The sequence below is a fragment of the Streptomyces zhaozhouensis genome (genome assembly GCF_900230195.1).
Taxonomy (GTDB): domain Bacteria; phylum Actinomycetota; class Actinomycetes; order Streptomycetales; family Streptomycetaceae; genus Streptomyces; species Streptomyces zhaozhouensis.
Map to the genome: position 1 here is coordinate 1 of NZ_OCNE01000030.1, position 45714 is coordinate 45714.

34 protein-coding genes, 1 tRNA gene, 1 pseudogene and 1 riboswitch are annotated in these 45714 nt (G+C 74.6%); of the genes and pseudogenes, 16 read left to right on the forward strand and 20 right to left on the reverse strand.

The window, feature by feature from the left end; all coding sequences use genetic code 11:
• Positions 1-177 precede the first annotated feature (177 nt).
• A pseudogene (locus tag CRP51_RS26885) lies at positions 178-384 on the forward strand (discoidin domain-containing protein); the annotation flags it as partial.
• A gap of 174 nt (positions 385-558) precedes the next feature.
• Here the strand turns inward: CRP51_RS26885 and CRP51_RS26890 are convergent.
• Positions 559-1128 carry a DUF4291 domain-containing protein gene (locus tag CRP51_RS26890; RefSeq protein ID WP_097233965.1) on the reverse strand — a complete coding sequence of 190 codons (570 nt, stop codon included), beginning with the start codon at positions 1126-1128 and terminating at the stop codon, positions 559-561.
• Positions 1129-1201: 73 nt separating this feature from the next.
• Positions 1202-2224: a WD40 repeat domain-containing protein gene (locus CRP51_RS26895; protein ID WP_097233966.1), complete on the reverse strand. Its 1023-nt coding sequence runs from the start codon at positions 2222-2224 to the stop codon at positions 1202-1204.
• A 92-nt stretch (positions 2225-2316) separates the two neighbouring features.
• Here CRP51_RS26895 and galE point away from each other — a divergent pair, with 92 nt between their 5' ends.
• Positions 2317-3318, forward strand: a complete 1002-nt coding sequence (galE, locus tag CRP51_RS26900) for a UDP-glucose 4-epimerase GalE (RefSeq protein WP_097233967.1) — start codon at positions 2317-2319, stop codon at positions 3316-3318.
• Here the strand turns inward: galE and CRP51_RS26905 are convergent.
• From CRP51_RS26905 to CRP51_RS26915, 3 genes are all read right to left on the reverse strand, one after another.
• Complete coding sequence (locus CRP51_RS26905) at positions 3315-4142, reverse strand: putative protein N(5)-glutamine methyltransferase (protein ID WP_097233968.1); 828 nt, start codon at positions 4140-4142, stop codon at positions 3315-3317. The genes galE and CRP51_RS26905 overlap by 4 nt on opposite strands.
• Positions 4143-4436: 294 nt before the next feature.
• Complete coding sequence (locus tag CRP51_RS26910; protein WP_170970699.1) at positions 4437-6227, reverse strand: pectate lyase-like domain-containing protein; 1791 nt, start codon at positions 6225-6227, stop codon at positions 4437-4439.
• Between the two features lie 276 nt (positions 6228-6503).
• On the reverse strand, positions 6504-7547 hold the full coding sequence (locus tag CRP51_RS26915) for a DUF1996 domain-containing protein (protein WP_097233970.1): 1044 nt from the start codon (positions 7545-7547) through the stop codon (positions 6504-6506).
• Between the two features lie 363 nt (positions 7548-7910).
• Here CRP51_RS26915 and CRP51_RS26920 point away from each other — a divergent pair, with 363 nt between their 5' ends.
• Positions 7911-9170: a macrolide family glycosyltransferase gene (locus CRP51_RS26920; RefSeq protein ID WP_439333219.1), complete on the forward strand. Its 1260-nt coding sequence runs from the start codon at positions 7911-7913 to the stop codon at positions 9168-9170.
• A 71-nt stretch (positions 9171-9241) separates the two neighbouring features.
• On the opposite strand, the gene CRP51_RS26925 is transcribed toward CRP51_RS26920, so the two are convergent.
• Positions 9242-11446 carry a bifunctional serine/threonine-protein kinase/ABC transporter substrate-binding protein gene (locus tag CRP51_RS26925; protein WP_097233972.1) on the reverse strand — a complete coding sequence of 735 codons (2205 nt, stop codon included), beginning with the start codon at positions 11444-11446 and terminating at the stop codon, positions 9242-9244.
• A gap of 301 nt (positions 11447-11747) precedes the next feature.
• Between CRP51_RS26925 and CRP51_RS26930 the strand changes: the two genes are divergently transcribed.
• Positions 11748-12797 carry an aminotransferase class V-fold PLP-dependent enzyme gene (locus tag CRP51_RS26930; RefSeq protein WP_097233973.1) on the forward strand — a complete coding sequence of 350 codons (1050 nt, stop codon included), beginning with the start codon at positions 11748-11750 and terminating at the stop codon, positions 12795-12797.
• 27 nt (positions 12798-12824) lie between these two features.
• Here CRP51_RS26930 and CRP51_RS26935 read toward each other — a convergent pair whose 3' ends face one another.
• Together CRP51_RS26935 and CRP51_RS26940 are read right to left on the reverse strand one after the other, a co-directional pair.
• A complete protein-coding gene (locus CRP51_RS26935; protein ID WP_097233974.1) occupies positions 12825-13535 on the reverse strand; it encodes an endonuclease V in 711 nt (236 codons plus the stop codon).
• Between the two features lie 22 nt (positions 13536-13557).
• Positions 13558-14994 (reverse strand): glycine hydroxymethyltransferase, encoded by a 1437-nt coding sequence (locus CRP51_RS26940; RefSeq protein ID WP_097233995.1) that lies wholly within the window; start codon positions 14992-14994, stop codon positions 13558-13560.
• A gap of 37 nt (positions 14995-15031) precedes the next feature.
• A riboswitch (ZMP/ZTP riboswitch) is annotated at positions 15032-15125 on the reverse strand.
• A gap of 117 nt (positions 15126-15242) precedes the next feature.
• On the opposite strand from CRP51_RS26940, the gene CRP51_RS26945 reads away from it, so the two are divergent.
• A complete protein-coding gene (locus CRP51_RS26945; RefSeq protein ID WP_097233975.1) occupies positions 15243-15461 on the forward strand; it encodes a dodecin in 219 nt (72 codons plus the stop codon).
• 36 nt (positions 15462-15497) lie between these two features.
• Here CRP51_RS26945 and CRP51_RS26950 read toward each other — a convergent pair whose 3' ends face one another.
• A complete protein-coding gene (locus CRP51_RS26950; protein WP_245880832.1) occupies positions 15498-16454 on the reverse strand; it encodes a carbohydrate kinase family protein in 957 nt (318 codons plus the stop codon).
• A 239-nt stretch (positions 16455-16693) separates the two neighbouring features.
• On the opposite strand from CRP51_RS26950, the gene CRP51_RS26955 reads away from it, so the two are divergent.
• On the forward strand, positions 16694-17443 hold the full coding sequence (locus tag CRP51_RS26955; RefSeq protein WP_097233977.1) for a hypothetical protein: 750 nt from the start codon (positions 16694-16696) through the stop codon (positions 17441-17443).
• Positions 17444-17532: 89 nt separating this feature from the next.
• Here the strand turns inward: CRP51_RS26955 and CRP51_RS26960 are convergent, their stop codons facing one another.
• A complete protein-coding gene (locus tag CRP51_RS26960; protein ID WP_097233978.1) occupies positions 17533-19095 on the reverse strand; it encodes a peptidoglycan recognition protein family protein in 1563 nt (520 codons plus the stop codon).
• Between the two features lie 414 nt (positions 19096-19509).
• Here CRP51_RS26960 and CRP51_RS26965 point away from each other — a divergent pair, with 414 nt between their 5' ends.
• Together CRP51_RS26965 and CRP51_RS26970 are read left to right on the forward strand one after the other, a co-directional pair.
• On the forward strand, positions 19510-20454 hold the full coding sequence (locus tag CRP51_RS26965; protein WP_097233979.1) for an alpha/beta fold hydrolase: 945 nt from the start codon (positions 19510-19512) through the stop codon (positions 20452-20454).
• Positions 20455-20588: 134 nt separating this feature from the next.
• Positions 20589-21404 (forward strand): SAM-dependent methyltransferase, encoded by an 816-nt coding sequence (locus CRP51_RS26970; RefSeq protein ID WP_097233980.1) that lies wholly within the window; start codon positions 20589-20591, stop codon positions 21402-21404.
• Between the two features lie 144 nt (positions 21405-21548).
• Here CRP51_RS26970 and CRP51_RS26975 read toward each other — a convergent pair whose 3' ends face one another.
• Both CRP51_RS26975 and CRP51_RS26980 read right to left on the reverse strand, forming a co-directional pair.
• The gene (locus CRP51_RS26975; protein ID WP_097233981.1) at positions 21549-22475 is read right to left on the reverse strand and encodes a Sco1979 family transcriptional regulator; all 927 of its coding nucleotides are present in this window, start codon (positions 22473-22475) and stop codon (positions 21549-21551) included.
• 200 nt (positions 22476-22675) lie between these two features.
• Positions 22676-22912, reverse strand: coding sequence for a DUF397 domain-containing protein (locus CRP51_RS26980; protein ID WP_097233982.1), 237 nt, complete (start codon positions 22910-22912; stop codon positions 22676-22678).
• A 232-nt stretch (positions 22913-23144) separates the two neighbouring features.
• Between CRP51_RS26980 and CRP51_RS26985 the strand changes: the two genes are divergently transcribed.
• The 5 genes from CRP51_RS26985 (at position 23145) to CRP51_RS27005 (ending at position 25878) form a co-directional block, all read left to right on the forward strand.
• On the forward strand, positions 23145-23774 hold the full coding sequence (locus CRP51_RS26985) for an ATP-binding protein (protein ID WP_141514679.1): 630 nt from the start codon (positions 23145-23147) through the stop codon (positions 23772-23774).
• A 126-nt stretch (positions 23775-23900) separates the two neighbouring features.
• Positions 23901-23988 (forward strand) — tRNA-Leu (locus CRP51_RS26990).
• Between the two features lie 234 nt (positions 23989-24222).
• Complete coding sequence (locus tag CRP51_RS26995) at positions 24223-24798, forward strand: hypothetical protein (protein WP_097233984.1); 576 nt, start codon at positions 24223-24225, stop codon at positions 24796-24798.
• Positions 24799-24954: 156 nt separating this feature from the next.
• Positions 24955-25308 carry a VOC family protein gene (locus tag CRP51_RS27000; protein ID WP_097233985.1) on the forward strand — a complete coding sequence of 118 codons (354 nt, stop codon included), beginning with the start codon at positions 24955-24957 and terminating at the stop codon, positions 25306-25308.
• A gap of 147 nt (positions 25309-25455) precedes the next feature.
• Positions 25456-25878 carry a VOC family protein gene (locus CRP51_RS27005; protein ID WP_097233986.1) on the forward strand — a complete coding sequence of 141 codons (423 nt, stop codon included), beginning with the start codon at positions 25456-25458 and terminating at the stop codon, positions 25876-25878.
• Positions 25879-25968: 90 nt separating this feature from the next.
• Here CRP51_RS27005 and CRP51_RS27010 read toward each other — a convergent pair whose 3' ends face one another.
• From CRP51_RS27010 to CRP51_RS27020, 3 genes are all read right to left on the reverse strand, one after another.
• The gene (locus tag CRP51_RS27010) at positions 25969-27333 is read right to left on the reverse strand and encodes a carotenoid oxygenase family protein (RefSeq protein WP_097233987.1); all 1365 of its coding nucleotides are present in this window, start codon (positions 27331-27333) and stop codon (positions 25969-25971) included.
• 76 nt (positions 27334-27409) lie between these two features.
• Positions 27410-28867 (reverse strand): MFS transporter, encoded by a 1458-nt coding sequence (locus CRP51_RS27015; protein ID WP_097233988.1) that lies wholly within the window; start codon positions 28865-28867, stop codon positions 27410-27412.
• Between the two features lie 91 nt (positions 28868-28958).
• Positions 28959-29525, reverse strand: coding sequence for a TetR/AcrR family transcriptional regulator (locus CRP51_RS27020; protein WP_170970700.1), 567 nt, complete (start codon positions 29523-29525; stop codon positions 28959-28961).
• 98 nt (positions 29526-29623) lie between these two features.
• Here CRP51_RS27020 and CRP51_RS27025 point away from each other — a divergent pair, with 98 nt between their 5' ends.
• The 3 genes from CRP51_RS27025 (at position 29624) to CRP51_RS27035 (ending at position 34477) form a co-directional block, all read left to right on the forward strand.
• The gene (locus tag CRP51_RS27025) at positions 29624-30454 is read left to right on the forward strand and encodes an AraC family transcriptional regulator (RefSeq protein ID WP_097233989.1); all 831 of its coding nucleotides are present in this window, start codon (positions 29624-29626) and stop codon (positions 30452-30454) included.
• Positions 30455-30538: 84 nt separating this feature from the next.
• Positions 30539-31006 carry a cupin domain-containing protein gene (locus tag CRP51_RS27030; protein ID WP_097233990.1) on the forward strand — a complete coding sequence of 156 codons (468 nt, stop codon included), beginning with the start codon at positions 30539-30541 and terminating at the stop codon, positions 31004-31006.
• A 336-nt stretch (positions 31007-31342) separates the two neighbouring features.
• Complete coding sequence (locus CRP51_RS27035; RefSeq protein WP_097233991.1) at positions 31343-34477, forward strand: NACHT and WD40 repeat domain-containing protein; 3135 nt, start codon at positions 31343-31345, stop codon at positions 34475-34477.
• Between the two features lie 74 nt (positions 34478-34551).
• Here CRP51_RS27035 and CRP51_RS27040 read toward each other — a convergent pair whose 3' ends face one another.
• From CRP51_RS27040 to CRP51_RS27055, 5 genes are all read right to left on the reverse strand, one after another.
• The gene (locus tag CRP51_RS27040; protein ID WP_097233992.1) at positions 34552-34755 is read right to left on the reverse strand and encodes a hypothetical protein; all 204 of its coding nucleotides are present in this window, start codon (positions 34753-34755) and stop codon (positions 34552-34554) included.
• A gap of 72 nt (positions 34756-34827) precedes the next feature.
• Entirely contained in the window at positions 34828-36327 is a 1500-nt protein-coding gene (locus CRP51_RS27045; RefSeq protein WP_097233993.1) for a DUF6519 domain-containing protein, read from the reverse strand.
• 103 nt (positions 36328-36430) lie between these two features.
• Complete coding sequence (locus CRP51_RS29240; protein WP_212616021.1) at positions 36431-38566, reverse strand: hypothetical protein; 2136 nt, start codon at positions 38564-38566, stop codon at positions 36431-36433.
• Positions 38563-42330 (reverse strand): putative baseplate assembly protein, encoded by a 3768-nt coding sequence (locus CRP51_RS29245; RefSeq protein WP_212616023.1) that lies wholly within the window; start codon positions 42328-42330, stop codon positions 38563-38565. The genes CRP51_RS29240 and CRP51_RS29245 overlap by 4 nt, the downstream gene beginning before the upstream one ends.
• Positions 42327-45626, reverse strand: coding sequence for a baseplate J/gp47 family protein (locus CRP51_RS27055; protein WP_097233994.1), 3300 nt, complete (start codon positions 45624-45626; stop codon positions 42327-42329). The genes CRP51_RS29245 and CRP51_RS27055 overlap by 4 nt, the downstream gene beginning before the upstream one ends.
• Positions 45627-45714: the final 88 nt, after the last annotated feature.

Here is a 45714-nt window from a genome sequence, read left to right on the forward strand (position 1 = left end):
GAAACTGCGAGACCGAGTTCACCCTACATAGCCTCCCTCAATGCCGTCACTCTGTGTATCCGCAAGCGGAGGGGACCTACCCAACAACACCCCCAGTAGGGCTTTGGAGGAGATACGCGCGGTAGCGCCCGAGGCATGCCTCGGGCGCTACCGCGCGTATCTCCTCCAAAGCCCTACTGGGAGACCTCCCACGCCCGCGCCTACGAGGTCCAGGTCTCGGAGAACGCCCAGGACTGGACGCCGGTCCACACCGTGACCGACGGCGCCGGCGGCGTGGAGACCGCGGAGGTCGACGCCACCGGCCGCTACGTCCGGGTGCTGGGCACGGAACGCGGCACCGGATGGGGTTACTCGCTCTACGAGTTCGGCGTCTACGCGTCCTGACGCGACCCGCCGTTCCTCCCCCGCGACGGCCCCGGCCGCCCCTCTCGGGCGCCGGGGCCGTTCCACCGCCCGCCGCCGCCTCCGGAACTCGGCCGCGTCGAGGCCGGGCCCGGTCCCGGACCGCCGTGCCGAGGGCGGCGCCTTCCGCGCCCGCCTCCCGTTCCCCGCGGCCGGTCAACTCCCCCGGCACAGCCGGGACTCCAGCTCCCGGGGCAGCGGATAGACCCGTTCGGGCGGGAGCAGGCGCCGGGCCCTGGCCGGTTGGCCGTCGCGGACCAGGGCGGCGGCCCTGCGGACGCGGGGGGTGAGATCCGTCAGCCCGACCAGCCACTTCTCGTCGAAGGTACGGATCAGAGTGCGCCCGATGCCGACCTGGATGCTGTAGCGGTTCTCCGCCGCGCCGCGCAGCGTGCGTTCCGGGTCCCACTGGACGTGGACGGCGGCACGGTCGAGGGCCGCGCGATCCCGGGTGGTGGTCAGCACCGCGCGGGACAGGGCCTCCTCCCAGCCGCTTCGGGTGACGCGGACCGCGAGGACGCGTTCCTGACCTGGTTTGGTGGCCCAGTTGCTGCGGTGCGCCAGCCACGTGAGCGAGGGCTTGATCCAGGTCATCCGGTGGAAGGAGAACGGCGCGACGAAGTGCCCGGCGCGCAGCGCCGGTTCGGCGATCGCCGGTGCGTAGGCCTGATAGACCACGATCGTCTCGCGGTCGTAGTCGGCGCGGATCTGATACTGCGGTGCCATGGCCCGGACGCTGCCACCCGCCCCACGCCCGCGACGAGCGGTTTTCGCGGCGAACAGGTCGCACAACGAACGGTCAACGCCCGCCGAGCGCTTCGAGCGACCACGCGGTGACACCCTCCGGTCCCGTGGCGACGAAGGTCCCGCCGCGCGGGGTGAACGACGCGACGGTCTGCTCGGCCCCGGTCCACAGGATCGTTCCGTCCATGCCGTCGAAGAGCACGGCCGACTCGTCGTCGGCGAGGAACACCACCGGGCGGCCCCGGCCGGCCCGCGGCCAGCAGGCGCGCGACGCCAGCGCCGCCCAGGGCAGCGAGGCGTCGACGCCGAAGGCGGGGTCGGCGACCTGGACCGTCGCGCGTTCCCCTCCCGCCGTGAAGAGGCAGGCCGTGGGCCGGTCACCGCCGGCCGCGAGCAGCCCTGTGCCGTCCGGGGAGAACGCCAGCGCGTGCACGGCCGAAAGGCCGGTATCCCAGGTCACCGCCCCTGCCTCGCCGCCGAGTTCGCGGACCGAGACCGCCCCGTCCGGCCGGGCGTGGGCCAGTCGCCGGCCGGTGTGGTCGAGCGCCACCGGCCCGCTGACCCCGTCCATGGTCAGCAGCACGCGGCCGGTCGCCGCCTCGGCGACGACCGCCGTTCCGGCGACCGGGCTGCCGCCGGCGAGCAGCCGTCCGTCGCCGGACTGGCCGAGCCTGACGAAGTCGATCTCGGCGTCGGGGGGTTCGGCGTCGGCGTCGCCGCCGTCGATCGCGAACCCGCTTCGGCGCACCCCGTCGCGTCCGTAGGTCACCGGCCCGTCGCCGCCACCGCCGAGATCGGCGAAGCCGACCGTCACCCGGGCGCCGTCCGGGCTGAAGACGGCGTCCACCGCCATCGACTGCTCGGTCAGCGTGACCAGCCGCGTGGGTTCCTCCGGCTCCGGGTCCGGGTCCGGTGCCAGGAGCAGCACCTCGCCGAGGTCGTTGTTGCCGGTCGCGCCGGCCGCGGCCAGCACCACGCCCAGACCGTCGGGGCAGGCCACCGCGGTGGCGTGGAACTCGTCGTCGAGGCGGCACAACAGCCGGTGCGGGGACCGCGGGTCGCGGGAGGAGGCGGACACGGTCGGCGATCCTGCCACGCGCGGCCCGCGCGCTCCCGGTCGGGGGCCGCGGGTAGGTTGGGGAGCTTCGGACGTCGACGAAGGGATGCGTGATGAAGGTCCTGATCGCCGGAGGTGCCGGGTACATCGGCAGCACGGTCGCCTCGGCCTGTCTGGACCGCGGGATCACCCCGGTGGTGCTGGACAGCCTGGTCACCGGGCGGCGGGAGTTCGCCGAGGGGCGCGCGTTCTACGAGGGGGACATCGCCGACGGGCCTCTGGTGGACCGGATCTTCGCCGAGCATCCGGAGATCGGCGCGGTGGTCCACTGCGCGGCGCTGATCGTGGTGCCCGACTCGGTGACCGACCCGATCGGCTACTACCGGGCCAACGTGGCCAAGAGCCTGGAGTTCACGGGGCATCTGCTGCGCAACGGCTGCCACCGGCTGGTGTTCAGCTCCTCGGCCTCGATCTACCGGGCGGGCGAGGATCTGACCGTGGACGAGGGGTCGGCGATCGAGCCGCTGAGCCCGTACGCGCGGACCAAGGCGGTCTGCGAGGGAATGTTCGCGGACATCGCGGCGGGCACCCCGCTGCGGGTGCTCTCGCTGCGCTACTTCAACCCGGTCGGCGCCGATCCCCAGTTGCGCACCGGACTGCAACTCCCCCGGCCCAGCCATGCGTTGGGGCAGATGATCCTGGCGGGAGAGGAGGGGCGGCCGTTCCGGATCACCGGGACCGACTATCCGACCAGGGACGGCTCCGGGCTGCGGGACTACGTCCACGTCTGGGACCTGGCCGCCGCGCACCTGGCCGCGTTGGACGCCTTCGACGGGCTGTTCACCGACGGCACCCGGTCCACGGCGATCAACCTCGGCACCGGAACGGGCACCACCGTGCGCGAACTGCTCGCGGCGTATAACGAGGTGAGCGACCGTCCGATCGAGGCGGTCGAGGCCGAGCGCCGTCCGGGCGACTCCGCCGGCGCCCGCACCCGCGGCGACCGGGCCGAGAGGCTGCTCGGCTGGCGGGCGCGGCTGCCGCTGACCGACGGCATCCGGCACTCGCTGCGGTGGGCCGCCGCGCGGCCCACCGTGCTCGACGAGAGGTCCTAGTCCGCGTCGGGCCGACGACCGATCAGCACCGTCGCCTCGCGTTCCGCGCAGTGCGCGACGCGGGGCGTCAGGCCGCCGGAGCGCAACGCGTCCAGCAGCGCGGGTCGTTGACGTTCGCCGGACTCCACGAGCAGGCTCCCGCCGGGTGCCAGCCAACGCGCCGCGTCGGCGATCACCCGGCGCAGCACGGTCAGCCCGTCGGCGCCGCCGTCCAGGGCGGTCGCGGGTTCGTGCACGCGGGCCTCGGTGGGCAGCAGGGCCACGGCGTCGGTGGGCACGTAGGGCGCGTTGGCGACCAGTACCTCCACCCGGCCGCGCAGCCGCGCCGGCAGCGGCGCGTAGAGGTCGCCCTCGTACACCGCGGCCGCCGGGCCCAGATTGAGTCGGGCGCAGGCCACCGCCCGCGGGTCCAGGTCGGCGGCGTGCAGTTCGACGCCTTCCCAGGCGGCCAGCAGGGCGACGCCCACGGCGCCGGAGCCGCAGCACAGGTCGACCGCGACGGCGGGTGCGGCGGCGAGCCGCACCGCGCGTTCCACCAGGAACTCGGTGCGGCGCCTCGGCACGAACACGCCGGGCCCGACCTTGACCCGGTGACCGGCGAACTCGGCCCAGCCCAGGACGTGTTCGAGCGGTTCGCCGGCGGCCCTGCGGGCGACGGAGGCGGCCAGCGCCTCGCCGTCGCCTTCGGCGCCCGCCAGCAGCAGCGCGGCCTCGTCCTCGGCGAAGACGCAGCCGGCGGCCCGCAGCCGGGCCACGACGGCGGAGGGCGGGGGAAGGAAGGGCAGGGAAGAAGCGGAGGAGGGGGAAAGGGGTGGAACCGACATCAGAGCCTCTCAAGCGCGTCGGACGCCCCCTGGCCCCCGGCGGCGCTCACCGCGTGGGAGCCGCCCCGCCCCGGGGTGGGAGTGCCCGTGCCGACCGAACGGTGATCGGGCTCACCTCCCTCGTCTCCCAGGGTGCTTCCGCACCCGCCGCCTGTGAAGTCGCCGACCACCCTACCCGAGGCGCGCCCGGGGCCGCGGCACGGAGCGGGGCCGGCGCGACGCGCCGGAGAGCGTGCGGCGGAGCGGGCGCGGTCGGCCGAACGCCCCCCGGCGGGCCGTCCGTCGCCCTCCCCGTCAGTTGCTCTCCAGGTAGAAGATGCCGTCGTTGAGCCCGGGGCCCGCGGGGCCGCCGAGGTCGTTGATGACGTGGTTGATGATGCCGAGCTGGCCCAGCGAGACGATCACCATGCTGGTGAAGTCGAACCCGTCCCCCGCCGGCGTGGCGATGGCCCGTTCCGTGGTGATGTGCGCGTCCTCCAGCATCAGGCTGTAGACGCCGAGGCCGTAGGCGGTGTGGGCCGTGGTGCCCTCGGCGACCACGTAGGCGGTCCAGCCCTGTTCGTCGCCGTTCATCCAGGCGGCCTGGTCGGGCGGGTCGTAGGGCAGTTCGCACTGGTAGAAGTAGGTGCGCCCGTGGTCGCCGTTCCAGATGACCTGGTGGCCCTGGTAGTGCTCGACGAAGAGGCCGTAGCCGGTGACATGGTCGCCGTTGACGACCAGGCCGTTGCGGGCCGTGTTGACGTCCCAGCCGACGCCCTCGCCGTGGTCGCCGCGCCAGAGCCAGACGTGGTCGATCACCGTGTCGTGGGCGTGCACCAGGAGGCTGACCTCGGCGGATCCGGGGTGCGCGCCGCCGATCCGGCAGAAGACGTCGTGCAGATGGATCGGGTTCTCCTGGTGACGGGCGGTCGAGCCCTCCTCGCCGACCTCGATCAGCACCCGCGAGCCGCCCTCGCCCGCGTCGACCAGGAGGCCGGCCAGTTGGACACCGTCGACGTCGGCGACATGGATCGCGTCGACCCCGCCCTCGGGGATCAGGGTGGCCATGCCCAGGCCGAGCACGACGGTCCCGGGGTGGGTGATCTCCAGGGTCTGGTCGATCCGGTGGACGCCGGGGGTGATCATCAGGTGCCTGCCCTCGGCGAGCGCGGCGTTCATGGAGGCCGCGTCGTCGCCCTCGTGCGCGACGTGGAACGCGCTCAGCGGCAGCGAGGTGCCGGGCGTCGGCCCGTCGGCCCAGGTCGTTCCCCGGGAGTCCTGGCGCGCGTCGGGTACGAACACGGCGTAGTCGTCGCCGTCGAGATAGAGGTAGGGCTTCTCCCTGACCCACGGCGTGGTCTCCACGACCGTGTGCGAGGGGTCCGGGAAGTGGTGCGGCGGGGCGCCCTCGACGCCGACGAAGACCATGTTCCACACCGAGCCGGCCCACTCGCCCAGCTCGCTGTTGCGGGTCAGCCACTGCTGCTGCGAGCCGGAGACCACCCGGTCGACCTTGCTGTCCGCGAGGAACCCGCCGCTGGCCCAGCCGTCGTAGCCGTTCCACAGCGGCATCTCGCCCCTGATGTGGACGCGGCGGATCGGTGCCGCCTGGGAGACCGCGTAGCGGTTGTAGCCGTCCCAGGGGGTGACGGAGAGGTTCTCGGTGGCGCGCCAGAAGTTGTGGGTGGCGTTGCCGTCGAACCAGTCGGCCTCGACGCGGACCCAGCCGGTGATGTCGACGTCGTCGGGCGAGCGGCCGAGCCCGGCGACATGGGTGTAGTAGCCGATGTTGACGTCCAGGTCCTGGTAGTGGCCGGGCTTGAAGAGGAAGGCGAAACGCCCGGAGCCGAACTGCGCGGTCTCCTGCTGGGCGAAGGCCGCGTCCAGGGTGGCCTGGATGTCGCCCACGGGCATCGAGGGGTCGAAGACCGTGACGTGGGGGCCGAGCACGGGGTCGGTCCGGGTGATCGGCGTGCCGGTGGGCGCGGTCGCCGGGCGCCGGGGCGGGCCCTGCGGCGCGGGGACGGCGCCGGCCGGTGCGTGGGAGGCGCCGGCGGTGGCGACCACGGCGGCGGCCAGGCCGGCGAGCGTGGCGCGGCGGGACACGCCGCGGGGACCTCGGGGTGCGGGAGGCTGCGGGGGCGGGAGGGAAGGCACGGGGACTCCTCGGTCGATCAGCGTGGGGGAAGGGGGGTGGGAGAGCGCTCCCTCGCACGGGCCCGCCGGACGGCCGCGCGGTGGTCGGTGGAGGGGCGCGGTGGGAGGCGACGGTGACGGCGCGGCGGGGCGCGGTGGCCGGTCGACGCGACGCGCGACCGGCCACCGTTCACTGGTCACAACCAGTGCACCGGCCACCCACCGGGGACCGGACCGCCGGGTGGGTCAGGGCAGTTCGTGGTTCTCGTCGAGCACGGCGCCCTCGTCCGGGTGGAACTGGTCAAAGCCACGGGTGTCGCACTGGAGGCCGCCGTTGATGCAGTGCTCCACCATCGCGGCCAGCGTCCGCTCGTCCCAGTTGTTGAAGAAGTCGTAGTGGAAGCTGTATCCCTGACCACTGGCCAGCCGGACGTTCGAGGTGTCGCCGCTGACCGGGAACGCCATCTTGAACTCGATCATCGGCACCGCCACCGGGTGGCTGGAGGGGCAGACGTCCTGGTTGTCCTCGACCACCGGGTAGGCCATGTGGTCCTGGTGGTTGGGCGAGTCAAGGTGCCGCCCGTCCCAGCAACTCGGGGCCTGGTAGCGCACGTTCAGCTGGCTGCCGGGGGCGCAGTAGTCCGGGATGTCGTCGTTCTCGTAGTCGTCACCGCACTCCCAGCCCTTCTCGGTGGCGTTGATGAAGTCCTCGGCGGACTGCGTCGGGCTGCCCACCACGTAGCGCAGACCGGTCGGGAAGGGGCGCACCGACTCGTGGTCCCTGATGCCCGACTTGTAGTAGATGACCTGGGGCCCGCTCGGCCTGACCTCCTCGTCGCCGTTGTACATGGTCGGCATCCAGTACGCCGACAGGTCCGCCGGAACGACGCAGGTGGTCTCCCCCTGGTCCAACGAGTCCAGGTCGCTGAACGCGTCGGTGGTGGTGTTCCCCATGAACGTGTGGTTGTGCGACTCGCCCGGGAGGCCGGGGAAGACGATCGGGTCGTCGTCCCCGGTGTGGCTGACCGAGCAGTTGGCCTGGAACTCGCGGTGCTCGGCGAACGGCGCGTCCGGGTTGGGCGGGATGCCCTCGACCGGCTCGTCGACCGGGATCCACTCGCCGGGCGGCGGGTCCATCGCCGTCCGGTGGCCGGAGTGGTCGACCTCGCTCGCCGCGGTCGCCCCGTCGCCCGGCGCGGCGACCGCGCCCACGGTGCCCAGCCCGGCCGCGACGAGCGAGAGCACGGCAGCCGCTAACGTGCCGGAGAACAGGGCCTTCTTACGTTTCATGCGGACCTCCGGGTCGCTCGGTGGCGGGAGAGCCGGAGAGCGCTCTCCCGCCCGGCAGTGTTGCCGCGATGACGAGAACGTGTCAATGCCCGGCGAGCCGCCCCGCCGGACCGGAACTTTCCCGGAACCCGCGAGCGCCGGCCCACGCTCCCGGGCGCCCGGAGGCATTCGGGTGACGGAGGAGGGCGGAGTCGTCTAGGGTGGCGGTATGCATTTTCTTGAGATCTACGGCTGAACGGGCCGGGGCAGGCCCCCGACTCCGTCCGCGCCCTCTGAGCGCGCCCCCGCCCGGCAGTAGGGCGGTTCTGCGGCGCGCCGGCGCGTGATACCCCCGTTCACCAGATCTGAGATGAGTTGTCCCGCATGTCTTCTTCCTTCCACCTGCCTGCCTCCGCGCCATCGGGCCAGGGCGCGTCCTCGACCGCACACGCTCCGCTCTCCCCGCGCACGCTCGACCGCCCCGCCCATCTGGCGATGGTCGGCATCCCCGCCATCAGCCATGTGCTGCCCAGCCTGGAGATCATCCGCGAGCTGGTGGCCCGGGGCCACCGGGTGACCTACGCCAACGACCCGCTGATGGCCGAGCGGATCACGGCCACCGGCGCCGAGTTCGTCCCCGTGGAGTCGGGGCTGCCGGTCGCCGACAACGACTGGCCCGCGGACCCGATCGCCGCGATGCGTCTCTTCCTCGACGACGCGATCCGGGCGCTCCCCCAACTGCGCGCCCACTACGACGCCGACCCGGCCGACGCCTATCTCTACGACATCGGCGCCTACGCCGCACGCGCCCTCGCCGAGGCGCAGGGCCGTCCGCCGATCCAGCTCTCCCCCACCTATGTCGCCTGGGAGGGGTACGAGGAGGAGGTCGCGGCCCAGCTGTGGCGACTGCCGGGAGCGGACGCCTACCGCGAGCGCTTCACCGACTGGCTGGCCTCCTGCGGGGCCACCACGCTGGACATGGACCGCTTTCCCGGCCGCCCGGACCGGGCGTTGGCGCTGATCCCCCGGGCGATGCAGCCCCGGGCCGAGGACGTGGACACCTCGACGGTGACCTTCGTGGGGCCGTGCTTCGGCAGGCGGCTGGGCAGCGGCGAGTGGCGGCGCCCGGCGGGTGCGCGCCGGGTGCTGCTGATCTCGCTTGGCTCGGCCTACACCCGGCAGGTCGCGTTCTACCGGCGCTGCCTGGAGGCGTTCGGCGGGCTGCCCGACTGGCACGTGGTCCTGGGCATCGGCCGCCACACGGACCCGGCCGAGCTGGGTGAGGTACCCGACAACGTCGAGGTCCACTCCTGGCTTCCCCAGCTGTCGGTGCTGGAGCAGGCCGACGCCTTTGTCACCCACGCCGGGATGGGCGGCTCGTCCGAGGGACTGGTCACGGGGGTGCCGATGATCGCGGTGCCCCAGGCAGTTGACCAGTTCGGCAATGCGGACCAACTGGTCAGTCTGGGCGTGGCGCGTCGCCTGGACACCGAGGAGGCGACGGCGGAGCGGCTGCGTGCCGCGTTGCTCGAACTGGTCAACGACCCCGAGGTCGCGGCGCGTTCGGCGGAGCTGCGGAAGCAGGCGGTCGCCGAGGGCGGCACAGCGCGGGCGGCCGACCTGATCGAGGCCGCGGTGCGCTGAGCTCCGGTGGCGGTCCCGGCCGGCCCGAGCGGGCCGGCCGGACCGTCACCGCCCTTCGGGGCGCGCCTCGTTCACCCCGAGACCGGGCCCTGGAAGCGGAGCTCTCCGTGGTGGGCGCGGTAGAGGTAGGCGACGGGCCCCTCCCCCGCGTAGGCGCCCTCGGCGTCAAAGGCGAGGTCGCGGGCGACGCCCCGGTAGCGTCCGGCGAGGAGCTGTTCGAGCAGCACGCCCCGGGTGACGCCGGCGCGGCTTTCGACTGTCTCCCGCAGGGTGAGGACGAGCAGTTGGGCCGCGTCGTACGCCTCGGCCGCGTAGGGCTCGGCGTCCCAGCCGAAGCGGTCGCGGTGGGCGCGGCCGAAGCCGCTGGCCCTGGGGTCGGCGCGCGGGTCGGTGTAGGGGGCGAGGAAGAACCAGTCGTCGGGCTGCTGGCCGGTGTGCAGGAAGTACTCCGGGCCGATGGCCCGTTCGGTGGCCAGGCCCACGCCCGGGTAGCCGTTGGTGCGCAGCGCCCGGGAGAGCCGGCCGGCGCCGTCGGCCCGGCCGCACCAGACCACGGCCTCGGTGCCGTCGGCGGTGAGTTCGGCGGCGAGGGCGTTCAGGTCGGCCTCCGTGCTGTCGAGTTCCCTGGCGACCGGGGTGAACCGCTCGCGGTCCAGGGAGCCGTGGAGGGCGCGGGCCACCCGGCCGCTCTCCTCGCCGGCGGCGCGGTCGTCGAGGACGACGACCCGGCGGGCGCCGCGCTCGGCCAGCACCTCGCCCGCGGCGAGCCCGGCGAGCGCGGCCGGCGGGCGGGCCACGAGCAGCGAGCCGTATCGCTCGTGGTCGTTGGGGCCGGTCAACGACAGTGCGAGGAGCGGGAGTTCGGCGGTGGCGTAGGTGTCGCCGACGGCGGGGAGCACCGCGTTCTCGGTGGGGCCGATGACGGCCATCACCTCCTCGTCGGCGACCAGGGCGCGCGCCGCCTCGCGGGCCAGCTCCGGGTCGCCCGCGTCGTCGAGGGGACGGACATCGAGGTCGAAGGGGAGGTTGCCGAGGCGGTTCAGCTCGTCGACCGCCATGTTCAGGCCGCGCTGCTGTCCGCTGCCGGCGGCGGCGCCCGTGCCGCTGAGGTTGGCCTGGAGGCCGATGGCGTAGGCGCGGCGGCCGGCGCCGACCGGCCCCTCGCCACGCGGCTCGGTGCGCAGCAGCAGCCCGGCACCGACGCCGGCGACGGCCAACGCGCCCGCGCCGCCGAGCAGTCGGAGCGCGCGACGCCTCCCGGTGGGGCGCGGTCGTTCGGGCTGGGCGGCGTCGGAGGGGGCCTCCGGCGCGCCGGGCTCGGGGGGCTCCGCCTCGGGTAACTCCTCCGCGCCCCGGGTCAACGCCGGTGTGTCGGGGGCGGATCGGCCGGGAACGAGGGGAAGCCCCTGGTCCGCGGGTTCGTGGGAGGCGGGCCTGGGCAGCGGCGCCGCGTAGCGGGCGGCGACCTCGCGCGCCAGGGGGCCTGGCAGCCAGCCGGCGCCCACCGGCGGCGCCATCTCCCGGGCCAGGTCCAGCGCGGAGGGGCGCAGCAGCGGGTCACGGTGCAGGCAGGCGCGGACCACCTCCAGCAGCCCGCGTGGCACGTCGGCGAGCTCGGGCGGGTCGAAGGCGGCGCGGCGTAACAGCTCGCGCGGACTCCCCTCGCCGAACGGCCCCCGGCCGGTGGCGGCGTAGGTGAGCAGGCAGCCGAGGGCGAAGAGGTCGCTGGGCGGGCCGACGGGGATGGCGCCGCCCACGGCCTGCTCGGGCGAGAGGAAGCCGGGCGGCCCGATGCGGGTGCCCGATCCGCCGAAGCCGGTCAACCTGGGCCCGTCCAGGGTGAGTTGCACATGACCGGGCCGGATGTCGCGATGGCAGAGGCCGGCGGCGTGCACGGCGGTCAGCGCCTCGGCCAGCAGGGCGCCGAGGGCGCTGACGGTGCGCGGCGGCAGCGGCCCGTGGGCGGCGAGGGTCTCGTCGAGGGTGGGCCCGGCGACGTAGGGGTAGGCGGCCCAGACGGTGCCTCCGGCGGTGTCCGCCGCGGCGACGGTGACCAGGCGGCGGGCACCGACATGCCGGGCGGCGGCGACGTCGGCCTCGAAACGGGCGCGGAAGGCGGGGTCGAAGGCGTAGGCGGGGCGGATCAGCTTGAGCGCGACGGGCTCGCCACGCAGCGAGCAGGCGAGGTAGACCACGCCGCTGCGCCCCTCCCCCAGCCGGCGGAGCAGCAGATAGCCGCCGACGCGGCGCGGATCGGTCGGCGTCAGCTCTCGCATCGCGTCAACCCCCGTGAGACGTCCGGCCGTTGCCCGTCGCGGTGCGGGTGGGTCGGCTGGCGACGACACGGTCCCCTGCTCGGTCGAGGCACCCGTCCCTCCCCACGCTTCTCCGACGCACCGCGCCTTCCGCTGCCCCCAGTTCTCCCTCTTTCAGCACCTTAGCGTGCTCCGGCGGGCACCGGCAGTGTTCGGGCCGCTTGGGAGGCATCGTGGCGTAAGGGGGAATTGCGGAGACTTGCGCGCGCCCCCTGCGTGCGCCGGTGTGCACCGGCGCACAAGGCTGGGAAGGCTTGTCGACATGTTGAGAGAAGCGAGCGATGCCTTCCCTCCGGCTTCCGGCTATCTGGACACCGCCTCCCTCGGCCGGCCGCCGGCCCGTTCCGTCGCCGCGCTGGAGGCGGCGGTGCGCGAGACGGCGGCCGGACGGCCCGACCAGGCGGCGTACTTCCGCGCGACGGAGGAGAGCCGGGCCGCGTTCGCCGCGCTGGTCGGGCTCGGTCCGGAACGGGTCGCGGTCGGCGGCTCCGTCGCCGCCCACGTGGGGCTGATCGCGGCCGCCCTGCCCGAGGGGAGCGAAGTACTGTGCGCCCACGGGGACTTCAGCTCGCTGGTGACACCGTTCGCGCTGCGCGTGGGGCTGCGGCCCCGGCAGGTGCCGCTGGCCGCGCTGGCGGAGGCGATCGGCCCCGAGACCGCGCTGGTCGCCGTCTCCTCGGTGCAGTCGGCCGACGGCGCGCGCGCCGACCTCGCCGCCGTGACCCGGGCCGCCAGGGCGCACGGCGCGCGGACCCTGGTGGACACCACGCAGTCCACCGGCTGGCTGCCGCTGTCCGCCGACGCCTTCGACTTCACGGTGTGCGGCGCGTTCAAGTGGCTGCTCTGCCCGCGCGGCACCTCCTTCCTCACCGTTCCGGCCGACGGCGGTGGGCTCCGTCCGCTGGGCGCCGGCTGGATGGCGGCGGCCGATCCGTCGGCCAGCCTCTACGGCCCGGTCACCGCGCTGGCCGACGACGCGCGGCGGTTCGACACCGGGCCCGCGTTCTACACCTACGCGGCCGCCGCACCCGCGCTCGCCCTGGTGCGGGAGTGGGGACAGGAGGCGATCGGCGCGCACGACCTGCGGCTGGCCGACCGGTTCCGCGCGGGACTCGCGCGGCTCGGGCTGCCGACGGGGCCCGGCGGCTCGCCCATCGTCTCGGTGCCGGAGAGCCCGGGGGCGGCGGAGGCGCTGGAGGCGGCGGGGGTGCGGATGTCGCGCCGGGCCGGCCGGCTGAGGTTCTCGTTCCACCTCTACAGCGGGGAGGAGGACGTGGACACCGCCCTGGCTGCCCTCGCGGCGGCCGGCTGAGACGGAAAGCGGTGGTGGGGCGGAGGCTCAGGCGGCGGCCAGCGCCTCGCGACAGAGTCGGTCGGCGAGCCGGGTGGTCTGGGGCAGCCGCACCTCCCTGGCCAGTCGGAGGGTGTGGGCGCAGGCGTCGTCCACGGTGGTGCGGTGGCCGGGCGAGACATACAGGGGCCTGACGCCGTCCCTGGTGCGCAGCACCCGGCCGACCTCCTCGCCCGTCGCCGGGTCCAGCAGCGAGGCGGTGGAGCCGCGTTCCGGCGCCGGCCCCGGGGACGCCTCGCGCACCGGGGGCGGCGGCGCGTTCTTGGCGACCCCGATGGTCGGCAGGTCGGCGAGGACCCCCAGATGGCTGGCCAGCCCGAACCGGCGCGGGTGGGCGAGTCCGTGCCCGTCGCAGACCACCAGGTCGGGCGCGACGGCCAGCCGTTCCAACGCGGCCAGCACGGTGGGCAGTTCGCGGAACGCCAGCAGCCCGGGCACATAGGGGAAGTCGACGCGGCCCACGGCGGTGGCGCGCGCGACGACCTCCAGGGAGGCGGCGTCCAGCGCCACCGCCGCGGCGGCCACCAGGTCGCGGGCGTCGTCGTAGGCCACGTCGACGCCGGCCACCACCGTGCCGGACGCCCCGGGCACGGGGCCCGAGGAGTCCAGCACGGTGTGGGCGCGCAGCCGCAGCTGGCAGGCGACGGCCTCGGCCTCGGTGGCCGGCGTGGTGTGCGGACGGGTGAGGGGGAACGTCATCGGGATAGGGGGCGCGGACCGCTCAGCCGAGGTCGACCCGGGGGTAGAGCGGGTGCTTGTCCAGCAGGTCGGCGGCGCGGCCGGCGACCTCCTTGGCGACGCCCTCGCCGAGGACGTAGGTGGCCTTGGAGGGCTTGCCGCTCTTGGCGGTGCCGGGGGTGGTGCGGCGCAGCACGCTGTCGATCAGCTCGGCTACCTCGTCGAAGCCGTCGGCGGTCAGGCCCCGGGTGGTCAGCGCCGGGGTGCCCAGCCGGATGCCGGAGGTGTACCAGGCGCCGTTGGGGTCGCGCGGGATCGCGTTCCGGTTGGTGACGATGCCGGCGTCCAGCAGCGCGCCCTCGGCCTGGCGGCCGGTGAGGCCGTAGCCGGAGACGTCGAGCAGCGCCAGGTGGTTGTCCGTGCCGCCGGTGACCAGCCGGGCGCCGCGCCGCGTCAGGCCGTCGGCGAGGGCGCGGGCGTTGTCCACCACGCGCTGGGCGTAGTCCTGGAAGGCGGGCTGCCTGGCCTCGGCGAGGGCGACGGCCTTGGCGGCCATCACGTGCGGCAGCGGGCCGCCGAGCACCATCGGGCAGCCGCGGTCGACCTGGTCGGCGAGGGAGTCGTCGCACAGCACCATGCCGCCGCGCGGGCCGCGCAGGGACTTGTGGGTGGTGGTGGTGACGATCTGGGCGTGCGGCACCGGGTCGAAGTCGCCGGTGAGGACCTTGCCGGCGACCAGCCCGGCGAAGTGCGCCATGTCGACCATCAGCGTGGCGCCGACCTCGTCGGCGATCTCGCGCATGATCCGGAAGTTGACCCGGCGCGGGTAGGCGGAGTAGCCGGCGATCAGGATCAGCGGGCGGAACTCGCGGGCGGCGGCGCGCACCGCGTCGTAGTCCAGCAGCCCGGTCTCCGGGTCGGTGCCGTAGGAGCGCTGGTGGAACATCTTGCCGGAGATGTTGGGCCGGAAGCCGTGGGTGAGGTGGCCGCCGGCGTCCAGCGACATGCCGAGCATCCGCTGGTCGCCCAGCGCCTTGCGCAGCCGCTCCCAGTCCTCCTCGCCGAGGTCGTTGACCTGGCGCACCCCGGCCTGCTCCAGCGCGGGCAGCTCGACGCGCTGGGCGAGCACCGCCCAGAAGGCGACGAGGTTGGCGTCGATGCCGGAGTGCGGCTGGACGTAGGCGTGCTGGGCGCCGAAGAGCTCACGGGCGTGCTCGGCGGCGATGGCCTCGACGGTGTCGACGTTGCGGCAGCCGGCGTAGAAGCGGCGGCCGATGGTGCCCTCGGCGTACTTGTCGCTGAACCAGTTCCCCATGGCGAGCAGCACGGCGGGCGAGGCGTAGTTCTCGCTGGCGATCAGCTTGAGCGAGGCCCGCTGGTCCTCGATCTCGGCGCCGATCGCGTCGGCGATCCGGGGCTCGACGCCGCGCACCACGTCGAGCGCCGTGCGGAAGGCGGTGGACTCGGGGGTGGCGGACATGTTCTCCGTGGTCACTCATGGCCTCCTAGGCAGACGTCGCGACGGCCCAGGCGCACGGCTCCACATCGCATCGCTGGGGTCGCTTCCCGATGGTTGGGCCCATCTCGTACGCGCCAGTCACGACCCACCGGGAGCGTAGCATCGCGGACCGACACCGCCGAGGGCCGCCCCGGGCCGCTCCCCCGGGTGCGGAGGGCGGCCGGCTGGGGCACCGTGGGAGGTCAGCGGCACAGCCACGGGAGGTCAGTGTGTCCGACCACATCTACCGGGTGACCGAGATCGTCGGTTCCTCGCCCGAGGGCGTGGACGCGGCGATCCGCAACGCGATCGAACGCGCCTCGCGCACCCTGCGGCAGTTGGAGTGGTTCGAGGTGACGCAGGTGCGCGGGCACATCGAGGACGGGCGGCCGGCGCACTTCCAGGTGGGGCTGAAGGTCGGCTTCCGGCTGGAGGACCCGGGCTCCTGAACGGCCGCGGTCCGCGCCCGCGCGGCGGGCGCGCGTTCAGCCCCGGTCGGCCGTCTCCGTCCCGCGCGTTCCGTCCGGGGCGGCCGTGTCCGTCCCGTCCCCGTCGAGCAGGGCGCGGGTGGGCGGGTCGGCGCCCTCCCGGGCGCAGGTGAGCGCGGCGCACCGGGCGCAGCGGGCGAGGACGCCGGCGAGGACGGCGGGGTCGGTGGGGACCGCGCCGCGGGCGGCGAGGTCGTCCAGCAGCGCGGACTGGAAGGCGTCGCCGGCGCCGACCGTGTCGACCACCGCCACCGCGGGCGCGGGCACGTCGACACGGTCCGCGGCGGTGAGCCCGAACGCGCCCTCCGCTCCCCGGGTCACCACGACCAGCTCGGGACCGAGCGCGCGCAGCGTCTCGGCGGCCTCGCCGACCGCCAGGTCGGGGTAGAGCCAGGCCAGGTCCTCGTCGCTGGCCTTCAGGACGCGGACCTCGCCGGCCAGCCGTTCGGCGAGCGCCCGGTAGGCGGTGCGGTCGGGGAGCACGGCGGGCCGCACGTTGAGGTCGGCGACGACAAGGCGGCCCGACGCACGCTGGGCGGCGGCCAGTTGGAGGACGCGGGAGGCGCCGGGCTCGACGGCGACGGCGAGCGAGCCGGTGTGCACCACGGCGGTGTCCTCGGGCAGGTCGAGCGCGGACGGCGCCCAGGAGGTGAGGAAGTCGTAGTGGGCGGAGCCGTCCCGCGCGAGGTAGGCCAGCGCCACGGTGGTCCTCGCCGGCCCGCCGGTGGGCAGCCGCACCACGTCGACGCCGGTGCCGGCGAGATGCTCGGCGACCAGGGCGCCGGGCGGGTCGTCGCCCCAGCTGGTGAGGAGGGTGACGGGGCGTTCCAGGCGGTGCAGGCCGACGGCGACGTTCGCCGGGCTGCCGCCGGGAACGGCGCGCGCCTCCCGGGAACCGGTCCGCCACAGAAGATCCACCAGGGCCTCGCCGACCACGGCGACCCGAGCCGTCACGTGCACGCTCCCTCCGGCCGGCCCGACCCTCGGGCGCGGCATCGGCCCATCCTGCGCGGCGGACGCCGGGCCGGGCAAGTGGCTGACCTGGCGCGGGGACCGACGGCCCGGCGCGTCAACCCGTCGCGCGTGTGGGGGATGTCGCGGCGTGGGCGCCGCGCCCCCGGGTACGGTGACGCGCAGTGGCGTGAGGGCGCGGCCGGTGGGGGCCGGGCCGCCGGCCCTAGCGAGGGAGTGGCGTGGCGACGGGGTTCACCGTGGACATAGCCAGCGCGGACGGGATGCGCACCGCCGAGTGGACCGTCGGCGAGGAGTTCCTGATCCGCCGGAACGGGCGCGGCGAGGACGCCGAGCCGGCGGCCCGCGTGCGGCTGCTGGCGCCCGAAGGGCAGGAGACCACGGCGGAGTTGGCGGCGTCCCTGGCGGCGCGCCCGGTGACGGTCGCGGAGGTCGAGGAACGGCTGCGGCTGCGCGGCGGCGGTCTGCCGCACCCGGTGCTGGCGCTGACGGACCAGGACGGGACGGCGCTGGCGACCGTGCTGCCGGAGGAACGGGTGCCCTGGCCACGGCGGTTCCGGGTGAGGGACGCCGAGGACCGGCCGCTCGCGGAGATCCGTCACGCGCCGGCGCGGTTCGGCCGCCGCTGCGAGTGGCGGATCGAGCCGGCCGACGGCGGCGATCCCTATGTGGGGCGGCGGGGTTCGGTGGGCGGCTGGCTGGTCTTCGCGCTGGCGTTCCCGCTCTGGCTGGTGATCTTCCTCGGCTGCCTGCTGCTCTCGCTGGTGACGTTCGGTCAGGTCTCGGAGATGGTGGTCTGGGGCTATCCGCGCAGCGTGATCTGGCGGCGGCGGGGCGCGCCCCCGGGGTCGCGGGCGCTGACCTTCGGTCATCTGCGGACCGACTACCACCACGATCCACGGCAGTTGGACCGCCGGCTGGCCTACGCCCAGGCGGCGCTGCACTACTTCGACGCGATGCACCACGACTGACGGTCCGTCACCCGCCGTGCGCACGGGGGCCGTCGGGGCGCACGCGGCGTGCGCGTTCCCCGACGGCCCCCGTCGTCTCCGGGCGCGGGTCACCGGCCGGACTGGAGCGCCCCCCAGGTCGCGGGGCCGACGACGCCGTCCGCGTCCAGGCCGCGGTCGGCCTGGTACTCCTTGACGGCGGCGCCCGTGTTCGGGCCGAACTGGCCGTCCACGTCCACGGTGCGGCCGAGGGCGGCGGTCAGGGCACGCTGGAGGCGGGAGACCGCCTCGCCAGAACTGCCCTCGCGCACCGTGGTGGTGGCGCCGGCGGACAGCAGCGCGGTCCAGGTGCGCGGGCCGACGACGCCGTCGGCGTCGAGGCCCTTGGCGGTCTGGAAGCCGCGCACGGCCGCCGCGGTGCTGGGGCCGAACTGCCCGTCGACGGTGCCCGCGTTCTGCCCGTTCTGGTTGAGCAGGTACTGGAGCGCGGTCACCTGGGCGCCGGTGGAGCCGTCCCTGAGGGTGTCGTAGGCGGGGAAGTCCAGCGCCGGAGGACCGGGCTCGCCGGGGTCGCCGGGGTCGCCGCCGACCAGTTCCATGTAGTAGTCCCAGTCCCAGTGGGGGCCGGGGTCGGTGTGGTCGTTGCCCGGCACCTCGACATGGCCGACGATGTGCTGCCGGTCCAGCGGGATGCCGTGCTTGTCGGCGAGGTGGCGGGTCAGCGCGGCCGAGGAGCGGTACATGGCGTCGGTGAACCAGGAGGGCTCGTCCACCCAGCCCTCGTGTTCGATGCCGATGCTGTACGGGTTGCCCGACCTGGCGTGCCAGGCGGTGTCCCGGTCGCGGACGGACTGGGTGACCTCGCCGTCCGAGGAACGGATGGTGTAGTGGGCGCTGACCTGCGCGTCCGGGTTCTGGAACCAGGCGATCGAGCCGGCGTAGGAGCCCTGGGTCACATGGATGACCACGGTGTCGATGGCCTCGGTGCGTCCGGTGGCGAAGTTGGCCGAGTGGGCGGGGGCCCACAGCGCCGGCGGGTAGTCCTCGCTGAGGGCGCCGATGTCGGCCCCGGCGTACTCCCCGCGTTCGGGAGCGACCGTGGTGGGGTCGACGGTGACCGTTTCCTCGCCTCCGACGACCGCACTGAGCCCGTCGGCGAGCAGTTCGTAGACCGTGTCGGCGTAGAGCCTGGCGGTGGCGTCCTGCTCGGCGCCGCCGTAGCGGGCGACGACGGGGTACCAGGCGTCGAGGTCGGCGCGGTCCGGGGCGGTGAGGCCGAGCGCATCGGCGTACGCGCGTAGAACGGCCGCGCCGCCCTCGATGTTGGCCGCCGTGTCGGTCCGCAGCTCGGCCGCGTCGAGGCCGGTGGCCTCGGCGGCGGCGTCCAGGGTGCGGTGGCCGGGGTTGTCGACCAGGTGCATGACGCCGTAGCCGCGGGCGTGGCTGGGGGCGCCGTCGTGGTCGTTCAGCCTGGTCTCTCCGTAGCCGACGGCGACGAGCAGGTCGCGGGGGACCTGGTAGGCGTCGGCGGCCTCGGCGAAGGCGGCGTTGACCGGGTCGGACGCCCGGTCCTGGGCGGCGAGCGCCGGGGTCGCCGCCGTGAGCAGGCCGGCGAGGGTCACGCCCGCCAACGCCAGGGTGCCGTGTCTGTGGGGGGCAGATCGTCGAAACACGCTTCTCCGTTCGCGGTCGCGGATGCCGGCGCCCTCGTGGGTGCGGACGCGCGGCGGAACCTACCCTCATCCCGAGCCATGGCCATGTCAATGACGCGCGTCGACTCACCCGCCATCAACTCCGCCGGTGCGTCGTCCGGGTGACGTCGCCTCACCTCCCGACCCGACCGCCCCGAGGGCTCGCCGCCGGGGCCCGGTGTGTCCCCTCGCCGTCCGCCGGGCCCCGGCGTGAGCATCGAGGTCGTCGCGCGTTCCCTCGCCCATCCGTGGCCGCGCGGACTCTTGACCTGCCCTCCGGCCGGGAAGCGTTCGCAGAGCGCCCCGGGCGTCCGCGTACGCGCACGGGCGCCGGGAGAACGCGCCGCGCGGCAAGGCGCGCGGAACGCAGGCACGCACTCGCACAAAGGAGCAGACGTGGAACAAGGAACGCCGACCACGCCCCCACGCGCCGACTTCCACACCGCCAGGGACGGGGTGCCGATCGCCACCTACCACTGGGCGCCCGACCACGGCGGACGACCGCACGCGGTGGTCCAGATCGTGCACGGCGCCGCCGAACACGCCCTGCGCTACGACCGGTTCGCCCGCGAGCTGGCCGCGCACGGCTACGCCGTGGTGTCCTCCGACAACCGGGGCCACGGCGCGACGGCCGCGCACACCGGCGGGCTGGGCGCGGTGGGCGCCTCCGGCTGGCGCTCGACCGTGGAGGACCTGCGCGCGGTGGGCGACCGGGTGCGCGAGGCCCACCCGGGCGTGCCGCTGGTGATGCTGGGTCACAGCATGGGCTCCCAGCTGGCGCGGGACTTCGCCCAGGAGCACGGCGAGACGCTGCGCGGGCTGGTGCTCAGCGGCACCTTCCGTTCGCTGCCGGGGTGCGAGCCGACCGGGGCGATCGCCGCGCTCCAGGAGGAGATCGAGCACGGCGGCCGGGACGCCCCCTCGACCTTCGTCCCCGACCTCTTCGCCGCCTTCAACGACCCCTACCCCCACCGCACCGGTTTCGAGTGGCTCAGCCGCGACCCGGCCGAGGTGGACGCCTACGTGGCGGACCGGCGCTGCGGCTTCGCCTTCGGCGCCGGGCTCTCGCTGGACTGGGTGCTGGGCGTGCGCAAGATCAACGATCCCGAGCAGCAGGCGCGCGTGCCGAGGGACCTGCCGGTCCATGTGGCGGTCGGCGAGCAGGACCCCTGCCACAGCGGGATGAGCCTGGTCTACGAGCTGCTGGAGGACTTCCGTTACCACGGCACCCGGGAGCTGACCTGGCGCGCCTACCCGGAGGCCCGGCACGAGATCCTCAACGAGACCAACCGGGACGAGGTCCAGGCCGACCTGCTGACCTGGCTCGACGACCACCGCTGAGCCGGCGCGTGGCGGGAGCGGGCGTCGACATTCGGACAGTTGTGTGCGCGGACGGCTTGATGAACCGTCAACTACCGTACGGCGTGCGAGGATGCGGCCCTGTTGTACAGGTACGAGGAAGAAGAGAGGTTCGCATGGCCGGAGCCGAGGACGTCACCACCCGTGAGGTGGACGTCAACGTGCCCAGCGTCGCACGCATATACGACTACGCCCTGGGAGGGAAGGACAACTACGCGGTCGACCGCGAGGCGTTCGACCAGCTGGAGAAGACCGCGCCCAGCACCCGCCCCCTGGCGGTCAACAACCGCCGCTTCCTCCAGCGGGCCGTGCGGATCCTCTCCGAGGACTACGGCATCCGGCAGTTCATCGACCACGGCTCCGGCCTGCCGACCCAGGACAACGTCCACCAGATCGCCCAGCGCAGCGACCCCGACGCCAAGGTGGTCTACATCGACAACGACCCGATCGTGCTCGCGCACGGCCGGGCGCTGCTGGAGGAGAACGCCAACACCGCCGTCATCCAGGCGGACTTCCGCGACACGGACGGGATCTTCGGCCACCCGGACCTGGTGCGGCTGATCGACCCGGACGAGCCCGTCGCGGCGCTCTTCGTCTCGGTGCTGCACTGCATCCCCGACGAGGACGACCCGACGGCACTGGTCCACAGGGTCGCCGACCGGCTGGCGCCGGGGAGCTTCCTGGTGATGAACCAACTGGTCAGCGACGACCCGGTGTTGCGGGACGAGGCCACCGCGTTCATGAACGCGGCCACCCAGGGGAACTGGGGACGTGTCCGCGAACAGGCCGACGTGCGCCGCTACTTCGAGGGACTTGAGCTCCTCGAACCGGGGCTGTGCGAGATCAGCACCTGGCGCCCGGACAGCGACCTCGGGCCCAAGCAGCAGACCGAGGAGTGGATCGAGTACGGCGGAGTCGGCCGCAAGCGCTGAACGCCGCCTCAGGCGCCGGGCGCGGCCGGCGCCGAGCATGACCGCGGGCCGGGGAGGTGCTCCCCGGCCCGTTGCCCGTGCCCGCGTTCCGTTCGTGCCCGCGCCTCGCGCGCGAGGGCGTCCGGCCTCGCGCCGGGGCCCGCCTCAGGACGGCCCGCCGTTCCCGTCGAGCCCGGTCAGCACCCGCTCCAGGGTCTGCGGCGTCCTGCCGTGCGGCTCGGCCGTCGCGCACAGGCTGTCCATCACGGCCAGGTAGTCCTCGACGTCCTCCCGCTTGTCCAGGTAGAGCGCGCTGTTGAGCTGCTCCAGATAGACGATGTCGGGCAGGTCCGGCTCCAGGAAACGCAGAATGGTGACCGGTCCGCCGGCCGCGGCCAGCCCGCCGATCCTGAACGGCGCTATCTGGAGCGTGATGTTGGGCCGTTCGGCCATCTCCCGCAGATGCCGGATCTGTGCTCGCATCGCCTCGACGCCGCCCATCGGGCGGGTCAGCGCCGCCTCGTCGACCACGGCCCACAGCCGCGGCGCGCCGTCCCGCAGCAGCAGCTTCTGTCGCTCCAGACGGAGTTCGACGCGTCGGTCGACCTGACGGTCCGTCGCGCGCGGGTTGCCGAGCCGGATGCAGGCCCTCGCGTAGTCGGCGGTCTGGAGCAGACCGGGCACGAACTGGACCTCGTAGGTCCTGATCAGCGAGGCGGCCTCCTCAAGGCCGATCATCGTCTCGAACCAACTGGGCAGCACGTCGCCGTACTTCTGCCACCACCCCGGCGAACTGGCCTGCTTGGCCAGGGCGAGGAACTGCCCGCGCTGCTCCTCGTCCCGCACTCCGTAGAGCGTCAGCAGGTCGGCGATGTCCCGCTCCTTGGCGGCGACACGCCCCAGCTCCAGACAACTTATCTTGGCGTGCGAACCACGGATGGCGTCTCCCGCCGCCTCCCGCGTGATTCCACAGCCCTCCCGGAGTCGACGCAGATGAGTGCCGAGCACGATCCGCAGAACCGTGGGCCCACCCCTCGGATGAGTGAGCAGGTCCCTCACCGAATGGGCCGGTCCCTGGTGAGCTGACGTCATGTGGGTTCCCCTGAGCTGTTGAATTAGCGCTCAAGTGTTGCACTGTTCGGACGGGGCGTACAGTCGCCCCGACCACACCCACGGTGACACATGGGGCCCTCACCACGGGCGAAGCGCTCGCTCGGGGGACGGGACCGGCACCGGCCGGCCCCGTCACGTCAACCGTTGTCCGAACGGTCCGCCCCCGGGGGCAACCTCGTTCAGTCCACGAGGTCGTCGAAGTCGCCGTCCCTGGCGCCCCGCACGAACGCGGTCATCTCGGCCTTCGTGTAGATCAGCGCCGGACCCTTCGGATCCCGCGAGTTCCGCACCGCGACACCTCCGTCGGGCAGCCCCGCCACCTCGACGCAGTTGCCGTTCGGGTTGCTCCGCGCGCTCTTCCGCCAGCTCACACCGGGGATCTGAGTGGCCGACACACCGTTCACGAACTCAGGCATCCGAACTCCTCGGCTTGTGGGGTGCCTTCACCGCCCACCGTCGTTCCTCGGGGCGGCCTTCCCCGATAGTGCCCCAACTCCTAGTGTTCTTGCATCCGTTCTTGCATACGTTCTTGCATCTGTTCTTGCGTTCGTTCTTTCAGATGTACTTGCAGGGATACTCTGAGTACCCCAGGATAGACTCTGCGGAGTCACCGCCAGGGTCATCTTGAACACCCGCGGAGGTCGGTTCATGTCAGCTCTCCCCTACGCCTCGATGGCGCCCCTCGCCGCTGCCGGGCGGCGGGCCACATCCGCGGACGTGGCGGGCTTCGCGACGTTCCCCCTGGCGGGCGAGCCGGGCGCACCCAGATCGGCGCGCGCGCTGACCCGCGCGACGCTGACCGACTGGGGACTGGGCGAGCTGGTCGGCGACACGACGGTGGTCGTCTCCGAGCTGGTGACCAACGCCCTCCGCTACGGCCTGCCGGCCGGCACCCGCCCGAGCCCGCTGCCGCCGGCCAGCGAGGAGCAGCCCCTGCTGCTCAGCCTGGTGCACTGCGAACGCTCGGTGCTCTGCGCCGTCTTCGACCCCGGTCAGGACGTGCCGCTGGTGCGCAGCCCCAGCCCCTGCCAGGAGTCGGGACGCGGCCTGCACGTGCTGGAGGGCCTCGCGAGGAACTGGGGCTGGACGACGCCCGACCGGCACGGCAAGGCCGTGTGGGCACTGCTGGCGGCGGAGGAGCCGGTCGACGAGACGTCCACGACACCGCAGTGGGAGCCGCTGAGCCGACTGCTGTTACTCCTCGAACTGCTGAGCGGCCCCTCCTGGTTGAAGGCCCTCGGCTCCACCTCAGGCGCGGTCACCTCCCGCGCCAACTAGGCCGCGCGGCACGCCCCAGCCGCGAGCCCCGGCCCGTCCGGGCGGCTCCGATATGCGGAAACACCACCCCGGGAAGCTTGGTATGGTGGACACACCGCAGCGGCCGGAGCGCCGCGCGCACCTGTTGTCCGGGTGGCGGAATGGCAGACGCGCTAGCTTGAGGTGCTAGTGCCCGTTTAAGGGCGTGGGGGTTCAAGTCCCCCCTCGGACACCACATCTTCCCAGGGCTGACCTGTGGGTTCTCTGCTGCCGGGGCCTCTTGGAGGCTCCGGGTGAGCAACCGCGTGGCCAACGGAAACGTTCCTCCCGTATCAGGCGGTCGACCGGCTGTCCGCAGGTGGCCCTTCGGACCCGTCCGGACCCGTCCGGGCACGCGGGGCGCCGAAGGTCCGTCGGGTGTCGAGGTCGTGGGTGCCGGGCTGTCAGTGGCTGCTTCTACTGTCGCCTCATGGGGAACTACTTCCAGACCGTCGTCGATCTCGACGCCACGCAGACGGACGCCCGGGCCCTGGCGGACAGCGGGCTCGACTGGCTGGTCGGCGAGGGGATAGTCCGGGCCGAGCTCACCGACTGCGTTCTCGGGGCGCCGTCGGGGCATCCGCCCGGCCCCTCCTGGGCCAAGGCGGTCGTTCAGGAGGACTGGGAGCCCAGCGACGGACTCGGCGTCGAGACCGGCCGCACCGTCTTCCACTGCGGCCAGGGCGACCCCCGGTTCGCGGTGTGCCCCCACTGTGCGGGGCGGGCGGATTTCTGCACCGACCGGCTGGAGGAGATCGAGGGCGCGTGGGAGCCCTTCGGCGAGGCCATCAGCGACTGGAGCGACACGGGCAGCGCGGCAGTCGTCTGCCCCCGCTGTCGGCGTCCCGGTGACCTGACCGCGTGGACCTGGTCGGACGGCTACTTCGCCTTCGGGTATCTCGGTTTCACGTTCTGGGACTGGCCCGACTTCAGCCCCGGCTTCCTCGAAGGTCTCTCACGCGCGCTCGGGGGGCATCGCACGGTCCTCATGGCGGGCAAGCTCTGAGGGAGCCGGAGTTCGCCCGATCACGGGCCGAGGCCCGCCGGGCCGCCCGCCCCGCCCCGAGCGGCGGCGTGCGTCCGCCGGTGCGGAAGGTGCGGAAGGCGGGCCCGTTGCACTCCGCGGCGACGGGACCGCAGGTCCTGCCTATGATCAGGCCCCATGGCACTGGAATGGGAACAGATCATCGTCGACTCCGCCGACCCCGTCGCTCTCGGGCGCTGGTGGGCCGAGGCCCTCGGCTGGGTGGTGGTCGACGAGACCGAGGAGATCATCGAGATCCGGCCTGAACCGGACCGGATGCCCGGTCTGCTCTTCGTGCCCGTCCCCGAGGGCAAGACGTCGAAGAACCGGCTCCACCCCGACTTCCGCCCCGACGACCAGGAGGCCGAGGTCGCCCGGCTGCTCTCGCTCGGCGCCCGGCGCGCCGACACCGTGCGGGACGGGCAGCGGTGGGTGACCCTCCTCGACCCGGAGGGCAACGAGTTCTGCGTCCTGGGCCAGCGGAAAGGCTGAGGGCGGCGGGCCGTCCGGGAGGAAGCGTCGGTACAGGACACATCCTGTCCGCTCCCGGGGGCATCGTGGCGTGCGAGCCGTCCGGAAGGGCCATCGCCCCGGAACGGACGGCGACCCGCTGTCATCCCCGAGGACAAGGACCAGGTCATGTCCGTCACGACCACCACCCATCTGAACTTCCGAGGCACCGCGCGTGCGGCGCTGGACTTCTACCAGTCCGTCTTCGGCGGGCGCACCGTCGCGATCACCTACAGGGACGCCGGCAACGTGCGCGACGAGAACGAGGCGGACTGGATCACATGGGGCGAGGTGGTCGGTGACAACGGCTTCCACGTCATGGCCTACGACGTGCCCTCGCAACTGCCCTTGAGCCGGGGGGAGAACCCGTTCTTCGTCTCCGTGCGCGGTGACAGCGCCGAGGAGATCAGCGCCCTGTGGGCCAAGCTCGCCGAGGGCTCGACCCTCGTGCACCCCCTGGAGCCCTCGCAGTGGGCGCCGCTGTACGGGATGCTCACCGACCGGTTCGGCGTCACCTGGGTCCTCGACGTCGCCGCCCCATACAACGGCTGATCCGGCCCGCTTCGCCGAGACCGCGGACGTCCGCGCCGACACCGCGGACGTCCGCGACCACCGGGACGGTCCCCTCCTGGCGTGCGTGGTTCAGTCGGAGGCGGCGCCGTCCAGGGCCGTGTCGGGGATCCAGGAGCCGTGGATGCCGGCCGTGACCCGGCGTGGCAGGTGGACGGTGGCTATCCGGTCGAGTCCCGAGGCGTCGAGGACGAGCAGCTGGGAGGCGTTCTGCTTCAGGTCGGAGACGACGGTGAGCAGATAGCCGTCGTCCTCTCCGGTCGCCCCGGCGGCGGGGACGAAGACCGCCTCGCTGGGCAGCCGCGCGTCTCCCGCCTCGTGCAGGAGCCGCGCGCCGGTCATCCGGTCGTACTTGACGATGCCGTAGCCGCCGAAGCCCTTCTCGTCGGGAAAGGAGACGGCGTACTGGTAGCGGTTCTCGGTGCCGGCGAACGCGTCGTTGAGGGTCGGGAACTCGATCGCGAGGTCGTCCACCGTCTCCTCGCCGACGGTCCCCGCCGCCAGGTCGATCACCCAGCGACGGGCGAAGGAGCGGACGACGGGCTCGGCACCCCGGTCGGGTGCGCCGACCCACCAGTTCCAGGAGAGCCGGAAGCCCTCGCGGTCCACGGTGGGCGCCTCCAGCACGACGCGGCCCCTGGCGTCCTCGTAGGCGTTGGCCACGTGCAGCGCGCTGCCGGGCTCGACGGGGAACCAGCGGACGCGCGCCGCGCCGTCGCTGCCCCGGGGCATGACGCCGATGCGGGCGGGCTGGCGGTCGTCCCAGCCGTAGGGGACGCCGGAGTGCTCGGTCGCGTCGAAGGTGACCGTGCCCTCGATGAACACCACGTGGTGGTCGGTGAGGGCGAAGTCGTGCTTGAGGGAGGCCGTGGCGCCCGGCACCTCGGCGCTGTGGATGACCTGGCCGTGGGCGTCGGCGACGTAGTAGAGCAGATACGGCGGGAAGGGCGAGGAGCCGAAGAAGTGCAGCTCGCCGGTGACCGGGTCGGTCCTGGGGTGCGCGGTCATCGCGCCGCGCAGCCTGCCGTCGAAGTCGTGGGCGCCGACGGTGTCCAGCTCCGGGGTGAGCGCGAAGGGGAAGTTCGCCTCGCACAGCGCGAGAAGGCGGCCGGCGTGCTCGACGATGTGGGTGCCGGCGGTGCTGGCGGTCAGGTCGGGGCCGTTCTCGGTCATGTAGGGGGCGCCGTCGAGCGCGGGGGTGCGCACCCAGCGGTTGCGGTACCACTCGGCTCGCCCGTCGCGCAGCCGGATCCCGTGCACCATGCCGCTGCCCTTGAACCAGTGGGCGGGCGTGACGCCGGGCTTGGGGTTGTGGCCGTTGCGGACCAGTCGCCCGGTCAGTTCCGGGGGAAGGGTTCCCTCGACGGGGAGTCCGGTGGCGGAGATCTCGTCGACCGCGGGCTCGAAGTGGCCGATCAGGTAGGGCTTGCTGGTCATGGGGATGCCTCGTCTCGGAGTGTGTGATCGGTGGGGAGGGGCCGGGGAGGTGTGAGCGGACGCCGGAGCGACGGGGTCAGGGCGCGCGGGCGGGCGACCGCGCGACCGCCGTGGCCGGCGGACCGGGGTCGGGGGCGGAGGTGCGCCGGACGGCGACGAGGGCCAGGAGCGCGGCGGTGGCGATCACCGCCGCACCGATGCCGAACGCCAGGCGGTAGCCGGCGGTCAGCGCCTCCAGACGCGGCAGGTGGGTCGCGAGGTCGGCGGTGCGGGAGCCGGCGAGGGTGGCCAGGACGGCGAGACCGACCGCGCCGCCGACCTGCCGGGTCGTGTTCACCAGACCGCCGGCCACCCCGGCGTCCGCCGGGCGGACGCCCCCGACGGACACCGCGGTGAGCTGGACGAACGCGGCGCCCAGGCCCAGGCCGATCAACACGCTGGGGCCCAGGACGTCGGCGGCGTAGCCGCCGTGCGGGCTGATCCGCGACAGCCACAGCAGCCCGCCCGCCTCGACGAGCAGGGCACCCGCGACCGCGGCCCTGGCGCCGACCCGCCGGGCCACGCGCGGGGACAGCGTGGACCCGATCATGTTCGCGGCGGCGAGCGGGAGTTGGCCCAGCCCGGTGGCCAGTGGGCCGGCGCCGAGCACCTGCTGCTGGTAGAGGGGGAGGAAGAAGAACAGCGCGATCCACACCGAGCCGAGCAGCGCCATGAGGATGTTCCCGGCCACGACCTGTCCCCCGGCGAACAGCCCCGGCGGAACGAGCGGATCACGGTGGCGGCGCTCGACGAGGGCGAACGCCACGAGGGACACGGCGGAGAGCGCGAAGGCGCCCAGCACCCGCGCGTCCGTCCAGCCCCAGGCACGGGCGGTGGTCAGCCCCCACACCACGGCGGTCAGGGAGAGCGTGACGGTGAGGGTGCCGGCCAGGTCGAAGCGCCCACGATCGGCCGCGGGCACCCGCGGCAACCGCAGGGCGCCGGCGACCAGCACCAGGAGCGCGCCCGCCCCGGTGACGTGGAAGATCCACGGCCAGCCCCACGCCTGGGTGAGTGCGCCGCCGAGCAGGACCCCGGCTGCGGCTCCCGCTCCCGAGACCGCGCCCCACACCCCCAGGGCCCTGCCCCGGGCGGGGCCGGGCGGGAACAGGCTCAGCACCAGGGCCAGCGCGGAGGGCGCGATCGCGGCCGCGCCCAGCCCCTGCACCGCCCGCGCGGCGATCAGGACGACGGGCGAGGCGGCGAGCCCCGCCGCGAACGACGAGAACGCGAACACCGCCATGCCCGCCAGCAGGACCCGGCGGCGGCCCAGCAGGTCCGCGACGCGTCCGCCCGCCAGGAGCAGCACGCCGAACGCCAGTCCGTAGGCGTTGACCACCCAGGTCGTCCCGCTGTCGGACAGTCCGACTCCGGCGCGGATCTGGGGCAGGGCCACGTTCACGATCGACGTGGCGAGCATGACGGTGAACTGCGCTCCGGCGAGGACCGCGAGCGCGGTGCCCGGATGCGCGGTCGCCCGCTGCGTATGAGTCATGTGTGGTTAACCACTCACTCGAAGGTCCGAAAGAAGGGCGGGCCGCGCGGAGCGCCCGCCGAAACCGAGGAAGGACGAGGGAGAGCAGCCCTCAGTGGTGCCGGATCCCCCTCGACAGCGTGCGCGTCCACGGCGCGTCCACCGCGTCGGCCCCGGCGGAGACGATCAGATGGCACAGCATCCCGCGGGCGAAGAACTCCTGCACCTGCTCCTCGGCGCCGCCGGAGGCACCACGCACGTACTCGACGAGACGGGCGTACCCCTGCCGGACGGCCTCCCGCACGGCCGGCTCCGACACGGCCGCGGCCTGGGCGTGCAACTGGATCAGCATCAGGTCGTTGTCGCTGATCAGCCGGGCGTACGCGTCACCCATGACGGACAGCACGGCTTCGGGACCACTTCCGCCGGCCTGGGCGACACTCCGCTCCAGACTGGCGCGCACCCGCACGAAGCAGTGCTCGACGACCGCGACGAACAACGCCTCCTTGCTGGGGAAGAGCCGGTACACATACGCCTGCGAGATGCCGGCGGCCCTGGCCACCTCGGTCGTGGTGGTCCCCCAGTAGCCGCGCGCCGCGAAGGCGCTCAACGCGGTGCGCAGCACCGTCTGGCGACGCTCTTCGGCGGTGGACAGGTGACGCACGCTCCCTTTGCTCATGTGAGTAGTCAACCACTCATCAACGCCGAGCGTCAACCACGCTCGCGCGGCCCCACACGCGTGGGGCCGGCAGGGCGCCGGTTCGTACACTGACGAGGGTGGAAGCGCGCACGGCCACCAGAGTCGCCGCACGTCCGGCGCCCGCCCTGCGGCGGTACGTCGGCTCGTACGTCGGGTTCGACCTCCGCGGGTTCCCCGCGGGAGTGCACTGCGGCCCGCCGGGCCGCGTGCTCACCACGGTGATCAGCCTGTCCGACCCCCTGGAGATGGCCGCGGGCGTCGACGACGGCTCACCGGTGACCCGGTTCGGCAGCGTGGCCGGCGGTCTGATGTCCCGGTCCGTCGCGATCCACCACGACGGAAGCCAACAGGGCGTGCAGGTGTCGCTGACCCCGCTCGGGGCGCGGGCCGTCTACGGCGTGCCCGCCGCCGCGCTCGCCCACCAACTGGTCCCGCTCGACGCGCTTCTCGGAGCGCTCGGCGTCGAGCTGGTCGACCGGCTCCGAGCGGCGCCGACGTGGGCCGCGCGGTTCGCCGCGCTGGACGATGCGCTCCTGCGAGCCGTCGGCCGCGGCGCCGACCGCGTCCCCCCGGTGCGCCCCGAGGTGGCCGAGACCTGGCGCCGCCTCGTCGCCGCGCGGGGCCGCGCCCGGGTCGGGGCGGTCGCCGCGGAACTGGGCTGGAGCCGTCGGCATCTCACCGCGCGGTTTCACGGCGAGGTGGGCCTGTCGCCGAAAACCTTCGCCCGGGTTCTGCGCTTCGAGCACGCGCACGAGCTGGCGACGGCGCGCGACCCGCTCCCGTGGGCCGAGGTGGCGACCGTCGCCGGCTACGCCGACCAGGCCCATCTCGTCCGGGACTGGGGCGAGCTCACGGGCCGATCGCCGACGGCCTGGCGTCGCGGCGAGGTCCTCCTCGGGAGCGGGTAGTCCGCCGACCGGCCGCCCGTCGCGTGGGCTTCTCGTTCCCATTTCTTCAAGACCCCCCGCTCGCCCTTCCCTGACCATCGGGGCATGGAACTCGTCAACCACCCACGCCACGCCGTCGATCTGCGGACCACCCCCGTGCACCTCGGGCTGGGGTCGACAGCCAAACCCATCGAGGACTTCGCCTGGAGCCCGGAGGTGCTCCAGGCCTACAGCGCCGCGGTCGCGGCGGACGGCGCCGAGGGCCGGCTGGTGACGCTCTTCGACGGCGAAGGCCCCGGCGACCACTGGGAGCGCCACCCCTCCGGCGACGAACTGGTCGTCTGCCTCAGCGGGTCGGTGACGGTCACCCGCGACATCGACGGGGTGTCCGACAGCGTGGTGCTCGGGCCGGGCGAGGCCACCGTCAACCCGGCCGGGGCATGGCACGCGGTCGACATGGCGGGGCCGTCGTCCATCCTGACCGTCACCCCCGGCCTCGGCACCGACCACCGCCCCAGGACCGACACCCGCCCGACCGAACACGCCGGCACGCCCGGCCCCCAAGCGCCCTGACGACACAGGCCGCGTGCCTCGGCGCGGCCGGCAACCCGGCGGAGCGGCGTCGCGGGCGTCGCGGGCGTACAGCCGGATGATCGTCGAGGTCGCCGGGGTCTCCTGCGCACGACCGACCACATCCGCCAGCGCAGCGGCGGTGCCGCCCTTGTCGCCGAGGTGAGCGACACCTGTCTGCCGACCGGGGGCACATAGCCGTTCCGGCGGCGGCGCCTCGGCCACCGCGGCAAACCTCACCGGCCCCCTGACGTCTCCGGCGATCTCTGGAAGACTGACGCGGTGTCAGCACTGAGGGACCCACGGTGGCAGCGGCGATTACGGACGGCTCTGTACCTGGTGGGGGGAGGGGCCACCGTCGGGCTCGCCGTCCTCATGATGCGCATCGGCGTCAGCCGGGGCGACGCGGTGGCCGGTGTCGTCGGGCTCTTCGTGGCCCTCGCGACCGCCCTCGGCGGCCTGGCCAGGGCGCTGAGCGGGGAACCGGCACCGCCGCCCGATCCCCGGGAGATCGCGGACGACCTGGCGCGGGCCCTGAGGGCGCAGTGGCTCGCGGAGGCGGAGTCCCGCCGGGTGCGCGATCCGCGCGTGCTGCCGCTCTCGTGGGCGGCCACGCGACGCGACGTCGGCGCGGACCCGGAGGACGCGGCCGGGTCGCCGGTCGGAGGCCGGGTGGTACGGCTGCGGCTCGACGGGCGGCTGGACGGCCGGTTCGACGAGGCCGTCGGCGGGCTCGCCGACGGGTACCGGCAGATCGCCAGCGGGCGCCTGGTCGTCCTCGGCGAACCGGGCGCGGGCAAGAGCGTGTTGGCGCTGCTGCTCACCCTCGGCCTGCTGGACGACGCGCACCGGGAGCCCGGCGGCCCGGTGCCGGTGCTGGTGTCGGCGTCCTCCTGGGACCCGATCACCGAGTCCCTCGACGACTGGCTGGTGCAGCGGCTCGCCGAGTCCTCCTACGCCGGCCGCGAGGACATCCCGCGCACGCTGCTCCGGCACGGGCTGCTGCTGCCGGTCCTCGACGGGCTCGACGAGATCCCCGAGTCCTCCCGGCGCAGCGCCGTGCGCGCGCTGAACCACGTGCTCGGCCAGGAGCGCCCCATCGTCGTGACCTGCCGGGCAGCGGAGTACGAGGACGTGATCAAGGCCGGGTCGCCGGTGCTCGGGCGAGCCCCCGTCGTGGAGATCGCGCCCGTCGCCGCGGAGGACGCGATCCGGTACCTGGCGGACGTGTCCTGGCCGGAGGAGACCGACTGGGCCCCGGTGTACGCACGACTGCGGGCCGTGCCGGACGGGCCCCTGGCCGCCGCGCTGTCCACGCCGCTGATGATCTCCATGGCGCGCACCGGGTACGAGCGGCTCCCCGGCCGGCCCGCCGAGCTGGTCGACGAGGAGCGCTTCGGCAGCCGGCACGCCGTCGAGGACTATCTGACCGAGCGGTTCATCCACGCCGCCTACGCGTCGGCGGGGTTCCCCTGGGCTCCTCCCGACGAGCCCGGGGAGGAGGCGGCGCGGGCCAGGCGGCGGCTGTCGTTCCTCGCGCTCTACCTGCACCGGCATCGCGAACGCGACCTGGCCTGGTGGCAGTTGAGCGGGCGGCTGCTGTCCGTCTGGGCGGCGCCGGCCATCGGCCTGGCGTTCGGCGCACTCCTCACGATGGTGGCGGCGCTCGTTCTGAACCTGTCGGGGGCGGAGGGCGTCGACCTGGTCAGCGGCTGCGCCCTGATCGGCGGGTGTTTCGCCCTGCTCACCATGCTCATCTGGTATGCCACGCCCAACCGCCCCCCTGGCCGGCTGTCGTTCACCCGACGCGGCGCGCCGCTGAGGCTACGCCGGGGCTTCGCGACCGGGTTCGCCGTCGCGGCCGTGCCGGCCGCGGTGACCTGCGGGACGGCCGTGCTGGTCGCGCTGTCCAACCCGTCGGCCGAAGCCTGGGCGACCGTCCTGGAGTTCGTCGTGCCCGCGCTGGCGGTCACGGTCATCGTCGGCTGCGGCGTCGCGGTCCACGAGAGCCTGAACGCGCCGCCCGAGCACGCGGGCCGCGCCGATCCTCTCGACTCGCTGCGCGCGGACCGCCGTTCGACACTCGTCGGGGCGCTGGCCGCGGGCGTGGTCGTCGCCCTCGGGACGTTCCCCGTGCTGGTGACCCTGCGGGTGCTGGCGGCGCTCCTGGGCACGGCGGTGGGTGGTTGGGCCGGCGAGCCGGGGCTGACGGACCTGGTCATCTACGAGACGCACCGCGAGGCCGAGCGCTTCGGCCACTGGGAGGGCGGCGTGTACACCACGCCGGGGCTGCTGATCGTCCAGTACACCCTGCTGCCCGGCGTCGCCGCCGCCCTGCCCATCCTGCTGTCGCGGGCCTGGACCCGCTTCGCCCTGCTGCGTCTCGTCGCCGGGGCGCGCGGCCAACTGCCGTGGCGGCTCATGCGGTTCCTGGCCGACGCCCACCGTCGCGGGGTGCTCCGGCAGTCCGGAGGGCAGTACCAGTTCCGGCACATCAGGCTCCAGGAGTCCCTGGTGGAGCGGCCCTCCGGCGCCGCGCCCCCGTCCGGCGCGTTCACCGTGCGTCCACGCCGGCGCGTGCCCGGCTCCGCGCGCCTGGCGGCCGGGGCGGCCTCGGTGGCGCTCGTGGTGCTGCTCCCGACGCTTCTGGCCCATCCCGACGACGACGCGACGGCCACCGTCATCACGGAGTTCTCCGCCGACTCCCTCTCCTTCGAGGGCGGTCTGCTGGTGGCCCGGGAGGGAGAGAGGAGGCACGGGTGGGACGCGACCACCGGACGGCCGGCGACCGGCCCGCTGCCGGACGCCACATACGTGGACCCCCGAGACCGTCTGCCCGCCGACTTCCTGACGGCCGTCGCCGAGGGCGGTTGGTACGCCACGCTCACCGACCTGCGCACCGGCGCGTTGCTGCACGACTACGCGCGGTGGGACTACGAGGAGAGTCTGGTCTCGCGGCTCACGCTGGACGGCGGGGAGCCACTGGTCCTCGCTGTGGAGTGCGCCAACGGGCTGTCCTACGTCGTCGACGCGCGCGACGGCGCAAGCTTCACGCTCCCGTCCGCCCTGGGCGCCAAGCTGTGCGACGAGGTCGGATGGGCGTCGGCCGTGCTCAGCCCGGATCGCACGACGCTCGCCCTGTGGGGCATCGAAGGCTTCTGCGGTGTCCAGCTGGTGGATGTCGCGTCGGCGAAGGGGATCGGCAGGATCACCGCCTCCTGCCCGGACTTCGAGTGGAGCAGCCCCGGGTCCGTGGCGTTCAGTCCCGACAGCCGCACCCTGGCGACCGGCCATGGCGACGGCACCGTACGGTTCTGGGACGCGAGGAACGGCCGTTCCCGGGGCGAGCCGCTGACCGGCCACGCCCCGGACGCGGTCATCGCCCTTCTGGCGTTCGACGAGGAGGGCGAGCGGCTCGCCACGCACAGCCCGGAGGACAACACGATCCGGCTGTGGGACATGCCGGCGTTCTGAGCCGCCGGGGGCGCGGGGCCGCCGGGCGGGCGGAGGGCGGCTCGTCGGACGGCCTCGGCCCGGCCCGGCACCGCTCAGGTGAGGGCGCGCACCACCCAGCGGACCGCCGCCGTGACGGCCTGCCATATCCCGCCGAACAGCCCCGCCGACGTGGCCAGGTCGGCGGCGTTGGCCGCCGTGTCCGTGGCCGCTTCCGTGCGGCCGGCCCCGGCGCGGCACCGGGGGCAGGACCGGGGCCAACGGCGCTTGTCCGCGCCGCAGTTCTTGCACATCGCCATGGCCCCATCGTCCCCTACCGTCCGTCGGCCGGGCGGCCCGGTGGCGGGCGGGCCGCCGCCCGGGTGCCCGCGCTACTCCGCGCCGGCCGCCTCCGCCGCCGCGCGCGTCTCCTCCGCCGCGGCGCGTTCCGCCGCCAGTTCGGCGGCGGAGGCCGCGGGTACCGGGGTGGCCAGCGGGCCGAAGGAGTCCCGCAGGTCCGGCTCGCTGCCCTCGCCCCACACCCAGGCCAGAGGCGCGAGATGGGGGGTGACGCCGAGGGGGCCGCGCAGCAGGGGACGGTGGCCCGCGTCGGTCGGCCACTCCACGCCGCCGGTGGCGGTGCGGGCGGGAACCAGCCAGTGCTCTCCGGTGCGGTAGCCGCCCCCGGCGGCGAAGTACACCTCGACGCCGTCCTCCAGCGGCAGCCAGCGGCCCTCCTCGACCGGCAGGGCGCCCTCGTGCAGCCGGGCTCTGCCGCGCCCGCCGCCGGAGTGGTCCCAGCGCCGCAGGTACGGGTGGAGGTCGGGCCGCCTGCCGACCGAGGCCGGCGGCTCGGCCGACAGCCGCACCCGGCGGCCCGGCAGGTCCAACTCCTCGACCCGCGCCAGCGGCAGCGCGGCCTGCCGGTCGGCGGCAGCGGTGTCCAGCAGCTCGACCCGGTCGCCGACGTCGAGCGACAGCTTGTCGTCGGCGCCGAGCGAGCCCAACCGGAGCCAGGAGCCGTCCACCTCGTCCACCGGGAAGGTGACCGAGCCGTTCTCCCTCGACCACTTGAAGGTGGCCTCGCCCGCGGGACCGCCCCGGTGCACCTCGACGCGGTAGAGCTGGTTCTCCAGGCCCCGGAACCTGGCGTCCGGCCCGACCAGGCACGGGTCCTCGTCGGCGCGGGCGGGCCGTTCGGCGCGCGCGGCCAGCGCGGAACGGTGCGCCGCCTCCTCGTCGGCCCAGCGTCGGAAGGCGGCCCTCGCCTCGTCGGGGCCCGCCTCGGCGTCCAGCCCCAACTCCCCCGCAGGCAGCGGCAGTACCTGCCAGACGACCTTGACCCGCGCGGTCGTGTCGGGGGTGGCGGCGCCCAGCGCCACCTCGCGCAGCCGGGGGTCCTCGGCCGCGGTGACCAGACGTTCGAAGACCCTGAGGTAGACCAGGTAGGGGTAGCCGGTGGGCAGCCGGTCGGCCGGGTTCTCCCGGTCGAGGTGGGCGCCCGGCTGGTCCCAGTAGGTCCATTCGGCGGGCTCCTCCCGCGCCTGCGCGCCGCCCTCGGCGCTCCCCTCCGCGCCGTCGTCCGGCACCGGGATGCCGGCCCGGGGGCGGTCGGCGTCGACCTGGATGCCGTCGACGTAGTAGCGGCCCCCGCCGATGGTCAGGGTGTCCAACTCGCCGCTGGAGCCGACCAGATGGATCTCGAAGCCGACCGCCCCCTCGGGGCCGGCGTGGCGCCCGACGAGATCGACGGTGGCGGTGCGCGCCTGGTGGAGTTGGATCGCGGCCTGCTCGTTGACGTCGGCGTCGAGTTGGACACGGCCCTGCTGGGCGACGACCGCCGAGTAGTGCCGCTCCGGCTGGAAGGTGATGCGGGACAGATCTGCGTGCATGGAGATGCGTTCCCCCCTGGGGCGGGCTGCGGACTGCGCTCGGGACTGTGCGGTGGGTGCCGGGTACCTGCTGCCGGGTGCTGGGCGCGGGTGCGGAACGGGCTCAGGTGGCGAAGAGGATGCCGGCATCGGTGCCGGCGGGGGTGTGGTCGGCCAGTCGGGACCACAGGTTGTCCTCGCGTTGCGGCTCGAAGAGGTCGTGGAACACGCCGAGTTCGGCGCCGTCGTCCGCGCCCCGCCGGATTTCCTCAGGACCGCCGTCCGCCAACCGCGCGTAGTACGGCGTGCCGTAGCGTTCGCTGGCGAACCACGGCCGCACCGGCCGGTCGGCGCTCTCCGGCAGGCAGCGGAACCGGCGCGGGGTGCGCGAGCCAGGCGGCACGTAGCAGAACCGCAGATGGCCGACCTGCCGGCGGGCGACGTGGAGTCGGCCGGTGAGCAGGCTGTTCTCCGCGACGCGCACGGCGTGGGCGTGGATCTCGCCGATCACGGTGGTGCGGCGCAGGTGCAGCACCGCGTGGGCGTGGCGGCAGTCGGGTGCGGCCAGCGCCGGCAGGTGGTGGGCGGTGGCGTCCAGGACGCTGTCGCTGATCCGCAGCGGCGGCGGGTCGGTGCCGACCTCGTCGCCGATGACCTGGATGGCGCCGAGCACGCTGCGCGCGATGTCCACGCGGGCGGTGGTGCGTTCGAGCACCAGGCTGGGCTCCTCAGGGTGGTGCGGCGCGCACCCCGCTTCGAGTGACCAGCCGGGTACCAGCGTGCAGTGACGTACCGTCAGCGAGCCGAGCGGGCCGCTGACATGGATGCCCCTACCGGTGACCAGCAGGCCGTCCAGGGTGACGTGCGGGGCCTCCCCCGGCGGGCAGCCGTCGTCTGCGTGGATGTTGAGCGCGTCGGGCCGGTTGCTGTACCAGTCAAGGAGGCGCAGCACCGGACGGGTGCCCTCGGCGGCGCGCAGGTGGAGCCGGTCGCCGGGTTCCAGGTCCAGGTCGAACTGCTCCTGGTAGGCGCCGCTGTCGGTGATCTCGATGATCGCCTCGGGCCCGCAGCGGCCCGCGCCGCGGTCCTCGCGCCAGCGGGCGAAGGCGTCCATGACCCGCTGGTGCGGCTGGCCGGGACCGACGGGGTAGCGGGTGGCGTCCGGCGTGTCGTGGCGGACGCGCGGGTACTCGCCGCCACCGAGGTCGTCGGCGAGGGCGTGGTGGTAGCTGACCCACACGCCGTGCCGGGGCGCGGTGCGGGCGCCGAACGCGATCCGCCCCAACTCCGGGTCCACGACGACCTGTCCGCGTCGGGCGCGGTAGCGCCAGTCGGAGAGGTCGGCGACGACGAGCTCGTCCGCCTCGACGGGCTCCGGCCGCCCGTCGCGCCAGATGGTGAGGCTCTTGCCGGGTCCGTAGTAGTCCAGCGGCCGGTCGGCCAGTTGGCGGCGGCGGACGAACGCGGGGACGTGGTCGAGGGTGGCGAGGTGCGCGGCGGACACCTCGGGCTCGGGCCGGGTCACCAGCGGGGTGTCGTTGCCGAGCACGGAGAAGGTGTAGAGGTTGCGGGCGCGGTCCACGCAGTAGGCGGGCGCCCTGGTCACGGAGTGCGGGCGCAGCCGCCACACGTGCAGGCCGACGCCGGTCGGGGCGTGGCCGCCGGCCCGGTGGCGGGAGGCGGCCCGGCGCACGTCGACGGTCCTGGGCAGCTCGTCGAACGGGGTGCCGGCCAGGCCGAGCGCGGCGCCGTCGCGCAGGTCGGGCAGCCGGCCGCGCGCGGCGCGTTCCGCGCTGGTGGCGGGGGTGTGCAGGCGGACCGGCTGGTGGTGGGCGACCAGTCGGGACAGTTCGACGGCGCGGGCGGGCCAGCCGGCGACCGAGTCGGCCAGCTCCTCCAGGAGGGGCAGCGTTCCCTTGCGGCGGCGGTAGCCGAGGGTGGCGGCCACGTCGCGGCGCGGCGCCAGCGCCTCGGCGAGACGGCGGCGGGAGGCGTCGGAGAGGGCCTCGTGGGAGGCCGGCAACCGTTCGTACCCGGGCAGCGGGCGGTAGCCGACCAGCTCGCCGAGGTAGGGCAGCGCCCAGGGGGCGGCCGTCTCGACGAAGAGGTCGCGGTGGTTCTGCTCGACGCCGGTGCGGATGAGGTCGGCCTGCTCGGCGATGACCGCGAGCAGGGCCCGCAGCGGCTCACCGTGCTCGGCGTCCCGCAACCGGTGCCAGCGGGGCAGCAGTTCGGCGAGCGCGTCCGGCTCCCTGGTCACCTGGGCACCTCCGTGAGAATCAGCGAGTCGGGCAGTTCGGGTGCGAGCAGCACGAGTTGGGCCGGCCGGATGCCGCGGAAGACATGGACGACACGGCCGGCCGGCAGCCGGGACGTGTCGGTGATGTCCGGGTTGAGCCGCAGCAGTCGGGCCAGGGTGAGCCGGTGGCGGGCGGCGACGGAGGTCAGTGTCTCCCCGGCCTCGTCGGTGACCCGGTAGGTCTCCTCGCGGTACTCGGCGAGGCGGGCGGGCACGGCGGCGGGAGGTTCGTCGCGCCTGCCCAGCAGGTCGAGCAGCTCCGCCGGCGTCGTCGACGGCGGGAGACCGGCGAGCCGCTCCACGTCGACCCAGTCGACTCCGGGCACGGAGTGGGCGATGGCCAACACGTCGGAGAGCACGACCGGTTGGCCCAACTCGCGCCCCGCGAAGCCCAGTTCATGGTAGAGCGCGGCGCGGAGCCGGGGCTCGACCAGCCGCCAGGCGTGGTCGGGGGCGACCCTGACACGGGCCGCGAGAAGCAGCGGTACCCGCTCGCGCGGGTCGACCAGGACCGGCGCGTGGGCGTCGCCGTGTTCGGCGAGCGAGACGCGCAGCGCGCGCAACACCTCGGAGTCCTCGGCGAGTTCGCCGTCGCCCGCGCCGGCGACCGTGAGGTGGAGTGCGGTGCGGCGGCCGTCGAAGAGCTCGGTGGCGACGGCACGGTCGATGCCGGCCCGGGAGCGGGCGAAGTCCTCGTAGTCGCGGGTGGAGACCAGCCGGTCCAGCGTGGAGACGGCGAGCGGCACCCGGTGCCGGCCGGCGGGCAGTCCGCCGGCGCTGGGCAACTCGGCTCCCGGGGCGGCCAGTTCGTCGCCGTCCTGGTCCGCGCCCCCGGTGGCGGGCACCGGGTTGGTGACGCCGGTGACGCCGAGGGGGCGGGTGAGGGCCTGGGTGACGGCGTCGGCGGGCACGTTGCCGGCCTCGCCGACGCCGAAGCGGTAGGCGGCCCGCACGTTCCCCTCGCCGGTGGGCAGCCGCGCGCCGTGCCTGCCGTCGCCGAAGGTGACCGTGGTGCGGCCCTCGGCGTCCGTGCCGAGCACGTAGACGCGTGCCGTCGGGCCCCGCCCCGCGAGGCTGTCCACCCGGCGCCACAGCAGGCCGTCGACGCGGATCTCCAGCGTGGGGCTCGCGCCCAGCGGGCTGTCGTCCGGCAGCCAGGTCAGCGGGGACCGCCAGAGCGCGAACGTCTGGTGGGGCACGGCGCTGTCGCCGCTGCCGACGGCCTCGTCGCGGCTCTCGCCGTGCGAGGCGGGCACCACGTTGCCCTGGACGCGCACGGTGTCGCGGCGGTAGGTGTGCGCGAGCTCGGCGGTCAGCGTCAGCACGGTGTGCACCCGGTCGCCGGGCAGCCGGGGGTCGACGGTGTGCTCCACCGCGCCGACGACCGCGAGTTCGGTGGCGGTGACGCCCTCGGCGCCCGGGACGTCGGTGCGTTCCCCGCTGACGGCCAGCACCCGGCCTGGGCTCAACCCCTCGTAGAGCTCGGCGAGTTCGATGGTGTCTCCGGCCACGTCGGCGCCCAGCGGCTCGCCGCCCGGGGGCAGGGACTCGGCGCCGGCGTGCACGACGGCCCCCCTGATGTGCGACAGCAGCGTGTCGTGTGCGTCCAACCACGGGTCGGCCAGGGTCAGTTCGGTACCGCGCCCGGTGATGCCGAACTCGGCGTAGGCGGCGGTCCTGGTGCCGGTGACCCGGGTGCTGACCCGGGCCAGCCCGGCGTCGCCCGGGATGCCGTCCTCCGCGCCCTTGCCGGGGCGTTCGACCACGATCCGGCTGCCCACCGCCACGGTGTCGTGCACGGCGTCGAGCCGCAGCACGTTCCTGGTCTCCGGGTCGGCGGGGGTGGCGATGCCGATCTCGACCGCGGCCGGTTCGGTGCGTGCGACATGACGTGCCGTCACCTGATAGTCGCCATGGGGGCCTTGCCGCTCGTCCCCGGGGGCGAGGGTCCAGGTCAGCGGGCCGGCCTCGGCGCCGTCCACGGTGACGGCCAGCTCCCCGCCGGCGCCCGGCGCGGTCACGGTGACGGTGCGCGCCGGGAGCCCGGGGCGCAGCTCGGCGACGGTGTCCGGGTACCCCTCCGTTCCGCGCTGCGTCAACTGAACGCTTCCCGGGCCGAGTTCGAACGTGGTGGAGTCGGCCGGCAGGTTCACCGAGTGCTGCCGGGCACCGCCCGCGTCGGCGTGGGTGAACTCGGCCCTGACGGCGGTGCCGCCCGCGGTGTCGTGGACGACGCGCACGGTGGTCAGGGTGCCGCCGGTCAGCGGCCAGTCGGACTGCCGCACGGTGCGTCCGGCGCCGTCCTGGACCGGCAGTTGGGGCGCGGTGGCGCCGAACGGCGCGGCCCGCACCCGCATGACCGCGATCTCGCGCAGGGTGTCCGGTTCGACGGGCACGGCCAGCGCGGCGTGCCGCCACGCGGCGTGCAGCGCCGCCCGGTCGCCGCCCGCGCCCCGGGGCGCCAGCAGCCGGGCGGCGAGCCCGGGGTCCGGCCGCCCGGTGGCGGGCACGAGTCGGCGCCCGGCGGCCGGCCCGCGCAGCGCGGGCAGCAGGGCGCCGAGGGCGGCCAGCGCGTTCGCCGGGGCGCCGGCCGGCGCCCCGGGCGCCGCGGGGCCCAGGGCGGCGGCGCGGCGCGCGAGCTGGGCGAGGGCGGCGGCCAGCCTGGTGAACCAGGCCGCCACCTCAGGGTGGGGCTCGGCCAGCGCCACCGCCTCGGCGGCGCGTTCGAGCGGGTCGGCGAGCCGGGTCACCAGGGCCTGGTAGCCGGTGAGTTGGTCGAGATCGGCGCGGAGCGGCGCGAGTACCCGCGCGTCGAAGTCCTCGACCAGGCCGCTGAGCGGGGGCGGAAGGGGATGGTCGGGGCCCGGCTCCTGCCCCGGTCCGCCGGGCGGGGCGGTGATCCAGCGCCGCACCTCGGCGACCAGCTCGGCGGGCGTGGGCGGCGGCGCCTCCGGCAGCCGGATCGCCGTCACGCCCTCGGCCCGGTCCACCCTGACGCCCGCGACGGACAGCAGCGAGGGGGCGCCCCGCCCGAAGACGAAGAGCAGCCGCTCGCCGACCGCGAGGGAGTGGCCCGTGCCCTCGACGAATATCTCGGAACGCCCGCGCAGAAGCTCCTCGGTCAGCAGGGCCGGCCGGCGACGGCGCACCGCCAGCGCGTTCCACTCCGCCCTGGCGACCAGGTCGCGGTCGGTCTCGAAGGTCTGCGCCCGCTCGTCCTCCCCCCGCGAGCCGGTGGGGACGCTGTGACTGCGCGCGCCGCGCGGGATCAGGACCTCGGTGCCCGCCGGCCCGGTCCTGGAGTCGGCCTCGACGGTGTACGCGAGATGGGTGGTGGCCGCGACGCCGGGCCGCGGCCGGTAGCCGACCAGCCGCCCCAGCAGGGCGATCGAGCGGTGCTCGACCGCGGTGCGCAGATAGGACTCCTGGGCGGCGCGTTCGCCGTGGAACGTCAACGTGTCGCCCAGCACGGCCCAGGCGTCCAGCAGGGCGAGGGCCGGGTCGTCCGGGGTGCGCACGGTCAGCTCGCGCAGGGCGGGGTACGCGGGTGAGGCCAGCCGGTCCAGCATGGCGGCCAGCAGCGTGCCGTGGTCCCCGACCCGGAGGTCGAGGACGGAGCGGCCCGGGGGGTTGTGGATCGGCGCGGGGGCGCGTCGCTCGTCGTGCGCGCCGGTACGGCCGGGGTCGTACCCCCGGTCGCCTCGCTCGCGGGGTCGTCCGGTCATCGCCGGTCACCTCCTGGCGTCAGCTCGATCGTGAGCCGGCCGTTCTCGGGCAGATCGGGGTCGTTGTCGCACTGGGCGACCTCCAGCGGTCCGAGCCGCAGCACGCCGTCCTCCCGTTCCCCCCGTGGCGGGTGGAACTGCCGGTGCAGCCGCGTCACCCGCGCCGCGCGCACGCCCCGGACGGCGGCGGCAGCGGCGACCAGGCGGCTGAGCCGGACGGGTTCGCCGAAGGTCAGCGCGTCCGGGTGGAAGAAGCCGAGCCGCCCGCCGGGCAGCGTGCCGGCGCCGAGCACCCGGTAGAGCTCGTCGACGATCTGGCCGTGCTGGTGGCCGGGCGCGGCGCAGACCGCGAGGGCCACCTCCAACGGCACCGGACGCGCCGGCCCCACCACCACGTGGTGGCCGATGCGGCGGACCGGTTCGAGGGCGGCGGCCACGGCCGCCAGCAGCTCGGCGGGCTGTTCCGCGGGGCCGAGGCCCCGGGCGTCGACGGCGACGTGCGCCTCGTGGCCGGCGCCGGTGAAGCGCAGCTCGGCGGCGGCCCTGGCCACCCCGGGCACCCCCGAGGCGAGCCTCGCGTAGTCGGCGGCGGTCACCGCGCGCAGCGGTTCGCGGCGCGGGGCGAGCGGGGCCCGCCGACGGATGTCGGCCAGCGACTCGGGCTCGGCGCCGCCGACGGCGGGCAGCGGGTTGCGCACCTCGACGACGGGGAACGGGCGGCGTCCCTCCGGGCTCCCGGCGTGCGGCCCCTCCTCCGGACGGGCGTCGAGCACCAGATGGCGGATGGCCCCGGCGCCCACGTTGCCCGCCGTGCCGCCGCCGACCCGGTAACGCAGCTCAAGTCGGCTTCCCGGCCTGGGTCTCGCGCCGTAGGCGCCGTCGCCGAAGCGCAGCGCGAGACGGCCGTCGTTCTCCAGCTCGCCGACGAAGTGGTGGTCGCGCGAGGGCCCCGACCCCTCGGGCCTCGGCGCGCCCCACGGCCCGCTGTCCAGCAGGTCGCGGCGCGGCTCCCACAGCTGGCCCCTGCCGCCGTCGTCGGCGAGCTCCCACAGCCGGATCGCCGGCAGCGCCGCCGCCGGGGCCGGCGGCAGCGCGGCGGCGGGGCCGTGCAGCGCGGGGTCCTCGGGGAGCAGCCCGGCGGCGTAGGGCGGCCCCCAGGCGCGGGTCAGCTCCCACACGACGCGCTCGTCGAGGACCCGCCCGGCGCGGGCCCGCGCGGTGAGCACGGCCAGCCGCTTGAGCTTGCCGCCCAGCAACCGCTCCCTGCGGTGCAGCAACTCGGCGAGTGCGCGCGCCGGTTGGCGGTGCGGCTGGAGGCGTTCCACGGCAGGCGCCCCGAAGAGGGTGGTCAGTTCGGCGATCTCCGCCTCGTCCAGCCCTTCCCGGTCGCGGGCGGAGCGCCACAGCTCGACCAGCCGCGTCCTGACCCGCTCGGGCACCCCGGCCAGCGCCGCGGCCTGCCCGGCCGCGATGTGGCGCGGGTCGGGGAAGGGCACGGTCTGGGCGACGGGCTGACGGCGCGGGCGCGGCCGGAAGGCGGCGGGGATGCCCGGGTAGGTGGTCTGGGCCAGCAGCGTCTCCAACGCCTCCGCCTGGGCGGGCGCCGTGCTCGGGACGACCCGGGCGCCGCCGCTCCGCCGCCCGGCCGACTCCACGTCCAGGCCGGCGCGCCGGGTCGCCTCCGCGCCCACCAGGCGGAACAGCTCGCCGACCTGCGCGGCGTCCAGCGGCCTCCCGTGTCCGGTCTGCCGGCGCAGCGCGTTGATCAGCCGGGCCGGCGGGTTGCCGGGCCCGGTCGCGGGGTGGTCCGCCTCCGCCGCGCGGTCGTGCGGCACGGTGGGGTCCGGGGGAACGGTCACCACCTCCGGTGCGGGGCCGTCGAATCCGGGCTCCGGGTGGGTGCGGCCGTGGTCGACGGCCAGGACGTTGCCGCGTGCCAGGGCCACGTCCTCCAGCGGCCCGCGGTCCGGGCCGCCGCGCCCGGCCACGTGCAACGGGAAGGTCAACGCGTCCTCGGCGGACCACCGGACCTCGACCACCGGCTGGTCAAGCAACTGGTCAACTGCCGGGGTGACGGAGGTCAGCCTGACCACCTGCCGGTGGGAGGGGTCGGCGTCGCCCGGGGTGCCCGAGTGCGGGCCGCGCACCTCCTCGAAAAGCAGCAGGTCGCCGGGGCGCAGCGCCAGCCGACGCCGTCTCCCGCCCCCTCCTTCCCGTTCCCGCGGCGGCTCCTCCCCGTCCGGCGAGCCGTGCCCGTCCCGCGTCCAGGCGTCCCTCAGGGTGGCGGAGGTGCTGCCCCTCGGCAGGACCTCCACCTCGCCGTCCCAGGTCCACAGGGAGATGGCGTTGTGTTCCGGGCGCAGTGTCACCGGCCGGGGGTCCAGCGGTTCGAAGACCTCGACCGCGCCGTGCTCCTCCAGCTCGGCCAGCTCGTCGAGGGTCAACACCGTGCGCGGAGCGGGGCGTTGGTCGAGCTCGGGGGCCCGCGTCTCGACGGCGGCGAACCGGTACTCCCCCGGCCCCAGCGTCGCCTCCTCCCGCACCCGCAGCACCACGAGGGCGCGGGCCGAGCAGCCGTCGTGCACCGGGTAGTCGACCAGCCTCGCGTGGCGGCGCAGCGAGACCCTGCTGCGCGCGGTGTCCAGATACGCCTCGGTGGCCACCGCGTCCTGCTGGTAACTCAACTGGTCAGCCGTGTAGGCCAGCAGCTCGACCAGTGTCACCCCGAGGTCGGCGGGGTTGCGCTCGACCCAGTCCGGCGCCGTCAACGCCACGCGGTCCAGCAGCAGTCGGCGGAAGGACGCGTAGTCCCTGGCGACGTGGTCGGACGCCGGGGGCGGGGCGAGCTCGGCCCTCGCGGGCGGCTCCTCCCGGTGCGTCTCCGGGTCGAGGGGGCGGGGGCGCTGCGGCGCGAAGGTGAAGTCCGCACCGTGGTAACGCTGGTCGAGCCCGGGTAACGGGTCGGTCCCCGGGCGGCCGAACGGGTCGGGGGCGACCAGCGAGACCCGGTAGACCGAGGTGTCGCCCGCCTTGTTCAGGCGCACGTGCAGCCGGTCGTCCAGCTCCGGGTCCTCCTCGCGTTCGACCTCGACGCCCAGCGCCTCGACGCCGGTGATCCGCCGCCCGCCGTCGATCCGGACGTGCTCGGGCCCCAGGCCGTGCGGGGCCTTGCCGAGGAACGTCACGGTGAGCGTCAGCCCGTCGTCGCCGACCTCGACGCCGTCCACCCCGTCGCACCCCGGGGTCGCCCTGATCCGTCCGCGTCTGCCGGACGCGCGCGCGGTGTCGCCGCTCATTAGAGGACCATCCTTTCTGCAGCCCTCACGGGTAGGGTTGTGACCTCTTGGTCCCGGCGGGTGCATGGCCATCGTCGCGAGCCGTTCG

Excerpts from the sequence above, each read along its gene's own strand:
- CRP51_RS26890 (WP_097233965.1), bottom strand. The coding sequence starts at position 1,128 with ATGGCACCGCAGTATCAGATCCGCGCCGACTACGACCGCGAGACGATC.
- galE (WP_097233967.1), top strand. The coding sequence starts at position 2,317 with ATGAAGGTCCTGATCGCCGGAGGTGCCGGGTACATCGGCAGCACGGTC.
- CRP51_RS26905 (WP_097233968.1), bottom strand. The coding sequence starts at position 4,142 with ATGTCGGTTCCACCCCTTTCCCCCTCCTCCGCTTCTTCCCTGCCCTTC.
- CRP51_RS26915 (WP_097233970.1), bottom strand. The coding sequence starts at position 7,547 with ATGAAACGTAAGAAGGCCCTGTTCTCCGGCACGTTAGCGGCTGCCGTG.
- CRP51_RS26920 (WP_439333219.1), top strand. The coding sequence starts at position 7,911 with ATGTCTTCTTCCTTCCACCTGCCTGCCTCCGCGCCATCGGGCCAGGGC.
- CRP51_RS26925 (WP_097233972.1), bottom strand. The coding sequence starts at position 11,446 with ATGCGAGAGCTGACGCCGACCGATCCGCGCCGCGTCGGCGGCTATCTG.
- CRP51_RS26930 (WP_097233973.1), top strand. The coding sequence starts at position 11,748 with ATGTTGAGAGAAGCGAGCGATGCCTTCCCTCCGGCTTCCGGCTATCTG.
- CRP51_RS26935 (WP_097233974.1), bottom strand. The coding sequence starts at position 13,535 with ATGACGTTCCCCCTCACCCGTCCGCACACCACGCCGGCCACCGAGGCC.
- CRP51_RS26940 (WP_097233995.1), bottom strand. The coding sequence starts at position 14,994 with ATGTCCGCCACCCCCGAGTCCACCGCCTTCCGCACGGCGCTCGACGTG.
- CRP51_RS26970 (WP_097233980.1), top strand. The coding sequence starts at position 20,589 with ATGGCCGGAGCCGAGGACGTCACCACCCGTGAGGTGGACGTCAACGTG.
- CRP51_RS26975 (WP_097233981.1), bottom strand. The coding sequence starts at position 22,475 with ATGACGTCAGCTCACCAGGGACCGGCCCATTCGGTGAGGGACCTGCTC.
- CRP51_RS26980 (WP_097233982.1), bottom strand. The coding sequence starts at position 22,912 with ATGCCTGAGTTCGTGAACGGTGTGTCGGCCACTCAGATCCCCGGTGTG.
- CRP51_RS26985 (WP_141514679.1), top strand. The coding sequence starts at position 23,145 with ATGTCAGCTCTCCCCTACGCCTCGATGGCGCCCCTCGCCGCTGCCGGG.
- CRP51_RS26995 (WP_097233984.1), top strand. The coding sequence starts at position 24,223 with ATGGGGAACTACTTCCAGACCGTCGTCGATCTCGACGCCACGCAGACG.
- CRP51_RS27000 (WP_097233985.1), top strand. The coding sequence starts at position 24,955 with ATGGCACTGGAATGGGAACAGATCATCGTCGACTCCGCCGACCCCGTC.
- CRP51_RS27005 (WP_097233986.1), top strand. The coding sequence starts at position 25,456 with ATGTCCGTCACGACCACCACCCATCTGAACTTCCGAGGCACCGCGCGT.
- CRP51_RS27010 (WP_097233987.1), bottom strand. The coding sequence starts at position 27,333 with ATGACCAGCAAGCCCTACCTGATCGGCCACTTCGAGCCCGCGGTCGAC.
- CRP51_RS27015 (WP_097233988.1), bottom strand. The coding sequence starts at position 28,867 with ATGACTCATACGCAGCGGGCGACCGCGCATCCGGGCACCGCGCTCGCG.
- CRP51_RS27020 (WP_170970700.1), bottom strand. The coding sequence starts at position 29,525 with ATGAGCAAAGGGAGCGTGCGTCACCTGTCCACCGCCGAAGAGCGTCGC.
- CRP51_RS27030 (WP_097233990.1), top strand. The coding sequence starts at position 30,539 with ATGGAACTCGTCAACCACCCACGCCACGCCGTCGATCTGCGGACCACC.
- CRP51_RS27040 (WP_097233992.1), bottom strand. The coding sequence starts at position 34,755 with ATGGCGATGTGCAAGAACTGCGGCGCGGACAAGCGCCGTTGGCCCCGG.
- CRP51_RS27045 (WP_097233993.1), bottom strand. The coding sequence starts at position 36,327 with ATGCACGCAGATCTGTCCCGCATCACCTTCCAGCCGGAGCGGCACTAC.
- CRP51_RS29245 (WP_212616023.1), bottom strand. The coding sequence starts at position 42,330 with ATGACCGGACGACCCCGCGAGCGAGGCGACCGGGGGTACGACCCCGGC.
- CRP51_RS27055 (WP_097233994.1), bottom strand. The coding sequence starts at position 45,626 with ATGAGCGGCGACACCGCGCGCGCGTCCGGCAGACGCGGACGGATCAGG.